The organism is Neptunomonas marina, assembly GCF_004005935.1.
Taxonomy (GTDB): Bacteria; Pseudomonadota; Gammaproteobacteria; order Pseudomonadales; family Balneatricaceae; genus Neptunomonas; species Neptunomonas marina.
The window spans coordinates 634,170-691,840 of sequence record NZ_SACQ01000001.1 but is presented as its reverse complement, the minus strand read 5'-3'; the positions used below and the strand labels follow the sequence as shown (position 1 = coordinate 691,840).

General features: G+C 50.2%; 53 protein-coding genes and 2 tRNA genes (2 of these 55 cut by a window edge). 22 read left to right on the top strand and 33 right to left on the bottom strand.

The genetic code is table 11. From position 1 onward, the window contains the following. From EOE65_RS03235 to EOE65_RS03180, 12 genes are all read left to right on the top strand, one after another. On the top strand, nt 1-666 hold the 3' portion of the coding sequence (locus EOE65_RS03235) for a PD-(D/E)XK nuclease-like domain-containing protein (protein ID WP_206052593.1). Its footprint begins 222 nt before the window's first position; the window shows 666 of its 888 coding nt (coding positions 223-888); its start codon lies beyond the left edge, outside the window; its stop codon occupies nt 664-666. Further along, nucleotides 663-1,541 (top strand): recombinase RecT, encoded by an 879-nt coding sequence (locus EOE65_RS03230; protein WP_206052592.1) that lies wholly within the window; start codon nt 663-665, stop codon nt 1,539-1,541. The genes EOE65_RS03235 and EOE65_RS03230 overlap by 4 nt, the downstream gene beginning before the upstream one ends. 2 nt (nt 1,542-1,543) lie before the next feature. Further along, entirely contained in the window at nt 1,544-2,620 is a 1,077-nt protein-coding gene (locus EOE65_RS03225) for a DUF1351 domain-containing protein (protein WP_127692849.1), read from the top strand. Nucleotides 2,621-2,791: 171 nt separating this feature from the next. Continuing rightward, the gene (locus tag EOE65_RS03220) at nt 2,792-3,367 is read left to right on the top strand and encodes a 3'-5' exonuclease (protein WP_127692848.1); all 576 of its coding nucleotides are present in this window, start codon (nt 2,792-2,794) and stop codon (nt 3,365-3,367) included. Between the two features lie 72 nt (nt 3,368-3,439). Beyond that, entirely contained in the window at nt 3,440-3,646 is a 207-nt protein-coding gene (locus EOE65_RS03215; RefSeq protein WP_127692847.1) for a hypothetical protein, read from the top strand. Nucleotides 3,647-3,656: 10 nt separating this feature from the next. Then, nucleotides 3,657-4,334, top strand: coding sequence for a hypothetical protein (locus EOE65_RS03210; protein ID WP_127692846.1), 678 nt, complete (start codon nt 3,657-3,659; stop codon nt 4,332-4,334). A gap of 1 nt (nt 4,335) precedes the next feature. After that, nucleotides 4,336-5,250 (top strand): recombination-associated protein RdgC, encoded by a 915-nt coding sequence (locus EOE65_RS03205; protein WP_127692845.1) that lies wholly within the window; start codon nt 4,336-4,338, stop codon nt 5,248-5,250. Continuing rightward, nucleotides 5,247-5,867, top strand: coding sequence for a hypothetical protein (locus EOE65_RS03200; protein WP_127692844.1), 621 nt, complete (start codon nt 5,247-5,249; stop codon nt 5,865-5,867). Before EOE65_RS03205 ends, EOE65_RS03200 begins: the two co-directional genes overlap by 4 nt. Next, entirely contained in the window at nt 5,864-6,136 is a 273-nt protein-coding gene (locus EOE65_RS03195; protein WP_127692843.1) for a hypothetical protein, read from the top strand. The genes EOE65_RS03200 and EOE65_RS03195 overlap by 4 nt, the downstream gene beginning before the upstream one ends. A gap of 16 nt (nt 6,137-6,152) precedes the next feature. Beyond that, complete coding sequence (locus EOE65_RS03190) at nt 6,153-6,548, top strand: hypothetical protein (protein WP_127692842.1); 396 nt, start codon at nt 6,153-6,155, stop codon at nt 6,546-6,548. A gap of 53 nt (nt 6,549-6,601) precedes the next feature. After that, complete coding sequence (locus EOE65_RS03185; RefSeq protein WP_127692841.1) at nt 6,602-7,066, top strand: hypothetical protein; 465 nt, start codon at nt 6,602-6,604, stop codon at nt 7,064-7,066. 75 nt (nt 7,067-7,141) lie between these two features. Next, the gene (locus EOE65_RS03180; protein WP_127692840.1) at nt 7,142-7,354 is read left to right on the top strand and encodes a helix-turn-helix transcriptional regulator; all 213 of its coding nucleotides are present in this window, start codon (nt 7,142-7,144) and stop codon (nt 7,352-7,354) included. Here the strand turns inward: EOE65_RS03180 and EOE65_RS03175 are convergent. The 14 genes from EOE65_RS03175 to EOE65_RS03110 form a co-directional block, all read right to left on the bottom strand. After that, nucleotides 7,305-8,543: a tyrosine-type recombinase/integrase gene (locus EOE65_RS03175; protein WP_127692839.1), complete on the bottom strand. Its 1,239-nt coding sequence runs from the start codon at nt 8,541-8,543 to the stop codon at nt 7,305-7,307. The genes EOE65_RS03180 and EOE65_RS03175 overlap by 50 nt on opposite strands. 206 nt (nt 8,544-8,749) lie before the next feature. After that, nucleotides 8,750-8,825 (bottom strand) — tRNA-Ala (locus tag EOE65_RS03170). 97 nt (nt 8,826-8,922) lie between these two features. Continuing rightward, nucleotides 8,923-10,191 carry a GGDEF domain-containing protein gene (locus EOE65_RS03165; protein ID WP_164846998.1) on the bottom strand — a complete coding sequence of 423 codons (1,269 nt, stop codon included), beginning with the start codon at nt 10,189-10,191 and terminating at the stop codon, nt 8,923-8,925. A 255-nt stretch (nt 10,192-10,446) separates the two neighbouring features. Then, nucleotides 10,447-11,928 carry a glutamate--tRNA ligase gene (gltX, locus tag EOE65_RS03160; protein WP_127692837.1) on the bottom strand — a complete coding sequence of 494 codons (1,482 nt, stop codon included), beginning with the start codon at nt 11,926-11,928 and terminating at the stop codon, nt 10,447-10,449. Nucleotides 11,929-12,018: 90 nt separating this feature from the next. Beyond that, nucleotides 12,019-12,381 (bottom strand): hypothetical protein, encoded by a 363-nt coding sequence (locus EOE65_RS03155; RefSeq protein WP_127692836.1) that lies wholly within the window; start codon nt 12,379-12,381, stop codon nt 12,019-12,021. 157 nt (nt 12,382-12,538) lie between these two features. Continuing rightward, entirely contained in the window at nt 12,539-13,945 is a 1,407-nt protein-coding gene (locus EOE65_RS03150) for a sensor histidine kinase (protein WP_127692835.1), read from the bottom strand. Then, nucleotides 13,942-14,838 (bottom strand): ABC transporter substrate binding protein, encoded by an 897-nt coding sequence (locus EOE65_RS03145; RefSeq protein ID WP_127692834.1) that lies wholly within the window; start codon nt 14,836-14,838, stop codon nt 13,942-13,944. The genes EOE65_RS03150 and EOE65_RS03145 overlap by 4 nt, the downstream gene beginning before the upstream one ends. Continuing rightward, entirely contained in the window at nt 14,839-16,869 is a 2,031-nt protein-coding gene (locus EOE65_RS03140) for a TonB-dependent receptor plug domain-containing protein (RefSeq protein WP_127692833.1), read from the bottom strand. Between the two features lie 13 nt (nt 16,870-16,882). Continuing rightward, nucleotides 16,883-17,524 (bottom strand): LuxR C-terminal-related transcriptional regulator, encoded by a 642-nt coding sequence (locus EOE65_RS03135; protein WP_127692832.1) that lies wholly within the window; start codon nt 17,522-17,524, stop codon nt 16,883-16,885. Nucleotides 17,525-17,718: 194 nt separating this feature from the next. Further along, complete coding sequence (locus EOE65_RS03130; protein WP_127692831.1) at nt 17,719-19,935, bottom strand: YgiQ family radical SAM protein; 2,217 nt, start codon at nt 19,933-19,935, stop codon at nt 17,719-17,721. Between the two features lie 98 nt (nt 19,936-20,033). After that, nucleotides 20,034-21,677 carry a fatty acid--CoA ligase gene (locus EOE65_RS03125; RefSeq protein ID WP_127692830.1) on the bottom strand — a complete coding sequence of 548 codons (1,644 nt, stop codon included), beginning with the start codon at nt 21,675-21,677 and terminating at the stop codon, nt 20,034-20,036. 132 nt (nt 21,678-21,809) lie between these two features. Beyond that, nucleotides 21,810-23,588, bottom strand: a complete 1,779-nt coding sequence (locus EOE65_RS03120) for an LTA synthase family protein (protein WP_127692829.1) — start codon at nt 23,586-23,588, stop codon at nt 21,810-21,812. A 68-nt stretch (nt 23,589-23,656) separates the two neighbouring features. Beyond that, a complete protein-coding gene (locus EOE65_RS03115; protein WP_127692828.1) occupies nt 23,657-24,541 on the bottom strand; it encodes a DMT family transporter in 885 nt (294 codons plus the stop codon). A gap of 61 nt (nt 24,542-24,602) precedes the next feature. Beyond that, nucleotides 24,603-27,515, bottom strand: a complete 2,913-nt coding sequence (locus EOE65_RS03110; protein WP_127692827.1) for an insulinase family protein — start codon at nt 27,513-27,515, stop codon at nt 24,603-24,605. A gap of 344 nt (nt 27,516-27,859) precedes the next feature. On the opposite strand from EOE65_RS03110, the gene EOE65_RS03105 reads away from it, so the two are divergent. Continuing rightward, the gene (locus EOE65_RS03105) at nt 27,860-28,321 is read left to right on the top strand and encodes a phasin family protein (RefSeq protein WP_127692826.1); all 462 of its coding nucleotides are present in this window, start codon (nt 27,860-27,862) and stop codon (nt 28,319-28,321) included. Between the two features lie 73 nt (nt 28,322-28,394). Here EOE65_RS03105 and EOE65_RS03100 read toward each other — a convergent pair whose 3' ends face one another. Further along, nucleotides 28,395-29,618 carry an FAD-dependent oxidoreductase gene (locus EOE65_RS03100; protein WP_127692825.1) on the bottom strand — a complete coding sequence of 408 codons (1,224 nt, stop codon included), beginning with the start codon at nt 29,616-29,618 and terminating at the stop codon, nt 28,395-28,397. A gap of 177 nt (nt 29,619-29,795) precedes the next feature. Between EOE65_RS03100 and EOE65_RS03095 the strand changes: the two genes are divergently transcribed. After that, nucleotides 29,796-31,397: a methyl-accepting chemotaxis protein gene (locus EOE65_RS03095; RefSeq protein ID WP_127692824.1), complete on the top strand. Its 1,602-nt coding sequence runs from the start codon at nt 29,796-29,798 to the stop codon at nt 31,395-31,397. Between the two features lie 33 nt (nt 31,398-31,430). After that, on the top strand, nt 31,431-32,549 hold the full coding sequence (locus EOE65_RS03090) for a beta-ketoacyl-ACP synthase III (protein WP_127692823.1): 1,119 nt from the start codon (nt 31,431-31,433) through the stop codon (nt 32,547-32,549). A 92-nt stretch (nt 32,550-32,641) separates the two neighbouring features. On the opposite strand, the gene EOE65_RS03085 is transcribed toward EOE65_RS03090, so the two are convergent. The 5 genes from EOE65_RS03085 to nfuA form a co-directional block, all read right to left on the bottom strand. Next, on the bottom strand, nt 32,642-34,525 hold the full coding sequence (locus EOE65_RS03085) for a SurA N-terminal domain-containing protein (RefSeq protein WP_127692822.1): 1,884 nt from the start codon (nt 34,523-34,525) through the stop codon (nt 32,642-32,644). Nucleotides 34,526-34,590: 65 nt separating this feature from the next. Next, nucleotides 34,591-34,667 (bottom strand) — tRNA-Asp (locus tag EOE65_RS03080). Nucleotides 34,668-34,709: 42 nt separating this feature from the next. Beyond that, nucleotides 34,710-34,985: an HU family DNA-binding protein gene (locus EOE65_RS03075; protein WP_127692821.1), complete on the bottom strand. Its 276-nt coding sequence runs from the start codon at nt 34,983-34,985 to the stop codon at nt 34,710-34,712. Nucleotides 34,986-35,118: 133 nt separating this feature from the next. Then, nucleotides 35,119-37,545 carry an endopeptidase La gene (gene lon, locus EOE65_RS03070; protein WP_127693145.1) on the bottom strand — a complete coding sequence of 809 codons (2,427 nt, stop codon included), beginning with the start codon at nt 37,543-37,545 and terminating at the stop codon, nt 35,119-35,121. A gap of 230 nt (nt 37,546-37,775) precedes the next feature. Then, on the bottom strand, nt 37,776-38,375 hold the full coding sequence (gene nfuA, locus EOE65_RS03065; protein ID WP_127692820.1) for a Fe-S biogenesis protein NfuA: 600 nt from the start codon (nt 38,373-38,375) through the stop codon (nt 37,776-37,778). A gap of 186 nt (nt 38,376-38,561) precedes the next feature. Between nfuA and EOE65_RS03060 the strand changes: the two genes are divergently transcribed. Continuing rightward, entirely contained in the window at nt 38,562-39,731 is a 1,170-nt protein-coding gene (locus EOE65_RS03060) for a cation:proton antiporter domain-containing protein (protein WP_127692819.1), read from the top strand. 9 nt (nt 39,732-39,740) lie between these two features. Here the strand turns inward: EOE65_RS03060 and EOE65_RS03055 are convergent, their stop codons facing one another. Next, complete coding sequence (locus tag EOE65_RS03055) at nt 39,741-40,727, bottom strand: glycosyl transferase family protein (RefSeq protein ID WP_127692818.1); 987 nt, start codon at nt 40,725-40,727, stop codon at nt 39,741-39,743. 92 nt (nt 40,728-40,819) lie between these two features. Here EOE65_RS03055 and rlmD point away from each other — a divergent pair, with 92 nt between their 5' ends. After that, a complete protein-coding gene (rlmD, locus tag EOE65_RS03050) occupies nt 40,820-42,169 on the top strand; it encodes a 23S rRNA (uracil(1939)-C(5))-methyltransferase RlmD (RefSeq protein ID WP_127692817.1) in 1,350 nt (449 codons plus the stop codon). After that, nucleotides 42,166-42,789, top strand: a complete 624-nt coding sequence (locus EOE65_RS03045; protein ID WP_127692816.1) for an RluA family pseudouridine synthase — start codon at nt 42,166-42,168, stop codon at nt 42,787-42,789. Before rlmD ends, EOE65_RS03045 begins: the two co-directional genes overlap by 4 nt. A 15-nt stretch (nt 42,790-42,804) precedes the next feature. Here EOE65_RS03045 and EOE65_RS03040 read toward each other — a convergent pair whose 3' ends face one another. From EOE65_RS03040 to dctP, 11 genes are all read right to left on the bottom strand, one after another. Next, nucleotides 42,805-43,752: a 2-hydroxyacid dehydrogenase gene (locus tag EOE65_RS03040; protein ID WP_127692815.1), complete on the bottom strand. Its 948-nt coding sequence runs from the start codon at nt 43,750-43,752 to the stop codon at nt 42,805-42,807. A gap of 80 nt (nt 43,753-43,832) precedes the next feature. After that, the gene (locus EOE65_RS03035) at nt 43,833-44,318 is read right to left on the bottom strand and encodes a Crp/Fnr family transcriptional regulator (RefSeq protein WP_127692814.1); all 486 of its coding nucleotides are present in this window, start codon (nt 44,316-44,318) and stop codon (nt 43,833-43,835) included. Nucleotides 44,319-44,409: 91 nt separating this feature from the next. Then, complete coding sequence (gene maiA / locus EOE65_RS03030; RefSeq protein WP_127692813.1) at nt 44,410-45,048, bottom strand: maleylacetoacetate isomerase; 639 nt, start codon at nt 45,046-45,048, stop codon at nt 44,410-44,412. A gap of 76 nt (nt 45,049-45,124) precedes the next feature. After that, nucleotides 45,125-45,322 carry a DUF2783 domain-containing protein gene (locus tag EOE65_RS03025; RefSeq protein ID WP_127692812.1) on the bottom strand — a complete coding sequence of 66 codons (198 nt, stop codon included), beginning with the start codon at nt 45,320-45,322 and terminating at the stop codon, nt 45,125-45,127. A 10-nt stretch (nt 45,323-45,332) separates the two neighbouring features. After that, on the bottom strand, nt 45,333-47,009 hold the full coding sequence (locus tag EOE65_RS03020) for an FAD-dependent oxidoreductase (RefSeq protein WP_127692811.1): 1,677 nt from the start codon (nt 47,007-47,009) through the stop codon (nt 45,333-45,335). 160 nt (nt 47,010-47,169) lie between these two features. After that, nucleotides 47,170-48,090: a LysR family transcriptional regulator gene (locus tag EOE65_RS03015; protein ID WP_127692810.1), complete on the bottom strand. Its 921-nt coding sequence runs from the start codon at nt 48,088-48,090 to the stop codon at nt 47,170-47,172. A 111-nt stretch (nt 48,091-48,201) separates the two neighbouring features. Next, nucleotides 48,202-49,164, bottom strand: a complete 963-nt coding sequence (locus EOE65_RS03010) for an MBL fold metallo-hydrolase (RefSeq protein WP_127692809.1) — start codon at nt 49,162-49,164, stop codon at nt 48,202-48,204. 157 nt (nt 49,165-49,321) lie between these two features. Next, nucleotides 49,322-49,807: a universal stress protein gene (locus EOE65_RS03005; RefSeq protein ID WP_127692808.1), complete on the bottom strand. Its 486-nt coding sequence runs from the start codon at nt 49,805-49,807 to the stop codon at nt 49,322-49,324. Nucleotides 49,808-49,890: 83 nt separating this feature from the next. Beyond that, complete coding sequence (locus tag EOE65_RS03000; RefSeq protein ID WP_127692807.1) at nt 49,891-51,219, bottom strand: TRAP transporter large permease; 1,329 nt, start codon at nt 51,217-51,219, stop codon at nt 49,891-49,893. 39 nt (nt 51,220-51,258) lie between these two features. Next, entirely contained in the window at nt 51,259-51,774 is a 516-nt protein-coding gene (locus tag EOE65_RS02995) for a TRAP transporter small permease (RefSeq protein WP_127692806.1), read from the bottom strand. A gap of 11 nt (nt 51,775-51,785) precedes the next feature. After that, nucleotides 51,786-52,811 (bottom strand): TRAP transporter substrate-binding protein DctP, encoded by a 1,026-nt coding sequence (dctP, locus tag EOE65_RS02990; RefSeq protein ID WP_127692805.1) that lies wholly within the window; start codon nt 52,809-52,811, stop codon nt 51,786-51,788. Nucleotides 52,812-53,401: 590 nt separating this feature from the next. Between dctP and paaX the strand changes: the two genes are divergently transcribed. The 3 genes from paaX to EOE65_RS02975 all read left to right on the top strand — a co-directional run bounded on the left by paaX (nt 53,402) and on the right by EOE65_RS02975 (nt 55,978). After that, nucleotides 53,402-54,322: a phenylacetic acid degradation operon negative regulatory protein PaaX gene (gene paaX / locus EOE65_RS02985; RefSeq protein WP_127692804.1), complete on the top strand. Its 921-nt coding sequence runs from the start codon at nt 53,402-53,404 to the stop codon at nt 54,320-54,322. Nucleotides 54,323-54,483: 161 nt separating this feature from the next. Beyond that, nucleotides 54,484-55,227, top strand: coding sequence for a sulfite exporter TauE/SafE family protein (locus tag EOE65_RS02980; protein WP_127692803.1), 744 nt, complete (start codon nt 54,484-54,486; stop codon nt 55,225-55,227). 190 nt (nt 55,228-55,417) lie between these two features. Further along, nucleotides 55,418-55,978: a DUF2889 domain-containing protein gene (locus EOE65_RS02975; RefSeq protein ID WP_127692802.1), complete on the top strand. Its 561-nt coding sequence runs from the start codon at nt 55,418-55,420 to the stop codon at nt 55,976-55,978. A gap of 32 nt (nt 55,979-56,010) precedes the next feature. Here the strand turns inward: EOE65_RS02975 and paaY are convergent, their stop codons facing one another. Further along, complete coding sequence (gene paaY, locus EOE65_RS02970; protein ID WP_206052591.1) at nt 56,011-56,619, bottom strand: phenylacetic acid degradation protein PaaY; 609 nt, start codon at nt 56,617-56,619, stop codon at nt 56,011-56,013. A 426-nt stretch (nt 56,620-57,045) separates the two neighbouring features. Here paaY and paaF point away from each other — a divergent pair, with 426 nt between their 5' ends. Then, nucleotides 57,046-57,671, top strand: partial view of a 2,3-dehydroadipyl-CoA hydratase PaaF gene (gene paaF / locus EOE65_RS02965; protein WP_127692800.1) — the 5' portion only. 154 nt of this gene lie beyond the right edge of the window; the window shows 626 of its 780 coding nt (coding positions 1-626); its start codon is at nt 57,046-57,048; the stop codon falls past the right edge of the window.

Genomic DNA, 57,671 nt, shown 5'->3' with positions numbered 1-57,671 from the left:
TTTGGTTCCGCCCTGCACTGTCTTCTGTTGGAACCGCACAACTTCAACAGCGAGTTTATCATCGCGCCAGATTTTAACCGGCGAACAAACGAAGGCCGAACCCAATGGGAGGCTTTCCAGCAAGAGCATGACGACAAAATCATCATGACCGCCGACGAATGGCGACAGCTGCAAATCATGCAAGGCAGCGTTATGGCACACCCAACTGCTCGCTGGATCTTCGAGCAAGCAGGTATCAATGAAGCATCGATTTACTGGACCGATGATGAAACCGGTGAGCTTTGCCGTATCCGACCAGACCGCATTCTGACCAATCACCACATCATTGTGGACGTTAAGAAGGTAGAGGGCATGGATCGGCTAGAAAAACATGTCGAAGAGTTTCGCTACCACGTGCAGGACGCTATGTATTCCGAGGGATACGAGAAGCATTTTGGAGTGCGCCCGCAGTTCCTATTCCTAGCAGTGAGTTCTAGCGTTAGTGCCGGTCGCTACATGGTTGATGTCGTGGAACTGCCTGACGACTGGAAGCAACGTGGACACGAGCTTTATCGCGAAAACCTAGAAACCTACCACCGTTGCCGCGTCGAAGACGACTGGCTTCATATTAGATCACTTGAGCGCCCCGCTTGGGCCATTCGTCAGGATGAACGGAGATTGTCATGAGTAATGTTGCAACCATTTCACAACAAACCACCCCTCAGAAAAGTCCATTCGCAGTCATGGCGAGCCGCCTGAACATCGATGAGCAGGAAACTCGCTCTTTGATGACGAATACGCTCATGAAAGCCAAGAACAATGGTCAAGTAAGCGATGGCGAACTGATTACATTTCTAGCCATTGCTAATGAGTACCGTCTGAATCCTTTAACGAAGGAGATCTATGCCTTCAATAACCGCGGCGCGATTCAACCAATTGTGTCCATCGATGGATGGTTAAAAATCATCAATGAGCACACGCAGTTTGATGGTATGGAGTTTTCGGACTCACTAGATGCCAATGGTGCTTTATCTGCTATTACATGCCGTATCTATCGTAAGGATCGCCAGCGACCGACAGAGGTGACCGAATACCTAGATGAGTGCAAAGGCACGTCGGAGCCATGGAAAAAATGGCCCGCACGGATGCTAAGGCATAAAGCCACTATTCAAGCAGCTCGTTACGCTTTCGGTTTGTCAGGCATCATTGATGAAGATGAAGCAGAACGGTATCGACAAACCACACTCGTCAGCGAGCGCGAGGTAAACCCAGCAGCAAACCAATCATCCCTGAAAAGTCGAGTGGGCAATTCAAGCAAGGCAGAGGCCCAATCAGCCTCTTTGGGCAGTCAAAAACAATCTATGCCGAGCTTTGACCAGCCTCCCCCAGTCGACCAGCTGCTAAAAGAGCTCCAGGTATGCACTACTAAAGAAGACCTAGATCAGTGGAAGGCCGCAGCTACGCAATGGCCAGAAGGCAGTGCTGAGCGCACCTCACTCATCCAGTCTTATAAAGACCACTGTTCAAACTTATCTCACGCCGCACAAAATCAGGAGCAATAACCATGTCTGCAGCTGAAAAAATGGAACCTCGCCAAGCCACTGATCTGGTGGTAATCAATACAACTCCTGCTGCTATTGCCTTCAACTTTGAAGAAACCAAAGCGTGGCTAGAGAGCGAATTAAAGCAGTACGACGTTGTGGTCACCGCTGACACGCTGGCAGGCTCAAAGAAGCTTGCAACCGAGCTCAATAAGATGGCCGGTGATATCGGCAAGCGTCGCCGCGAAGCTGTCGAGAAAGTCAGCGGCCCCATTCGAACATTCGAGGAGCAGGCAAAAGCTCTTGAGAAAATGTGTAAGGACGGACGGCAGCGCCTGCTTGATCAAGTAAAGGTGTTCGAGGACGAAACGCGTGCTCTGGCCAAAGCAAAGTTAGAAGAGCGCCGTCTAAGCGAATGGGAGCTTCATGGCGTTGAGGATGAATTCCGTCATACGCAGATCGAAGACCTAATCAAAATTACCGCACTAACAAAAACAGGCAAGTTAACGGCAGGCTCGCTTAACGAAGTGCAAAAACGGGTTCAAGCCGACAAGCAACTTCAGCAGCAAACAGAGATGCGCCTGCTACAGCTCGAAAACCAATCTTACAAAGCCGGTTTAGCTGCGCCTCTCACCCGCGCTCACATCGAAACATTCCTCTTTGCTTCTGATGAGGACTACAGCCAGAGCCTTGAGGCAATGCTTCAATCGGAGCTGCAGCGCCAAAAAGTCGCCGAGGAAATGAGCCGCCGCAAGTTTGAGGAGGAACAGCGCCGAAAAGAGCAGGAAGCACAGCGCGAGCCTGAGCTTAAACAGCAAACTGAAGCTCATTCACCGACTGAGCCCCAAACTGTGCATGAGCCCGTCACTATGGAGACTGAGCCAGTTCAAGCCGTTCCGGTGGCTACTGTTAGTAAGCATGCATACGGCGATCTGAGTAAAGCGCACGCCGCAAACATAGTGGAATGCTCGCGAGATGAAGCAGAAGGCTTTGCCGTCCAGTTATCTAACGAAAGCTGGAATATGCCTATCGGTGTATGGGTGCCCGGTGAATTGGTCGCAATCGCATACTGCGGCGGAGTATTCCGCAAGACTGAGTAGCCAGTTATGGACACTTATTGCATTTACCTCAACGGAAGGCTGATCACTACGATTGGCCTTTCTTGTTTTCCACGCAGCAAAGGAACAGCCATCGCCACTCGGCACGCACAGCAGCTGTTTCGCAGTACAAAAGTTCGCGCCGTTCTGGCGCGCTAATTCTCGGAGAAAGTCATGAATACGATTCTATTTTACGATGCCGAAACAACTGGTTTTCCTGATTGGAAGTCCCCTTCTGGCAGCGAGCATCAGCCACACTTAGTCCAGCTGGCCGCGATTTTGGCAAATGCAGATACCCGCGAAATCATCTCGACTGTAGATCTCATCATCCAGCCAAACGGCTGGGAGATCCCCGTCGAGGTATCAGAGATTCACGGCATTACCACAGAGATTGCCAACAAGGTGGGCGTCAATGAAGCGGATGCGCTGGCAGTCTTCATGCAGATGACCGGCGGCAAGCGCGTGGCGCACAACAAGACGTTCGATCAGCGCATTATCCGCATTGGTCTGAAGCGCTATGGCTATACCGATGAAGCGATTGACCAGTGGGGCGATAAAGAAAACCACGACTGCACCATGCGGATGGCTCACCCCATTATGCAGCTGGGCAAAAATCCGAAGCTGTCTGAGGCCTACCTGCACTTCACTGGCAAAGAGCTTCAGAACGCTCATACCGCGATGGCTGATGCTCAGGCCTGTATGGAAATTTACTGGGCCATTGAAGATCAAGCTAAGGCTTCAGCTGCTTAGACCGCTTTTTGAAGCCCCTATTGCTGGGGCTTTTTATTTGCCAAAAGTTGCCTAACACAAGGTGTGTCAATCATGAGTGACAACCACATTATTTGCGCGATGCGACCGGGGCAAGAATACACCTCGGGCCTACTTGCCAAGCTATGTAATGCCAAGCGCTCCGCTGTGACTAGAGAGCTGTACGAAGCGTATCGGGGGGGGGTAGTCAACCGATACAAGAAAAAAGGCGTGCGCGGTTTTGTGTACGTCTCAAAGCAACTGAATCTTGAGTTTGAATAAGGATAGCAGGATGGATATTAAAGCAATCGTCGACGCACAAGTCTCCGAAATGATCAAAAGCGGAGCACTACAAAAAAGCATTTCAGATCAAGTCGAGAATACAATCAACCTCGCCGTATCTGAAGTCTTTTCTCGCCACGGGGAGTTTCATAAGTCCCTTGAAACCGTCCTGAAAGAGATCGTTCGGATTGACCCGAATGATTTTTCCATTCCCGAATACAACCAGCAGATGCTAGTAGGAGTTCGGGAAAAACTAGGGAATCTATTTGCGGGCCAAGCAGCAGAAAAATTCAATGCTGAGATAGATGCGTTACTAGCCCCAGCACCTAAAGAAATCAGCCTTCACGAGCTAGTAAGCAATGTGTGTGAGCTTTGGCGCGATTTTGAATCATATGAAAAAGATGACTGGCTAGATGAAGTTGATATCGATTTTGAAGAAAATGATGGTTGTTTGAGGGGCTCTTACAACCTCAAAATGCGCGCTGGTAGCGAAGACAAGGTGGAGCTTTATATCAGCGGCCATACGATCCGCATTTCTCATCGATTTGAATACAACCCAACCGCAGCTTTTAATGCAGTAGATAGCTACATCTTCAAGCTTTATGCAGCGGGCACCGTCATTACAGACATAGATGCTTTTTATATAGATAGAGTGGATGCCTCACTGGGTACTCAGGAGGAATGGTGAGATGTTCTTCAAAAACCTAATCCCGTACCAGCTTAAAGAAGGCTTCACCCTAACGCCTGAAGCACTATCTGCTGCGCTGAGTGAACACGTTTTCACGGGCTGTAAAAGCCAAGAACTCGGGCGCTTTGGCTGGACAAAACCGCATAGTGCCCTCAACGACGACGCGCTAGTGTTTGCAGCCCATGGTGCACTACTAATCTGTGCCCAGAAAGAAGAGAAGATCCTGCCACCAAAGGTGATAAAGAAAGCGCTCGATGAACGAATCGCCGTGATCGAGCAGAACCAAGGGCGCAAGGTATATCGAAAAGAAAAGCTGCTGCTCAAGGATGAGATCATCCTCGACCTACTGCCGCGCGCCTTTAGTAACTACACACAAACCCGCTGCCTGATCATTCCTGCCGCAGGCTTGATCATGGTCGATAGCGCCACACATAAACCCGCAGCGCAACTGCTAAACCTACTGCGTAACAGCTTAGGATCATTGCCAGTGGCTCTGCCAGATGTGCATCACTCCCCTGCAGTTGTCATGTCCGAGTGGTTAAAGCAGGAGCGAGAAAGCCGCCCGTTCACGTGCGAAGACGCCTGCACGCTAAAAGCCGTAGGCTCTGAGCTGGGATACGTGCGCATCAAAGACCAAAGCGTATTTGATGACGAAGTAAAAGCCCATCTGGAAAGCGGGTTACTCGTAGATCGCCTATCCCTCACTTGGGATAACACCATCAAATTTGCACTGGACGCCGACCTATCTCTCAAAGGCATCCACTTAACAGAAGAGTTATTGAAAAAGCTCAATGACGAAAAAAGCGACGAAGACCCGCTAGCGCGACTAGATAGCGACGTTGCCCGCATGGCGCTGGAATACCAGAAGCTATGGAAGGATCTCAGCGCGGCATTTGGTGGAGTGGTGAAGTCATGAATTCCGTCGATCTAAAACATTGGTGCGCTGGGGAAGATGATCGGCGCACCTACCTCAGAGAGCCGATGCTCCACAAAGGCTTTGCCGTTGCAACAAATGGGCATGTGATAATTCTAGTTCCCGTGCTTGAAGGTAGCAGCGCGGGCCTAGCAACCCCTAATGCAGGCGTCGCGAGGTTTATTGATGCGCATGGGTTTACTGAAATGCAGGAGCTCAACCCACTAAGCGACAGCATCCAAAGCCCCGAGATGTCAACTTGTACAGAATGTGAGGGCACAGGGCATGTAACTGACCTCACATGTCGAGAATGCAATGGTAAAGGAACTGTCGAGTTCGAAAATGCCTACAACGACTATAAAGTCGAATGCGCATCATGCAATGGGTCTGGGAAAACTAGATTAGCGGGCGAATGCACAGCATGCAACGCGACCGGTAAACGATACAGAGATCATGATTTCGTTGATATCGAGGGAATAAAGATCCAGCCCAAGTACTTCAATCTGCTCAAGTCACTGCCTGGAAACCTCAGTGTACAGGGAGCGCCTCCTTCAAGAATGCTCTACTTCCATTCAACGGAAGGCATGCGTGGCGCAATTATGGGGATGGATACGGTATGAGCACACCAGACTCATTCAACGCCGAAGCCTACTGGGCAGGCAAGCCACATAAAAAGTGGGTGGTGTTCGTTTCCAAGGTCCGTGGCCATGGCAAGCCGGTTAAGACCGAAAAGCTTTACGTGGGAGCTAAAAACTACGAAAGCGCGTGCAAAACAGCCAAAGCAAACAGCATGTTAACGGGCCGAATCACTACCGTAGCGCGCTTGGCGCATCCAGCAGATCTGGGGTGCGTCAGCGTCCGCCGTAGAACTGATTGTTATACCGATTGAGTAAGAGGCAAGAATTATGAGCTACCTAGTAAAGGTAATAGATCAAGACCATGAGCTAAATGGACTAGCTGTGCAGGGAAGCTGTATTTATTACGACATTCATCACACCGGCGAATCACCTGATTTATTTCTTTTGGAGCATGAGGGTCAGACATATCGAGTGTTAAGTACTCAGATTGATGCCGAGCATTATTCAGAGCAATTGCTTAAAGAAGAGGAAAAGCGCCTCGGATTCTCATTAGGGGATACGGTCATTATTACAGAGGGTGGCAGCGGCTCATATGGGCGAGACTGGGACTACAAAGCGCCCCACAAGATTACAAAAATAGATAGCTCAGGTCATGTTGAATTTGATGGGGGCAGCTCTGTTGGCGGCGCTTCGATCTTCAGACCAAAAGTGAGAGCGGTATAACATCACCTGTTCGCGCGCCACAGATCACGCGCACCAGACAAAAGGAATCAACCATGGCATATGCCGAATCAACATCGGTAAGCACCGATAAGAGCCGCGCCGAAATTGAAAGGACGCTACAAAAATACGGCGCCGATCAATTCATGTACGGCTGGGACCAAGAGAAAGCGGTAGTAGGGTTTCGCATGGCTGGGCGGCAGATCAAGTTTCTGCTGCCAATGCCCAGAAAGACGGCCTCTCTATTCACCGAAACACCCACTGGCAAAGCACGAACGGAGTCGGCAGCACATAAAGCATGGGAGCAAGCATGCCGTCAAAAATGGCGGGCATTAGCGCTCGTTATCAAAGCGAAGCTTGAAGCAGTTGAAGCCGGCATAGCCATTTTTGAAGATGAGTTCATGGCCAACATCGTACTGCCGAACGGCGCAACCGTAAGCCAATTCATGCTCCCTCAAATTACAGAGGCATATCAAAAAGGAAGCATGCCCAAGATGCTGCCAGACCTGAGTGATGACTAACATGAAGCCAAAGTTAGGCAAGAAAGCCAAGAAACAATTTCTAAAGTGATGCATCAGTAAAGAGGAACGCTATCAATGACGACAACTGCAGCAGAAAAGGTAGATCGAGTCCTGCCCATAAAAGAGGTTATGTACCGGACTTCGCTGGGGCGCAGCACCATCTACCGTCATATCGACAACAACACATTCCCGAAGCAGATATCCCTTGGAGGAAAGCGTGTGGGCTGGTTAGAGTCATCTATTCAGAACTGGATTGATGCTCAGCACCAAAACTCCGTTGAATCGTAACTCCCTGCTTTTTCATCTCCCTCAGGCTATCAATGTAGTCAGCCCAAGACTGCATCATCTCGCGTCTCTGGTTTAAGAATGAAGTGCGGTTATAAGCTCGACCATTTGCGTCCCGCACTTCATGAGCCAACTGATGCTCAATCCACTCAACACGATAGCCAAGCTCCTCATCTAACAACGTACGCGCCATGGCCCTAAAACCATGCGACGTCATCATCTCTTTTGTATATCCCATCGTCCGTAACGCCACCCGAACAGCATTCTCAGACATACAGCGACTATTACCCCTAGCAGACGGAAAGACATATTTAGACCGCCCAGTGATCGGCTTTAAGGCCTCCAGCAGCGCGAGGCTTTGAGTAGCTAAAGGGATAATGTGGTCTCGGCGCAGCTTCATGCGAGAGGCCGGAATAGTAATCAGTGCCCCTTCAAAATCAACATCAGACCATTCCAGTGAGCGCACCTCAATCGGTCGGCAAAACCAATATGCAGAACATGCTAGCGCAGTCTTAACAATGACTGTTCCCTCGAACAGCTCAATATCGGCCATCAATCGCCCAGCGGCATCGGGATCAGTAACTGCCGAGTAATGCTGCGGCCTATTCTTCTCGAGCGCGCCGATCAAGTCGCGAGCCGGATCATGCTTGCAAACCTGTGTAATGATTCCGTATCTAAATATCTGAGAGCAAGTTTCGCGCATACGATGAGCTGTATCATTTTTGCCCTGAGCCTCAGCAATTTTTATTGCCTCTAGGACATCCAACGGCCCCATCTTTGCGGCTTCAAATCGACCCAAGTACGGCACTATCCAATTGTCGATCATACTCAGCATGCGCTTTTCCGTGGTCGGGGCAACGTCCTTTCTCTTTACCTCAAACCACTCACGGGCCAGCTGTTCAAATGTATGAACTTCCGCAGCACGCGCTCTTTGCTTCTTTACTATGCTAGGATCGTTACCCTCGGCCAACGCTGCTTTCGCTTCTGCTGTTTTGGCTCTCGCTTCTTTAAGAGAGATCTCTGGATAAACGCCTATTGAAAGCAGCTTCTCTTTACCGTTAAATCGATACTTGAGTCGCCAATACTTGTGTCCTTTCTTCGTCACAAGAAGATAGAGGCCTTGCCCATCAGCCTGTTTGAAGTCCTTTTCTCGTGGCTTAAGTGCTTTAATCTGCTTGTCAGTTAAGCGCATTGCAGTGCCTCTATCTCATTGAATACACGGAGTTTTTCAGCTTGGGAGCACATACCCCCTTCTGAAAATCAGATACCCCATTATATACCCCCGAAATCTCTGGGCTAGGGGTAGATATATTGGGACAATGAGAGACTTAAAACAGATGTTAAGCTACTGATATTTAAAGAAATTAGGACTTTAAGAGATTATGCGAGAAAAGGGATTGGTGGAGCCTAGCGGGATCGAACCGCTGACCTGTTCGCTGCCAGCGAACCGCTCTCCCAGCTGAGCTAAGGCCCCATTTGACGTGCTCGAAGAGTGTTGCTGAGCACGCCGCTATAATCCCATATCTATTTTTGTAGTCAAGCTTTTTTCTTGGTTTTCAAGGTGTTGCTTGCTACTTTCTATCTTGTTCCACTCTATTTTCGCCTGCTCTACTCAATGCACGCTCGGCGCGGGCAAACAGCTCGTCAGCATAGCTTTCATCACAGAACTCAGCAACGCCGATACTAAATGTTATCGGTATCATACTCTCTGGTGCCAACGCGCTTGCTGCGTATTTGCGGATCGTTTCGGCCCTCTCCAATGCTTGCTCTGCAGGCATCTCAGGTAGCAGGATAGCTAAGGAACCCGCATGGTATCGGGCAACAATATCGACTTTACGGCCCCCCTCAACAACAGCCTTTGAAACATCGCTCATCAAGCGATCACCAAAGCTATTTCCGTGTCCATCAGTCAGCTCTTTATAGCGATCCACGGCAATGACCATCAGCGTCATTTTATGGCCAAAGTAACGACAGCGCGCAAGCTCGCGCTCGGTTTGGTCCTCGAAGAAACGGCGATTATATAAACCTGTTGCACTATCAACGGAGGCTGCTTCTCGTAGCTCTTCCATCAAACGTGAGCGCTCTGAGATATCTCGCAGCACAGCGGTCATTTCGGTTTGTGTACCCACCTGTATCTTGGAGATCGTCACTTCCAGTGGAAACTCAGTGCCATCGCTACGTAGCCCTGTTACTGCTGCCCGCGTGTGCATCGGGCGGGACATCACCGGCGAGTGCTTAAATCCTTCCATATAACCGTGGTGACCATGGCGATAACGCGCTGGCATGAGGTCCGTTAGCGGGCGGCCGATGGCAGAATCAGGTTTGATACCAAACATATCTCCCGCAGCCTGATTAAACATTTTGACTTGCTGCGATTCATCAATGGAGATAATACCGTCATAGGCTGTGTTGATGACCGCTTCAAAGCGACGCAAGCTGGTATCGAGCGAACGTTCTAGCTCTTTCTTTTCGGTTATCTCAATGCAGGTATTCATCAGGCGGCGAACCTCCCCTTCCCGCGTGAGCAGTGGAGAGTATTGAAAACGCCACCAGCGGGTTCTGCCATGGCGCTCGATAACCACCTCTGTCTCAACAGAGCGCTGGCTATCTAAGCACTCTTCAATGGCAGGTTCTATTTGTGACGCAACATAGCGTGGCAATACCGAAGCGAGATCATGCTCAACAAGCCCAGAAAGGCGTTGATCGACAATCTCTTGAAAACGCGAATTGCCGCTGACGAATAGCAGCTTCCCTGAATAGCTGCGCTCCCAGATAGAAATAGGAGCACCCACCGCTTCCAATGATGCGGCCAAATCGACATGTTTACCTGTTAAAAACACCGTACTGCTTAACCTCATGTATGTAATTGGTAACAGATGCTACCGATAGCGTGAAACAAAGTACACGCCGCCGCGTAAAATAGTTTCCGCTAATGAACTGCTGTAAACACTCAAGTCCGCTCAGTAATCGCTGGACAGAGGTATCTCGGGCGTAAGACGAAGGGGCTGCTAGAAAAACAGCGCAGCTGTCGCTTAAATTCCAGATACAAAAAAGGCCTGCGTTTGCAGGCCTTGAAGATGAGCTCTTCGCTTACATTACAGCGCTTTGAACTCTTTCTCCCAGCGCTTGGCTTCTTTCTTAGAAGGGCCGCCTAGCAGATTAACGGCGTGACGCAGGCGAGCACGGCTCATATCTGGGCCAAGAATAGACATGGAGTCCATTACCGAGACAGTCTGGTTCGTACCCGCGATGGCGATAAACAGCGGGAAGAGGAAGTCGCGCAACTTATAACCCATCTTTTCAGACAGGCTCTTCAGCTCAGCAAACAGGTGATCTTTTTCCCAGTTGTTTTCAGTATCCAACAACCAAACGCTAAACTGCAGGATTTTCTTCGCATCATCCAAAGTCACGGACTTATGTTCAAAGTCAGACTCCCTTAAATCCAACATGCCAGACAAGAAGAAGCTAGCCAGTGGCGCCACATCAGAGAACTTCTCTACACGCTGCTGGATCAACGGCACGATCTGCATCAAATATTCTGGGTTGAGCGCCCAAGCTTGATACTTCTCGGCAAAAGCCGCCGCATCAAGGTCTTCACGCATCCATAGTCCGTTTAGCCAGCTGAGCTTTTCTTGGTCAAACACTGGACCACCGAGTGACACACGCTGAATATCAAAGTTGGCGAACATCTCGTCACGGCTAAACTTTTCGCGTTCATCCGGCATCGACCAACCCATACGGCCTAGGTAGTTCAGCAACGCCTCGGGTAAGTAACCCATGCGCTCGTAGTAGAGGATGCTGGTTGGATTTTTACGCTTAGAGAGCTTTGATTTGTCTGGGTTGCGTAGCAGTGGCATATGGCAAAGCTGCGGCATATCCCAGCCAAAGTATTGATAGAGCAGCTTATGTTTCGGTGCGGAGTTGATCCACTCCTCGCCACGGATCACGTGGGTGATCTTCATCAGATGATCATCCACCACATTGGCAAGGTGGTATGTTGGCATACCATCGGACTTCAGTAGGATTTGGGCATCAACCATTCCCCAGTCCAGCTCGATATCGCCACGCAGCATATCGTTAACAACACACACGCCCTCCTCTTCAGGAACGACCATACGGATAACAAATGGCGCGCCCTCGGCTTCGCGCTTCGCGACTTCCGCCTCTGGCAATGCTAGATCGCTTTGCTTGAGCGCCGTGTGCTGGCCCTGCTCACGACGTACTTCTCGCAGTTCATTTAGCTCCTCTGCTGTTCGGTAGCAGCGAAATGCTAAGCCTTTCTCCACCAGCTCAAAGGCATAATCCGCATAGATATCTTTACGTTCACTTTGGCGATAAGGGCCGTGCGGGCCGCTAACATCAGGGCCTTCATCCCACTCAAGCCCTAACCAACGCAGCGAATCTAAAATCTTTTGTTCAGACGCTTCGGTACTGCGGGTTTGGTCAGTATCTTCGATACGTAAGATAAATTCACCGCCATGCTGGCGTGCGAAGGCGAGGTTGAAAAGTGCGATATAGGCCGTGCCCACATGAGGATCGCCCGTAGGAGACGGAGCGACGCGTGTACGTACTGTCATTAATAAACCTGCTGAGTTAGCGAACTATCGAGAAAAAACAACATTATAGCGATGCAGCTCAGCGGTTGCTATGGACAACCTAACGATGTGCTATTTATCCAGATCAATCACAATATCGATTTGCGCGGCATCCGTTAGCTCAAGCTTTTCAAGATGAGGCTCTCCCGCAAAGCCGGTTACACGCAGCCAAACAACAGAGCAGGCATGGTCATCATAAGGGATGTGAAAGCGCTCTAGCTGACCATGCTGATGTGTCCGTTTACGCGCAATAACGGTTTGATCTCGTAACATTTCAACCCACAAGCCTGCGCCGCGCGTGCCGCCCGTTTGTTTAACGCGCACCTTCACGACGTGCTGCTGACCTATATTATCCCGCGCCGCGCTAAACGGTGCGCTGAAGGTAGCAAATGTCATCAGGAGGGTGGCTATGAGCGCGATGTTTATCCCATTCATTCGCTGATATCCCTATTGGTAAGATGTTCAGCATGCAAACTGCAGATGCGTTAACGATAATGAATAGGCTAACAGGTACGTATTTAACTCGGGTATAGCCAAACAGGGTTATAGTGGCCAGCTGAAAACCACCAATAATAGTGACAGAGATCGCAACCTAGCGCGCCAGTGGCGCCTTCAGAAGCGCTTGGCACCCACCCACCTCTGAGCGACTAAAGACCATCTCTCCGCCTAGTTCGTTGGCTCGCCATTGCATGTTCTTAATACCGTGCCCTACGCCGTCGCCACAACCTGAGAAACGGCCGTTATCGGCCACTTTAATCACGATATCATCGCCGTCTTGATAGACGGAAAAGTCTATTTCTGATGCGCCAGCATGTTTATAGATATTGGTGAAAAGCTCTTGCAAGATTCGCAACACATGCAAACTCTGCTGGGGTTGTAGGTTGATGTCATCAGCACAACTATCCACGCGCCAGTTTAAGGCGATCCCCGCCAGAGCCAGCTTGCGCTGGTTACGATACTTAAAGTCTGCCAACAGCGCCGAAAGGTCATTCGCACTAACATTTAACGAGTTGATAATTAGGCGGAAATCATCAAGACACTCTTTCAAGATCGTCGCTATGTTGCGCCCGACTTCCGTCTCCTTTTCCCGCTCGATCATGGCGATTGAGGCAACCAACTGTCCACCAATACCATCGTGCATATCTTTCATAATACGGGTGCGCTCATCCGATATCGCTTTGGATCGTTCCAGCTCAATCGTCTCCTGACGTTGAGCAGCCAGCTCTTGGTTACGCTTGGATAACTCAGATACCGTAATATTCAGCGATTGCGTCGCGCGACTAATGCGTTGCTGCAGGTCTTTCTCGTTCTGCTCAAGTGCCGAGGCCATCTCGTTAAAGCTGCGCTGGAACTCTAGCAATTCACCATGCCCATTTTCCGCACTTCGGGCGGCAAACTGCTTCGCTTTAATACCCCGCGCGGCCTGCATCATGGTTGAAAGGGAGCGCGTGATATGACGACTGGAGATAAAAGCCAAAATCGTTCCAAAGATCGTCCCCAAAATAGCGATGATCAGCACCCGCAGATATATTTTGACGCGCTGTTCGTCTGCCGCACTATTGGACAGGCCTATCTTCACATAACCGAGGAGTTCAGCCTTTGTGCTGTCATCAGTAATCGTTGCGAAATCATCCAGTTCCGCTGGCTTGGAAAAGATGGGTACTTCGTATCGGTTAACGCTACCTTGCGCGGCATTCGTGCGCTCCAGCAGTAAGCGGCGCTCGCTATCATAGAAGGTGATCGACACCATCCCATCGGTCTTGATCATCAGCTCAGCGACATCTTCGAGCTTATCCGTATCACCTGCGAAGAAGAAAAACTCCGACATGGCGGACACTTGCTGAACCAGGTCATTCCCGCGTGTCGCTGTGCGCTCTTCGAGGCCATCTAACGAATCCATCAACATGAAAGAGGTCACCAAAACGATAACGAACACTACCGGGGCAATGGCATTGATGACCAATTGGTTCTGAATCGAGGCGAATAAGCGCTTTATCATGGCTCACCCTCCAACCGATCAACATCAACGCGCAGGGCACGAGCAATGCTTTTATTCACCTCAACTTGATAATCCGCATAGTGGATACCTGGGTCGGTAAAGCCACCCGCACTCTCCCACTGCGTGATCATTTTGGCAGAGCGATCAACAAGCTGATCGAGCGTGGAGTACGCCGAGATCAGCGCGCCAGCTTTGAGAAATGCTTTAGAGTAGCCAATCACCGGTACTTGAAATGCATAGGCTTGGCGCAGCATCCAGCGCGCATTATTACCCGACCAAACTTGTTTGTCTTTTACGGCTATCACAGCAGCGGCATTGAACAGCGCAGGTTCAATGACTTTCGCAGCCACCTCTCCCGCTTCGATCAAGATAACCTCTAAATTCTGGCGCTGGCTTTGGGTTAAACGCTCAACCTGCTCAAGCATGACATCGTTATCATCACTGACAACCAAGAGCATCTTCTTACGATAACTTTCACTTTCACGCAGTAACTGGGCGACTGAAACTAACCGATCTAATGGTTGATCAACCACCACCGCTGCCCAAGAGGGTGCGTTTTCATGCGGTAAAATATCAGCCAGCAACGGCGATTCCACGAACACAAACAGAATCGGGTTGGGAAGTTTTTGATGTATTAGCGCTTTTGCCGCCTTTGCACCCACGGCCACCAACAGATCGCTAGGCGCAATACCTTGCTGCCAAGGCTGATCTAATAGATGCGCGTCGATATGGAGCTGCGCATTAAGCTGTGCAACGCGTTGGCTAATCTTTTCGTGAACGGTACTAAAGATGCCATTTTGCGAGGATAAAATAAGATGCACTTGGCCCTGCGCGAGGCTTAATCGCGGCACGCAAAACAATATCAAGAGCAACAGCAGATAGAGAGCGCGCATCTAGAACTCGGTTAGCGTGAAGCCAATGTAATAGCGCGGCTCTATTTCTTGATCTGTGCGAAATTCGTTGTATGCACCATTCAGTGCTTGTCCTGCGACGAACAGCTTGAGTTCGTGTTTAGCCGAGATCGGAATACGCCTAAAAATAGCGGCATCAACACGCGTATGGCTGGCAACTTTATCGCCACGGCTTAACCAACGCGTTGCCGCCAAATGATATACGCCTAAACTCACTTGCCAATCACCAAACTCCTTTGAGCCCAGCACACCAAAGCTGTTGCGCGGTGCTAACTGATCATAGGAGTCTATGCGTTCGGGATTGAAGCGCGCCGTATAGTTGGCTTTATCATCAATAAGATTGAAGTGCCCGCGGATAAACGTGCGCTGGCTGGGACGATACATCACCTCACCTTCAAGGCCTGAGGCAGTATATTTAGCTGCGTTGCTAATGACCTTTACGCCGTCCCCGATAAAATCCTCCACCGAGTCGTCGCGCACATACCAAATCGAATCAGAGCGCTTCTCGTGGTAGGCCTTCAGCTCCCAACTGAGCGGATATTTTATCGAGCGGCCAAGGTAGCCAACTTCAATATTATCGATCTTCTCAGCGCGCAGATCCGGGTTATTTCGATACAGCTTATCAATCACCACGCCATTGTCTAACGCAACATCCCAGTCGCCGTTGCGCTCTAGCAGCGATGGCAAACGATAAGCGCGCGCCGCGGACAAGCGGATCGACTGCTGCTTGGTCAACTCCCAATTAAGGCTGGCGCGTGGCGAGAAATAATCGTGCCGACCTTCATCTTTCTCCCAAAGCGCACCGAGATTGAGCGTAAGGCGATCACCAAGGGGGGACTGCATATTACCGAACGCACGGTAGCTGATACCCGAATGCTCCTCCTCAATGCCTGCATAGTAGGAGCCTTTTAACCGATCATAGCGAACCGCTCCCCCTGCGATAAACTGTAAGCCCTGCTCGTTAATCCAGCTGTACTGCAGTTCAGCATCCGACTTCACGCTTTTGTTCGCTTCGATACCGTAGTGAATAATCTGATTATCCGTACCAAACAGACTTTGGAACACGTCGCTTGATAAACCTGCTGCTGCACCAATCGGGTTGCTATCAGCAGCATCGTCTTCAAGGTGCACGTTGTGATACAGGTTAAACGTTAGCGCTCCTTGTTTAGACAATGGCCGCTGCCATTGCAATTGCCCAAACCAGCTCGTCAAACGATTCTTGCGCGTTTCTAGCAGGTTATCGGGCATAGGATCCGAGCGGCCACGATTGACTGCAAAGCTCAGATCCAAGGTATCTTGTTCAAATAGATAACTACGGGAATGAAAGCTCAGAGTTCGATAGTCGATATCATCATCAAGCCCATCATACCCGCTGCTTTTATTGACCGATGCAGAGATCCGGTAATTCGAAACACCCACATTATCCGATGCACGCACCAGCATATAGCCGTTATCGTCAGAGCCATAACGCCCAGTAACCGCATAACGAGCATCCAGCTCCGGCGCAATAGTGATGATATTAATTGCCGCTAAAAATGAGTTCGAGCCGTAGGCTGATGGCGAAGGGCCGCGCACCACCTCAATCCGCTCGATATCCTGAAGCTGGACACCTAAGCTGTTCCAATCGACGACTGACAAGCTCGGCAGATACGTTGAGCGGCCATTGACCAAAACTTGCAACCCGTTAGGGTATTCCCACCCGCCACCGTGGTAGTTAACCGCCTTTACTCGGCCATTAATATTCGCCACATTAAATCCAGGTACAAGCCGCATCAGATCAGAGATATCGGTAAACCCAGATGCCTCGATCATGTGCTTATCGATAACGGTGACCGCCGACGGCGTGTTTAAGATCGATTGGTTTAAGCGGCTCGCACTGACCACAACCGGTAATTGGCCAAATAACTCGTCGCCAATCAGCTCCTCATCCGCCCAAACCGATGATGAATAGGTAAACGTACCAACAACAGCTTGAGCCAATACAGCGCAAGAGCAGAAGCGAGAGACCGACATATTAACAACCCGACTAAATAATACCTTTGCGTGTAGCTTCGTAGATCGCTTCGGCACGATTACTAACCGAAAGCTTTTTGTAGATGCTCTTCACGTGCGCATTGACCGTGTGAAACGACACATGGAGCATTCCGCCAATCTCTTTCGAGGTATACCCCTTGCTCACTAACATCAGTATCTCGTGTTCACGCTTACTAAGGCGCTCTTCAAGATCGTCCGCCGTCGATGTCGCGAGTGATAGCTCTTTTAGCAAATAACGTGCAATGCTCGGACTGATGGGTGAACCGCCTTCGAGCATTTGCGTAATCGCAGAGTTAATTTCGATAAAATCATCATCTTTAAGCAGATAACCTGATGCGCCAGCCCTTAGCGCTTTAATGACATGCCCCTCATCACCGAAGATGGTGATAACAATTGCAAGCTTGGTACGGACATTAGGAAGCTTAAGCATCTCGATAAGTTCGACGCCGTTCCCATCTGGAAGGTCGAGATCGGTAAGGAGTACTTCAGGAGAGCGATCTTGGAGGATCGTCGCCGCTGACTTGCAGGAGCCGACCGAGCCGATCAAACGAAACTGATTTCCCTGAACAATCGCGGTTTCCAGACGTTCGCGCGTTGCTTCGCAGTCTTCAACAATAAGCAGTGTTGGTTTCATGCAATCCATTCTTATCATAGTTAGCGGGGCGCAACGGCCACCTTGGGCCTGAACTAACGATCAGGTGATGGGCAAAACTTAATGCCAGCTGATTGCTTAGTCAATTAACAAATGTGGCTATATTAATCTATGATAAGGGCGTATTCGCCGCCCAATACGCCCTTACAAAGCACGCACCGGGCAGCGTGATCAAGCTATCGCGCCATTTTCTTTGGACTGCGCTGCTGGCCTTTCTTAGTCGACTTCTTAGCCGCTTTCTTACGCGCCAACGCGGTTGGACGTTTAGATAGATCAATACGCGCTGCCGTGGCAGCGACTTTACCTTTCTGAGTCGCCGGCTTAGCGCGTTGTTGTGCTTTCTTTGGCTTCTCTTGTGCTGGCACTAGCTGCCAATCGGCACTGCCAATCAGATCTGCCCGCCCCATCTCTTGCAGCTGCTCGCGTAAGGCTGGCCAGTTCTTCTCGTCGTGGTAGCGCAAAAACGCTTTCTGAACACGGCGTTGCTCACTGTCGCGCGGGATATAGAGCTTTTCGCTCTTGTAATTCACTTGTTTCAGCGGATTACGCTGGGAGTGATACATCGCGGTTGCTAGCGCCATTGGCGATGGATAGAACGTTTGCACCTGATCCACACGGAACTTATGCTCTTTCAGCCAGCGCGCTAGATTCAGCATATCCTCATCTTCGCAGCCTGGATGCGCAGCGATAAAGTAAGGGATCAGATACTGCTTCTTACCCGCTTCTTTCGAGTACTTGTCGAACATCTTTTTAAAGCGGTCATAAGTACCCATGCCCGGTTTCATCATTTTCGAGAGCGTACCCTCTTCACTATGCTCCGGCGCTATTTTCAGGTAACCACCCACATGATGAGTCACAAGCTCCTTCACATACTCTGGGTCTTCTACTGCTAAGTCGTAACGCAGGCCTGATGCAATTGCCACGGTATGGACGCCGTCAATCTTACGAGCTTTGCGGTAAAGTTCCGTTGTCTGGCTGTGATCAGTTACCAAGTTCTTACAAATCGTCGGGTAGACGCAAGACAGTTTCCGGCAAGACGCCTGAATATCGGGATCATTGCAGTTGAGGTGGTACATGTTAGATGTTGGACCACCAAGATCAGAGATCATGCCCGTAAAGCCCGGCACTTTGTCACGAATCTCTTCGATCTCATTCAGCACCGACTCTTGTGAGCGGCTTTGAATAATACGCCCCTCATGCTCAGTGATAGAGCAGAAGGTACAACCACCAAAACAGCCACGCATGATGTTTACCGAGAACTTGATCATGTCATAGGCGGGAATCTTACGTGTACCATAGCTTGGGTGCGGAATACGCTGATAGGGCAAACCAAATACACTGTCCATCTCTGCTGTTGTCAGCGGTAGCGGAGGTGGATTAGCCCAAATCTCTTTGCCACCATCACGTTGTACTAGCGCTTTAGCGTTGTGCGGATTTGACTCAAGGTGCAGTACTCGGGAAGCGTGCGCGTACAGGACCGGATCTTTCGATACTTTCTCAAAGGAGGGTAAACGGATATACGTCGCGTCTTTATCAAGGTGCTGCCGCCCCTTCAACGGTGCTGGAATGATCCGCAACGGCTGCACATCAGCGCCCTCTTCAGAGCGGTTCGTGCTGCACTTCTTCTCTTCCCCTTCATAGTCATAGGGGCTTTTTAACGCATCAATTTGGCCGGGCCAGTCAACACGCGAAGAATCCACCTCAACAAAGCCTTCGGGCACATGCTCACGCAGCACCACTGTGCCTCGTAGGTCATCAATCGCGTGCACAGGTTCACCCTGCGCCAAACGATGCGATAGCTCAACGATGGCACGCTCTGCATTACCATAAAGTAAGATGTCAGCACCGGAGTCGATCAACACGGAGCGCCGAACCTTATTACTCCAGTAATCGTACTGAGCAATACGACGCAGACTCGCCTCAATACCACCGATAACCAACGGTACATCTTTATAGCACTCGCGAATGCGCTGTGAGTAAACGATAACCGCTCGGTCAGGACGCTTTCCCTCTTGGCCGTCCGGTGTATAAGCATCGTCGTGGCGAACTTTAAGATCAGCAGTGTAGCGGTTGATCATCGAGTCCATGTTGCCCGCTGTCACACCAAAGTAAAGATTCGGGCAACCCAGCTCGGTAAACGCATCGGTAGAGCGCCAATCAGGTTGAGAGATAATACCAACGCGAAAGCCTTGCGCTTCGAGCACGCGGCCCATTACCGCCATACCAAAACTCGGATGATCGACATAGGCGTCACCCGTGACGAGAATAATATCGCAGCTATCCCAACCGAGCTGGTCCATCTCTTGGCGGGTTGTAGGCAGAAACGGGGCTGGGCCAAAGCATTCTGCCCAGTATCGAGGATAAGAAAAAAGATCTTGTGCGGTACGATTCATGAGTCTCGGGTACGTTGTGTGCTAAGCCCGCCATTGTCCCAGAATCAGATACCCCCCACCAGCGCAAAACCACCGGTGGGGATGAAAAATATGCAAGCTTACGCGATTACCTGCTCCCGAATGAGCTTTTTATTGATTTTACCCACACTAGTCTTAGGGATTTCGGCGACAATCGACACCTTTTCAGGTATTGCCCACTTCGCGATCTGCCCAGATTCAACATACTGCATGAGGTGTTGCTTCAACATATCGTGGGTAAGTTCTGTACCTTCAATGGGCACTACCATCGCATAAGGGCGCTCGCCCCACTGATCATCAGGCACACCCACAACAGCCACTTGGCTAACATTCTCATGTTGGCTGATCAAGCTCTCTAGCTCTAACGAAGAGATCCATTCACCACCCGTTTTAATAACGTCTTTAATACGATCCTTGATCTCTAGCGAGCCGTTCGGATGAATTGACGCCACATCGCCGGTGTGCAACCAACCGCCTTCCCAAAGCTCAGCGCTCTTTTCTGCTTCGCGGTAATACCCTTGTGTCAGCCAAGGTGTGCGCACAACCACTTCACCCATCGCCTCGCCATCATGTGGTTGCGGGTTGCCCGCCGGATCGATGATCTGTAGGTCCACCATTCCAATCGGTACACCGGTCAGAATACGGCGCGCCATTTGGTCATGCATGGGTTGGGAAAACTCATCTTTGCGCTGATATGTCATGGTAAGAATTGGGCACGTCTCTGACATTCCGTATGCAGTGATGAAGTGCACCCCTAAATCAGCCATGGTATTGGCTAAACCGAGCGTTGGCGCACTACCACCGGTCAGCATTTTCCAGCCATTAAAGTCAGCTGTTTTTGCGGCTTCACAATCGATAACCATCTGCAGAACAGTCGGCACGCCATGCGAGAACGTCACCTGCTCGTCCTGATACAGCTGAACCAACTTATTCGGTTCGTAACGGCCAGGGTAGACCTGCTTAACACCTAACATGGTTGCCACATAGGGAACGCCCCACGCATGCACATGAAACATCGGTGTCATGGGCATATATACATCTTCAGAGCGCAGCAGCGGCTGCCCTTCATAGTTACCCAGCGTTGATGCCATGGTTAGCGTGTGCAAAACCAATTGGCGATGCGTAAAGCAAACGCCCTTCGGGTTTCCAGTCGTACCGGTAGTATAGAATGTTGTTGCCACTGAATTTTCGTCAAAATCAGGGAAATCATATTGATCAGAGGCCGCGCCAAGCAGTGCTTCGTACTCTCCCAGCGTTGGCAGTGACGTGCTAGCGGCGCTATCTTGATCCGTCAGCTGTATCCAGCCTTTGACGGATGGCATTTGGTCAGCTAAAGGCTCTGCCAGTGCTAGAAAATCATCGTGAACCAAAACATAGTCATCTTCTGCGTGGTTCATCGTGTAAAGAATTTGATCAGGGCTAAGGCGAATATTAACGTGGTGAAGCACTGCTCCAATCATGGGAACAGCAAAGTAGGCTTCCAGGTAGCGATGGCTATCCCAATCCATTACCGCAACGGTATCACCCGCTTGCACGCCAGCTTCCGATAGTACATTGGCCAGCTTAGCGATACGCTTGTTGAGTGTGCGATAGTTGTAGCGCATCACATCGCTATAAACGATTTCACGATCAGGTTCGTAGCGCGCCCCAGATAGCAATAGACTTTTTATAAGCAGTTGATACTGATAAGCATTATCCGTTGGCGGAAGTATTTTAGTCTGCATTGTCTCTACCCTAGTTGTTTTTATAGTGGCGTGCGGGCTGCCATCCCGACAACCCACATCTTATGAGACTATTGTTTTTCGCCTATGTTTTGCAATCAATAACCGATTCGGCCATTGACTTAACATTTTAAATCAACGGCTTTCGAGATATTTAGCATGCTGATAATCACCTACGATGCGCTTGTAAGCAACCTCGTCCAGCAGCGCTTGTTTCATGTCTTCTGATAACCCTTCACTATCGCGAAAACGACTGTTCTCCCCCGCTAACACAATCGACCCATGCCCTGCCGGACAGAAGACATCGATGACATCGCGGCTATCTCCTCTTGCATGAAAAAGACAGGCATCCTGATCACCCTTTTCATGAAACCAACTCCTCGGCGAGTCGCTATTACAAGCTGCGAACGAGGTAACCAAATCAGACTGATGCACCGGTCTATCGATACGTGTTGGCGCTCGCCCTTTCTCCACTATAATTGCCGGAATCCGTGATGCAGCGGCGCGCCCGAAGATATCAATCTCGTGCTTGGTCATAGGGATCATCGCCCGGTGATCACTCACGATCATTAACACGCCGTTCTCAAAGAAGTTAATTCCCTCTAGCGCTTCATAGAAGTTTGCAACCGTATTATCCATATAACGGAATACCAGCTCTTGGCTGCGTTCTAGGGTCTCTGGTTGGATATACGGATGATGAGTCGAAACGTTTTCAAGCACCATAAAGTATGGCTGATCGGCACTACGGGCATGTTGCAACGCCGCTTCATACAGCAATGCATCAGGCACAGCATCAAAGTGCAGGCGGCGTTGACCCGAGTTTGTAAATAGGGGCAGATCATGCCCATCTACCTGATCAAAACCGATATGGTTAAGCCACTTACCTTTGTGACTAAATTTAAGATTCCCGTTCGTGATAAAACGAGTGTGATACCCCGCTTCGCTTAAATACAGCGGCAGTGTCCGCTCCTGCTTCCATGCCGTTTCGAAAGGCCTCACTGCATGAAAGCTCTTGATCGGCGATAGAAAAGCATTGCCTGCCAACAGTGACATCAGCCCCTCGTTGGTGGAGAACCCGCTCGCGTACATCTGCGTAAAGTAGGTGTTATCTTTCGCCAACTTGTCAAGGTGTGGCGTCCAATCTCGGATCCCGCTCAGCAGCTCACTTTGATAAGGCGACCAAGACTCCAAAATTAGCAAGATAATATTCTTGCCAGCCATGGGGCTCTCTCCTCGACACGCTAGTTGCGTCCTTGCTTTGTTGTGCTCAGCAAGACTGATCACCTCCCGTTCCGTTGAATACGGCTCGGAAACGCCTGCGGCCATGTTGGATTGCACATAGTTCACCAACCCCCAGTCGTGCACATACGAGGTTGGTTTAACAAAGAAGCTCGCACCGATCATCACCAAGGCGAACACGCACGCCAGTTTATAGAGACTCGAAAATCCTCGCGCCGGCATCAATAACGCAAACGTCGCCCCTGCAATCATCAGGGCGGTGTAAGGCCCGTAAATTTCTAAGAGCCCCGTATTTTCGATGTGTCTCAACACAAGACTCGGCTCGGTCCCATAGCGCTTCACATCCGCTAGGTTCAGGCGGGTGAAAAACTCGCGCATAATAAAGACATCAGCCCAATAACCAATCAATAAAACGCTAGACAGTAATCGCAACGCGATTGAAACAAACCAAACCCGAATCACGAAAGACAAAGCGGTCAATAGCAAAACAACGCCAAAGAACAGCAGGTCATGCAGTGCGATACTTCGCTTAAAACATCCATCGCAGCCAATTGTGGCGCTAAAAGTTTCGTTGAGCTCTAGAATGCGATAATCGATGGAAAAATAAAGTAATGCCAGAAAGATAGCGAAGGCGATTAAAGAGAAAATAGAGGAGATTTTAAGCCGCTTAAACATGAAGGTGTTCCGTCACAAATTCGTAACGGAACAGTAACACAAAAGCGGCAGCGCCGCGCTGAATCGCACTAGCTTTTCGCCGGTGTAGCCCCGGGCTCAGACGTTGTTGATCCTCGCAAGGTGATAATGCCAGCAGCGATAATTAGCACCACCCCCAAAAAGGTGTTCCAATCTAACAACTCATCCCAAAAGAGCCAGCCAAATAGCGCAGCCAATGCCACCGACCCGTAGGTAAAGGGGCCGAGCTGGCCTGCCGGTGCATAGCTATAGCCTTTGCTCAACAGCAGCTGAGCTGAGGTGGAGGTAACAGCCAACGCAACCAGCCAGCCGAACTGTGCTAACGAGGGCGTCACCCAGACTAAAGCTGCAGGGACTGCCGCAAAAATAGCGCTAAAGAAGCCAAAGTAGAAAACGATGCGTTGCGGGCTCTCCGTAGCCGACATGCGGCGGATCGTGACCTTTGCGAGCCCACCCAACATGGCTCCAAAAACGGCGATGAGCACAGCGATATTTAGCGTCCCGTCTTGGGGGTTGAGTACCGCATAGACGCCAGCAAAGCCCACAACAATGGCCAGCTTCGCGGCGCGAGTCACGCGCTCACCCAGCCACAGCATCGCAATAAACGGGATAAAGAAGGGCGCGGTTTGCTTTAACAGCGCCGCTTGCGCTAACGGCAGATGCCCCCACGAGTAAAACAGGCACGTCATCGCTGTCACACCCACTGCAGCACGCATAAGGTGAAAGCGCAGCAACGATGTTTTTAGCGCATCAGCTCCGTTTTTTGCTAACCAGGGCAGCAATAAAATCACACCGAACAGGTTGCGGATAAACACCGTCATTTCCGTGGGTAGCTCAGCACTCACCTGTTTGATAGACATGCCAGAGAGCACCAAAAATAGCTCAGACACCAAGATCAGCGCCGCGCCTTTATAAAACGGGTTATCCTTAAACATTGCGTCCTATCCGAAACGAAAAAGAGCACCTTAAGGTGCTCTTTCCAAAGCTGGCGCTAGCTTACAGGTTGATAACCTCAAAGTCATCGCCAACCGTGGCTGCTTTTTCAGTATTAGTTACCGCAGCAAAGCTTGCCTCACTACTCGTTAGGTAGGTCTGAGCCACGCGTTTTAGGTCCGCCAGTGTCACTGCCAAAATACGTGCTCTAAACTCGCGGCGCTGCTCCGCGGTGCGCCCAAATAGCGCGCTGTGATAGGCGCTCTTTGCCTCACCGGCTGGCGAGGCGGGTTTATCCATCGAGCTTACAACGCCAAGAATAGCCTCTTCGAGCTTAGCAGCATCATGATCGCTATCGAGCAACCATGGCACCGAGCTATCAAAGTCGTCCCATGTTTCTGTGAGTCGTGGATCACGATAGGAGAAGAAACGGAACACCGCATCACCGCTATCTTGTCCCGCACCCGAACCATAAGCTCCACCTTGTTCACGTATCGCACGGTGCAGGAAACCATTGCGCAAGAAATCCCCTAACACCGTTAATGGCGCCGCATCCGCGTGATCAACGGGAACTGTTGGATACGCTTTTGCACAGAAGCTCACCTGAGTACTGGTAACCCAAAGTTGCTTCACTGGCGTACGCGTTGCAGGCAGCGTCAGAGGTGATGCGCCCTCGGCGGGTGCTTGCCACTGTTCTGAGAGCTCATTCACGAGCAACGCTTGCTGCTCCGGCTCTCCCACCAACAGGAAGCGCTTATTCGCTTGGCGTACTTTGCTATGAATCGTTTTCAACTGCTCAGCAAGCGCCGCTAGGGCTTTCTCATCTTGTAAGGACTGATCCAGCGCTTTGATAAACTGCAGACTCGCCAGGCCGCGAGACTTTTGTGCCAACGCCGCAGCAGGGCTGAAGCCGGCAGCCGCCGCCATAATCGCAAGCGAATGGCCTTGCCCTGTGATGCTCTGCTCTTTACGACTGCGCTGCTGCGAGATGATCTCGCGGATACGGCTTAGTTCGTCAAAGCGAGCACTATGCAATGTTTCGTGTATCAACCCGGTCAGCGCTGCCGCATTTTTGACCAACGCTTTACCCGAGATAACAAAGAAGCCCTTCACATTTTGCTCATCATCGGTCGCACCGCGCAGCGTAGAGAACGCACTCAGACCACCCGTCACTTGTGCTTGATATTGTTGGTTCTCTTGGTAGGTGCGGTCGGCACAGCCAAGCTCCGTCAGGCAAAAACTAAAGAGTGGCAATAGTTGCAGCTCATCATCAGTCAGCGCCGGCATATCGATAATGACTTGCTGATAAACCAAGCCGTTGGTGCCTTGGCCATACCAATCGAGATCACCCTCTTTTGTGGCTAAGGTCTGGCTTTCAGGCACATGCATATCTGCCGGTACATCAGCTAACGTCACTTTAGGTAAGATTGATTCGTCATCGTCTTGGTTTTGACGCTCCTCTAGTCGCTGTGCTTGTTCGACCACGAAAGCCGCCTCATCATCTGAAAGGCCTTCTTTAATCTTCGCAAGGCGCGCTTGTTCGGCTGCGTCCTTACGCGCACTCATCTGATTGTCTGGGCGCAGCGTTAAACGCACAAAGTGTGGATTTTCCAGCAACTGCTCACGAATCATATTCGGGATAAAGTCACCAGAACGTACCTCTTCGCGCAGCTCTTCAATGACAGGATCCAGATTGAGCAAAGCGATAGGATCACCCCGATGAATCGCCGACGAAACCGACGCCATAATGAGATTCAAACCGTAAGGGTAGCCATCACCACTGATTTCACGTTGCCCCAACTCCAACTGATGCAACTGCGCCTCAACCATCTCTTGCGGCACGCCCTCTTCAGCAACACACTGTAGGGTATCAAAAACCAGCTGTTCGAATGCTGCCGCATGTTCAGGCTCGCTACCTTCTAGGCCACACATAAAAGACATCTCGCGGTTGGAGTCTTCAAGGCCACACAACGGTGATGGCGCGCTAGCTAACTCAGAAGATTCCAGCGCAGCGCGCAGCGGGCTCGCGCTATTGTCGAGCAAGACACGCGATAACAGGTGCGCCTTTAACTGCGCTTTCAGGTCGATCGACTGGCCTAACAGCCACGCCAGTACATGGTGAGTTTTAGCGCTGGTATCCTCTTCATCCAGTGCGTAACCTTCCTCAACACGTACGGGCGAGAAGAAACGTTTCTCATCAGGCACTTCGATACACTGCTCTAACGCCTCAAAACGACTTAACGCTTGCGCTTCGAAACGCTGCTGCAGCTCCTCAACCGCGATATTACCAAAGGTCATAAAGACGGCATTGCTCGGGTGGTAGTGCGAGCCATAAAAGTCGAGCAACTCTTGATAGCTAAGATCTGTTATCGAATCAGGATCACCACCGCTGTTGTGGTGGTAAGTGGTGGTCGGGAATAGGTGTTTAGTCACCGTTTGCCATAGCGTCGAGACGGGCGAGCTCATGGCACCTTTCATCTCATTAAGAACCACACCTTTATAGACGAGGTCACTATCACGGTTGCTCGGCTCCGCAAACTCAACGCGGTGCCCCTCTTGTGCAAAATCCAGCGGATCCAAGCGCGAGAAAAAAGCAGCATCCAGATAGACGTCTAGCAGGTTGAAGTAGTCTTTGCGGTTTTGGCTAGCAAAGGGGTATGCCGTCCAGTCTGAACTTGTGAAGGCGTTCATGAAGGTATTCAGTGAACGCCGTGTCATCATGAAGAAGGGGTCGCGTACCGGATACTTTTCACTCCCGCATAACGCAGTATGCTCAAGAATGTGCGCTACACCTGTTGAGTCTTGAGGTACTGTGCGAAATGCAACCAAGAAAACGTTCTCGTCTTGGTCTGCTGCGATGTGATAGTGCATAGCCCCAGTCACTCGATGGCGATACTCGGCAACGTCCACATTCAATGAGTCGATATGCTCAGAACGAATAAACTCAAAGCTGGCGTGGCTGTTTGGTTGGGTCATAAGTTAACTATCCTTTTCATACAGATGTCATAAGCTGCAGGCACTATGTGAATTCGCGCAGCGCGTACAGGCAGTGTAGCGGTTATTCTAACCATTCGAGACCACGAATTCATCGCCTCGAAAGCTTCTCATGAACTGTTTAATACGCATACGCAGCATTAGCCAAACGCGGAGTTATGCTGCGCCCTTTCAGCCCCAGTATTATAAGAAGTTGGGGTTCGACTAAAGATAGCCAGATCCATTGTGCAGCGCACAAAATAGCTATTGACAGTTTTTTACCAACCTCCTATATTTAATCCAAGTGTTGCACTGCAACATAAACGCTGCTGACCGAGGAAAACACCATGTACCAAGATATGATGAAAGACGTTCAAGAGAAGATGAAACCATTCAACGACGCTGTTGAGATCAATAAAGCGACAGCAGAAAAGCTCGTTGCTCTGCACACTGAATACGTTTCTGACCTGTTCAACTCAGGCGTCAATCAGATGAAAGCACTAACAGAAGTCAAAGCACCTAAAGACGCGCTAGAACTTCAAATGAGCTACTTCAAAGAGCTAGACGCTAAGCTGACCAACGTTGCCGAGCAAGAGATTGCGGCAATGGTTGAAGCAAAAGAGAAACTTACTGTACTCGCGGAGCAGAGCATGAGCGATCTATCTGAAGCGCCAGCACTGCAAGAAGTGACACAGATGTTTCAAGCAGCACAAGCTAAAGTTCAAGAGACAACTGAAGCGATGACTGCCGCAGCAAAACCTGCTGAAAAGCCTGCTGCGAAAACAGCACGCAAAGCGTCTGCTGCCTAATTTTTTACTTTGCGTTCGGTTTTTTTGTTGTCCGAACGCAAAACTGCCTTAAGCCGCACAACGTGCGGCTTTTTTATTGCTGCTTTTTATTAGCTCCACCAACACCCCAGCCATCTAGGCCAAGGGCGAAACGCATGACTTGACGTTTCGCAGGCCCAAGCCGCCCAGCAACACCCAACCCGATATTTCGGATCAGTTTGATGGGTGCCAGATCATTACTAAATGTCCGATAGAACATATCCATAACCGTCATCATCATGAGGTTATGACGGCGGCGGCGTTTTTCGTAACGAGCAACCAGCGCTTCAGACTCCAACAGTACACCTTGCCGGTGACAGGTCAGAATAACATCCGCAAGCTCGGCAGCATCAAGCAGCCCGATATTGACCCCCTGCCCTGCTAGCGGATGTATCATATGTGCGGCATCGCCAACAAGCACAACGCCAGGCTTACCGTAGTCTTGTGCATGCTGGCGGCGCAGTGGGAAAAACCCTTTGCCATACACTTTAGTAACCTTAGGCAGCACTTCAGGAAACTCTTGCTCCACAGCGGCAATGAATGCCTGTTCATCAAGCGCAGCCAGTGCTTTAACGTTTTCAGGCGAGTCATACCAAACCAGCGAAGCGCTAGAGCCGGATAGCGGTAGGAAAGCTAATGGGCCTGCCGCCCTGAACTGCTGCCACGTAATATCCTGTTGCTCACCGGCAACCTCAACCGAAGCGACCAAAGCCTGCTGCTCGTAATCCCACTTATGTGTGCCAATTCCAACCAACTGACGAACCTTGGACTCGCCACCGTCTGCGGCAACAACGAGACTGCCCACCAGTGTTTTTCCATTTGTGAGGCGAATAACACTGCTGCCGGGCGCAAAATCTAACTCGTAGTCAGAACTGATATACAGATCAACGCTCGAGAGCTCTCTTAGCTGATCCAGCAAAGCAAGCTGCAGCACCCGGTTCTCGACGATGTGCCCTAAATGATCGTGCCCATCGATATCCGCTGCATCAAATTCAGTTGCTGCCAGCTGCTCGTTTTGCTCCCAAGTTTTTAAGCGTCGATAAGGGCAAGCACGGCGAGCAAGAACACCATTCCAAACACCTAGGTCACGCAAAATTAGCTCCGACGCAACGCTCAATGCAGATACGCGCAGATCGTGAGATTGGCTATGATCGAACGGTTCTGGCAACTGGCGTTCAATCACCGCCACGCGCAAACCAGCTTTGCCGAGAGACACCGCTAATGTCCCGCCAACCATCCCGCCGCCAACGATCACAACGTCATATAGTGCTTCTTGCATAAACTCCTCGGTGGCCGTTAGTTTGAACTGCGGCTCAGTATATATCAGAACAGGAAAACCCCGCAGTATGTTATTCACCCTCGTCCGTTAAACGAAAATCGTTATATTTTAGAGAGATAGCAAAGAAGTGTGTTTTTTGAGCTATCCTGATACTAACTTTTTCCAAGAGAATTCGACATGAAACTCAAGCTAGCCTCTAAAGCCATCGCCGGGTATATCGTCATACTGTTACTGGCTGTATTAGCATCACTGCTGCTTTATCGCTCGAGTAGTGCCATTAAAGTCGATGTAGACGCGCTAACAGATCAAAACCTCCCAGCGCTCAATACAACCAACGACATCAACTTGGCGATCCGTGATAGCCAGATTAGCGCCTATCAACTTTACGGAACGACGTTAACAATCGATCAGTACCGCAGCGAGATCTCCGCCAACTCTCAACAACTCGAAGCACTCCTATCCGACCTCGTTGTGAGCGATGTGTCACAAGTGCGCCCCTTACGCAGCGCCATCGACCAAAACCAACGCTCACTGGCTCAATTAGGTGATGTTATGTCTGCGTCGTCGATTGATTGGGATCGCGCGCGCCAAGTTCTGCAAGAGATGTCACAGAACGAGCGCCAGATCACTCAGCAGGTCAGCAAACTTTCTGAGATGATTAAAACCGAAGCGTCATCGCGCGGGCACGCCATATCCGAGCGCCTCGACCAGCAACTCAACATGGCTGTTTTATTGGTTCTGCTTGTATTAGCTACGCTGTTCGTTGCTGCGCTGTTGACGAAAAAGTTTGTATCTCGCCCTATTCTGGCTTTATCTGGTGACCTGGCGAATGTAGCCACACATTATGATCTAACGCATCAAGCCAAAGTGCTGACAAACGATGAGATTGGCGATACCAGCAAACAGCTAAATGCGTTACTCAGCTCGCTCAGTTCAGCCCTGCGCGACGTACAGCAAGCGGCTGGTAATACACAGCAATCGGTATCAACACTGAGCACAACGGCCGAAACATCAGACCAGCAGATCGATATGATGACCACAAAGATCGAAGAGCTCGTCAACACCATGACGCATCTAGAGCAACACATCGCTGCCCAAGTGGGGCGCTCCGAAGATGCAGCACGCGCAGCGCAAGAGAGTGCAGAGAGCGTTGAGGTCAGCTCGCAAGCGATGCATCGCACATCCGAAAGTATTGGCCGCCTAGCTCAAGATGTCGAAAGCTCCGCTGAAGAGCTGATGCGCTTGCATGAAACGAGCTCCAACGTGGGCAACGTGGTCAGCACAATTGCAGAGATCGCGGAGCAAACGAATCTACTAGCACTCAATGCAGCCATTGAAGCGGCACGCGCAGGTGAGTCGGGCCGGGGCTTTGCTGTTGTGGCAGATGAGGTCCGCACCTTGGCAACGCGCACACGCCAATCAACTATTGAGATCAATCAGATGCTGGAAGCACTGGTTGCTTCCGTGAATGGTGCAGTTGGTTCCATGCAAACTGGCCGAGACCAAGCATCCCAATCGGTAGAACTCGGGCAACAGATGGTGGCGAGTTTGAACGATATTCGCCAAAACATTCTGGCACTGAGTGAAGAGAGCCACCTGGTCGCAGTCGAAACGGAGCAAGCGGGTACGCAGGTATCACAGCTCTCCGAAGAAGTGCAGCGCTTTAGCGCCATTGGCCGTGCTGTTTCCGAAGATTCGCAACGTATTAAAGCTGAGGCGAGCAGCCTGCACCAGCAAGGTAGTAAGCTACAAGCGACCGTTTCCAAGTTCAAAATTTAAATGTTAGGCAACGCGCCTGACTAGGATGTAGATATGTCAGTTGTCATTAGTGGTGTAGGGGTATGGACGCCGCCATTTAGCATCAGCAACACGGAGCTCGTCGATGCATATAACGCATGGGCCACTCAGTTTAATGAGCACAACGCCAAGCAAATTGCACAAGGCCTTTGCGAGCCCAAAGCCCTATCGAGTGCTGAGTTTATCGAGAAAGCATCAGGTATTAAAAGCCGCTATACCTATTGCAAAGAGGGCACGCTAGACGTAAATCGTATGCGCCCAAAGATTGCGGCTAGAAGCGATGACCAGCTATCCCATCAGGCCGAGATTGCGCTTGATGCCGCCAAAAAAGCGCTTAGCGCGGCTAACAAGTCAGCACAAGAGATCGATGCAGTCATCGTCTCCTGCTCCTATACTCAGCGCGCCTATCCCGCTATCGCTATCGAGGTGCAGCACGCATTGGGCATTAAAGGCTTTGCATTCGATATGCTTGTGGCGTGTTCAGCTGCGACATTTGGTTTACATCGTGCCTACGAAATGATTAAAGCTGAAACCGCACGCGCAGTGTTGGTGATCAACCCTGAGCTGACCTCACCCCAAGTGAATTATACTGACCGAGAGAGCCATTTTATTTTCGGTGATGTAGCCACTGCAACCGTTGTGGAAAGCAAAGCCACAGCGCACGCAGAACACTGCTATGAGATCTTAAGCACACGGGCAGAAACGCAGTTTTCAAACAACATCCGCTCCAACTTCGGATATACCGCTCGTGTTAGCGATACAGACCCATTTGAGGAAGCTGCGCTCTTTCACCAAAACGGCAAAAAAGTTTTCAAAGAAGTGTGTCCCATGGCTGCTCAGCATTTGGAAGCGCATATCGAGCAACACAACTTGTCAGCACATAAGGTAGACCGCTGGTGGCTGCATCAAGCCAATATCAACATGAATAATCTGATTGTGAAGCGGCTTTTAGGCCGCGACGCTGATGCATCTAAAGCGCCCATCGTGTTAGATCGCTATGCGAATACCGCATCTGCAGGCTCACTCGTAGCGTTTGCACTAAACCATGAGGACCTTTCAAGCGGAGCAACGGGCGTTATCTGTTCATTTGGTGCCGGCTACTCTATCGGAAGCCTTGTTCTGAGGAAGTACTAGCTTAGCGCGACTTTGGACTTCCGCCCCGATAATCGCCAAAACATCCACAAAAAAAGCCCCGCTTAGCGGGGCTTTTTTATACGAAATATCAGCTACAGTTTTTCAACTACAGCTGCATCTTTCAAAACTTCAACGGCACCTTGGTATTCCTGCTGCCCAACTCGGGACTGCAAGAAGCCTTCAATAAAGCGTTGCTCATCCGCAGATATCTCTGCCGTCGGCACTGTAACGCCGGTAAGCGACACAACCGCCAGACTGCCATCTGATAGCTCAGCGGTACCCGTTGTTGCCTTACCAGCAACAGGTTTTGCCATTGCAAACACCTGCTGTAATAACGCTGGATCGATTTCGCTCGCGGTACGGGAGACGTTTTCTTCATTGGAAACAGCACGGCCAGCAGCAACGGTATTGATATCGCTACCCTCCTGCAATGCCGCTACTGCAGCGTCAGCCTGCTCCTTCAAAACCGCTGCAGCTTTCTCTGTCTGTAGCGTTTCTTTCAGCAGCTGAGCAACTTCTTCCAGCGCCTGTGGGCGCGGTGGCTGGTGCTCTTTGACACGGATAACAACCGTGCGGTCACTATCTAGTTCGATCGGCGCACTGTTAACGCCGTCTTGGATCAGTTCGGCACTAAACGCTGCATCGATAACACGCTTATTCTCAGTCACCGCATTATCGCCACCGTTACGCGAAAATGGCGCAGCTGTTTCGATGGCAATATCCAATACTTCTGAAGGCTCAATAAGATCACCTGAAGAGAAGGACACATCTGCTAACTGCTCCAGCTTCTCCACATACAGAGCTTCAACTTTGTTGTCTGTCGCTTCGTCAGTTAGATCAAACTTAGCTTCTGCGAAGGTTGGAGGTGTCTTTTCAGACAATTCACCTACTTTGATAACGTGATAGCCAAATTCAGTTTTAACAGGCTCAGAGATCGCTCCAGCGTCCAAGGCGAACATTGCATCTTCGAACTCAGAAACAAATACGCCTTTACCATTCACACCAAGATCACCACCAGATGCAGCAGAGCCAATATCGTCTGACTCAGCCTTAGCAAGCTCAGCGAAGTCAACACCAGCGTCTAACTGAGCCTTAAGGTCGTTGGCTTTAGCTAGAGCTGCTGCCTCATCAACATCCCCGTTAATTTCAACCAAAATGTGGGCAACAGGGCGCTGCTCTTCAGCTTTAAATGATGCGAGTAGTTGATCATATTGCGCACGCAAGTCATCTTCGGACACCGAAATGGTGTCACGCAATGCGAGCTTGTCCAATAAGATGTATTCGATAACAACCTGCTCATCGGTCAACAGGCTGTCTTTTTGCTCTTCGTATCGTGCCGCTACTTCAGCGTCCGTGACATTAACGCTTTGCTTTGCTTGCTCGAGAGAGAGTGGGAAGTAACTAAAGCTACGTGTTTGACGATCAAGCGCCACTAGCTGCTCTACTGCACCTGATGTGCTAAAAGCAGAGAATTCAATCGCATTTTTAGTCTGCTGAATTAAGCGCTCTTTGCGCATTAAATCACGGTACATCAGCGGTGTGAGGCCAACGTTGCGCAGCACAGCCTCGAACTGTTCAGCTGAAAACTTACCGTCAAGTTGGAAATCTGGCGTGCTGACGATCATCTGATCAATCATACGATCAGAGATCAGTAAGCCCTGATCTTGAGCCGCTAAAAGAAGCGTTTTTTGCTCAATAAGCGAATCCAACACCATGTTTTGAATGAGATTCTCATCCAGCAAGGTTGGATCTGCATTTTCTCCCATCTGGGATAGCAGTTGACGACGCTGCAGCTCAGTTGCCTGATAAAACTCCTGTTGAGTAATCTCTTCGCCGTTAACTGTTGCCGGCGCATCAGAACCCGCCGTCAAACTTACTAGAGACTCAACACCAAATAGTGCAAAGGTAACGATTATTAAACCAACAATGATCTTGGCAACAATACTTTGAGAGTTATCTCGGATTGATTGCAGCATGGCTCACCTTAAAAATCCAAAACTTCAAAAAAAAGGCGCATTCTCCTGAATGCGCCTTTTCTGTCTGGCGGAACGGACGGGACTCGAACCCGCGACCCCCTGCGTGACAGGCAGGTATTCTAACCAACTGAACTACCGCTCCCTGACCTTAGGCTTGGCCGTCAAGCGGCCAGGCAAAAAGAGTTTACTTGTTTACTGCGTCTTTCAGTGCTTTGCCTGGTTTGAATGTAGGCAGAGTAGCTGCTGAAATTTCGATTGGCTTACCAGTCTGTGGGTTACGGCCTGTACGTGCAGCACGCTCTTTAACAGAAAAAGTACCAAAACCAACTAAAGCTACAGATTCACCTTTCTGTAGTGTAGAAGTCACAGCGTCCAGGGCGCCGTCCAATGCGCGACCGGCAGCTGCTTTTGAAATGTCTGCAGAAGCTGCGATAGCGTCGATCAGTTCAGACTTGTTCACGATGTTCCCCTTTATCGAGTCGATTATTTTTTATGTTCTGTAGTCCATGCTCAGCACAAATATCTCGCACTTTATACCAACTGGCAGAAATGGGTGTCAAGCTCTACACCCCTGATTCTGCCTATGTTTGCGATTAATGCGTCTTTATTTGCGCCGCACTGGATTTCTTAGATTTTTTTTTGGATGAAGTGTGATCAACCGGTTCTTCCGTCAGTGGCTCTGGCTGATATTTCAGTGCGATATCCAGCACCTCATCAATCCACTTCACCGGACAAATAGTCAGATCAGCTTTAATGTTATCAGGTATTTCCTTCAGGTCACGTTGATTTTCATCAGGAATGATAACTGTCTTGATGCCACCGCGGTGTGCTGCGAGTAATTTCTCCTTCAAACCGCCAATCGGAAGCACCTGTCCACGCAAGGTAATCTCCCCGGTCATGGCAACATCTGACTTCACTGGGATATCAGTTAAGGCCGAAACTAACGCCGTACACATACCGATACCGGCGCTTGGGCCATCTTTAGGTGTTGCACCCTCTGGTACGTGAATATGCACGTCTTGCTTTTCATGGAAGTCGCTTTTGATACCTAAACCGATCGCTCGGCTGCGTACAACCGTCAATGCAGCTTGGATCGACTCTTTCATAACATCACCCAGGCTACCCGTTGTCACCTGACGGCCTTTACCCGGTACTACCGTTGCTTCGATACTCAGAATATCGCCGCCTACCTGCGTCCAAGCCAAGCCTGTCACATGACCAACCTGATCTTTCTCTTCCGCTAGACCAAACTTGTGCTTCTGAACACCGCTGTACTCTTCCAACGCGTCCGGCTGAATCGTAATAGGTGCTTTCGCTTTGCCCAGTGAGATCTCTTTAACGACCTTACGACAAATCTTAGCGATCTCGCGTTCCAATCCACGTACGCCTGCTTCACGCGTGTAGTAGCGTACTAAGGCCAAGATCGCATCATCGGTTAGTTCGAGCTCGGTTGGCTTCAACCCGTTTTGCTTAATCTGCTTTGGAACCAAATACTTACGCGCAATATTTAACTTCTCATCTTCCGTATAACCCGGAATACGAATCAGCTCCATACGGTCAAGCAATGGACCCGGAATGTTCATGGAGTTCGATGTACATACGAACATTACATCGGAAAGGTCGTAATCGACTTCCAAGTAGTGGTCGTTAAAGGTGCCATTTTGTTCTGGGTCGAGTACCTCAAGCAGGGCAGACGCTGGATCACCACGCTGATCCATGCCCATTTTGTCGATCTCATCAAGTAAGAACAGAGGATTGCGAACGCCAACCTTAGCCATTTTTTGGATTAGCTTACCCGGCATTGAACCGATGTAGGTACGGCGATGTCCCCGGATCTCCGCCTCATCGCGCACCCCACCTAACGCCATGCGAACATACTTACGGTTAGTCGCGCGCGCAATCGAGCGGCCAAGAGACGTTTTACCCACACCCGGAGGCCCTACCAAACAAAGAATCGGACCTTTGAGCTTTTTAACGCGCTTCTGCACCGCCAAGTACTCGAGGATACGCTCTTTCACTTCCTCAAGACCGAAATGATCCTCATCAAGAATCTGTTCAGCGCGTTTCATATCGTGGCGCACTTTGGAGCGCTTATTCCACGGTAGCTGCAACATCCAATCGATGTAGCCGCGCACAACGGTCGCTTCAGCAGACATTGGCGACATCATTTTCAGCTTGTTGTATTCGGCAATCGTTTTATCGTAAGCCTCTTTTGGCATACCGGCTGAATCAATACGATTTTTCAGCTCTTCGATGTCACTGGTGCCGTTTTCGTCAAGATCGCCAAGCTCTTTCTGAATGGCTTTCATCTGCTCATTCAGATAGTACTCGCGTTGGCTCTTCTCCATCTGCTTCTTAACACGGCCACGGATGCGTTTCTCGACTTCAACCAGATCAATTTCAGCTTCCATCAGAGACATCAGGTGCTCAAGACGCTGACGGCTGTCTAGCATCTCTAGGATGACTTGTTTCTCATCAAGCTTGAGTGTCATGTGCGCGGCAATCGTGTCGGACAAACGGCCAATATCATCGATACCTTGCAAAGAGGTTAGTACCTCAGATGGGATCTTCTTGTTGATCTGGATAAAGCGCTCAAACTGCTCAAGTGCCGTGCGCTTGTAAACTTCGCCTTCGGCCTCTTTGAGTGATTCAACAGGCAAGCTTTGCACTTCGGCCATGAAGTAGCCTTCGTAGCTTTCTAAGCTCTGAATCTTAGCTCGATAGTCACCCTCTACCAATACTTTTACGGTGCCATCCGGCAGCTTGAGCATCTGCAGGACGCTCGCTACAGTGCCGACTTCGAAAAGGTCGTCGGCAGTTGGCTCATCCTCAGATGCGTTCTTCTGAGCGATAAGCAGAATCTCTTTATTTGATTCCATCGCAGCTTCTAGCGCTTCGATGGACTTCTCTCGGCCAACAAAAAGTGGGATGACCATATGAGGATAAACAACAACATCACGTAGCGGCAGCACGGGAAGCTCTACATTGATTACCTCGTCGGCAACTTCGAACTGATCCATAATTGGCATGGCCTCTCTGCAGGGCGCCCTCTAAAAAGTGTTAAGGCGCGAAAAAACGAAAACTACAACTTTTATACGTCTGAATATTAAATATGGGACTACTAACACAGAAAACAAGCGTATTTATGAATTAAATTGTCAGGTTTTCTGTACTAAAAGTGATAATAGGCAGTGAGATAGGGGGTCAAGCGGTATAAAGCGCCCCATCAAACCGAGGCGCTGTGAGATACTTATTTGTAATACGCGTTATCAGTTACAGTGTGATCCGTAACATCGCGCACACCAAGCAAGCCAGGTAAGCGTTCCATTAACGTTTTTTCAACACCATCTTTAAGTGTCAAATCGACCGCGCTACAGCCTTGGCAACCACCGCCAAACTGCAACACAGCGATGTACCCGTCAGTCTCTTCAACCAGCTCAACCAACTTTACCTCGCCACCGTGCGATGCCAGACCAGGGTTGATATCAGAATAGAGAATATAGTTAATCTGCTCGCTCATTGGGCTGTCAGCAGATACTCGCGGCATCTTCGCATTGGGGGCTTTAATAGTTAGCTGCCCGCCCATACGGTCTTGCGCGTAATCAACAATTGCCTCTTCAAGATATGGCAAGCTGTTGTTTTCAAAATAAAAGCGGATTTTCGTTAACTCAAGAACTTCGTCATCTTCAATAACTTCGTCCGGGCGACAATACGCTAAGCACGTTTCCGCGTATGGTGTGCCAGGTTGAGTCACAAACATACGCACCGCGATGCCTTCAACATCTTGTTTTTCGAGTAGCTCAGCGAGATAGTCTTCCGCGCCTTCCGTTACGGTAATTGAGAGTGCCATGCAGTAGTACCTAAAATTCTGTTAGCGATTTTCGATATAGGATACACCTTTCACATACCTGAGTAAATTTATCAGTTATTAAACACACGACGCCATTATTGAAACAATCACCTTGCAGTAAAACCACTTCGAAACAGTAAATAGCATCTGATAAACTATACGCATCACAACTCAGGGACGCCCTAAATGGCTGAGCACTCGATAGTTTTCTCTTTTTTTCTGATCTTCACCGGCGCTGCCGTGCTGGCATCTGCCGCACTCTATACGCGCCAGCCTCTGCTCGTTGCATACATTGTGATTGGTGCAATTTTAGGACCTTACGGTGTCGGCAGCATCTCTGATACGGCACTCATGACCGACATCTCACATATCGGGATTATTTTTCTGCTCTTCCTACTCGGTCTAGACATGCAGCCTTCTCACCTTGTGCAGATGCTAAAAAAAGCCACATGGGTCGCGTTAGGTAGCTCACTGATATTCATGGCGATCGGCTATGGTGCTGGCGTGCTGTTTGGCTTCACCCAACTTGAAGCGGTGATTATTGGTGCTGCATTGATGTTTTCTAGCACCATTATTGGGATTAAGTTGCTACCCACAACCGTGCTACACCACCGACATACCGGCGAGTTAGTTGTTGGCTTGCTGCTATTGCAAGACGTTATAGCAATCATCGTGCTACTGGTGCTTTACAGCGGGCAATCAGAAGATACCAGTTGGTTTGGCATGGTGAAGCCACTCCTCGCGCTGCCCGTTCTGATCATTATGGGCCTTCTGCTGGTTAAGCACGTTGTACTGAAACTTATCCAACGCTTCGACCGCTTCCATGAGTATATCTTTTTACTCGCCATCGGCTGGTGTTTGGGGATGGCAGAAGCCGCACAAGCGATGGGCTTATCCGCCGAGATGGGCGCATTCTTTGCAGGTGTTGCATTAGCCACCAGTCCGATCTCTCAATATATCGCAACCAGCTTAAAACCGTTGCGTGACTTCTTCTTGATCTTGTTTTTCTTCTCGGTCGGCGCAAGCTTCAATCTTGGTTTAGTTGGCGAGATTATCGTCCCATCAATACTGCTCGCGATTGCGGTGATTGCTTTAAAACCACTGGTGTTCCGTTTTCTGCTCCGCACGATCAAAGAGAACGACAAAATGGCATGGGAAGTTGGCTTTCGCCTAGGGCAGATTAGCGAATTTTCACTACTGATCGCCTATATTGCGGCAGGTTCAGCGATGATTGGTCAGGTTGCATCACACGTTATACAGGCAACCGCAATCCTGACCTTTTTGATATCGACCTATGTGGTCATCTTTAACTATCCATCACCTATCGCTATCTCAGATAAACTGCGCCGCGACTAAATCGTTGGGTTACTGAAACCGCTCGCGGGAGCGGTTTTCCCACATGGAGGTCGCCTGAACGACCGCCTCAGCGTGGTCGGCAGCACGCCCACGCAACAAAAGCACGGCTGCAAGTGTCGTGATCACCGCTCCCTCTCCATACTGATGGCTTTTCTCACCACGCCAAACGGCAGGTAACAAGGTTACATCGAGGCTTGGGTCCTTAACTAATCGGCGCTCGTAGATACGTGACCATGTGGTATCCGACAGTTCCCCTTGGCGAATCCAGCGTACCTCGCAATCACTATCAGGTTTTAACTCTGCTTCGCCACCGTCACCACGGATGGTTAAGCTGTTCTGCATCGCCAACAGGTAGCTCGCCTGCTGGTGCATGGGGGCGTAGGCCGGATGGAATACACCATCGACGGTATATTCAGCCTGCAGCGGGTTAATCAGGCGGCATAGCGTGTGCACGGGCGAGCGTAAACCAAAGATGTTCCGTAGTTCGATAATATCGCCGAGCTTAGGCACTAGCGTATCGATGCTCATAAACGCAAAAGCATGTGAGTCCAGCGACTGACTAACCGCTTGCCAATCATGACAAGGCTGCAAACCGAACAGTTGCAACATATCCTCGGTATAGATACGCCCCGCCGTGTGGCCTTTTACGCCGTGCATAAAAATACGCTCGCCATTTTCAGCAAGCACAAACGCTGCTAACAAGAACCACGGAAGCTGGCGTTTTTTGCCGGCATAACTCGACCAATCTAGATCAACATGCAGCGACTCAGGTGCACAAGCCACCGCACGTGCCGCATCAACGAAGCCTGCGAGTTCCTCCGGTGCCTCCTCTTTTACTCGCAACAGCATCAGAAACGCACCTAACTGCTCAGGACGCACTTCATCTTGAAGGATCATGGTCATCGCGTCTCGGGCCTCCTCTCGCGTTAGCGAGCGGGAGCCCGTTTTTCCTTTTCCCAAAATGCGTACAAACGGTGCGAACGGATGCTCACTCACGGCTAAAACCTCATACTTCAAGACTCAACAGAGGCCACACTATAACAGATAAGCTTGTGCTAGAATGCGCGCATCAAACATAGAGAGTCTCCATGAAATCCCGACCGATTCGATTTGGCCGCCCTGCGGAAAAAAAACCTACCCTCGATACCACACCAATCACCTTGCAGATTGAGTCACTCAGCCATGACGGCCGGGGTGTCGCTCGGCACGAGGGAAAAACCATTTTTGTCAGCGGTGCCCTTCCCAATGAAACAGTGACCGCAACCCTGACGCAGCGGCATAAGCGCTTTGATGAAGCGGAAGTCACTGCCATAGATGTTGCTTCTGAGCACCGCACCGTGCCGGTCTGTCACCATTACGCTGAGTGCGGCGGCTGCCAGATCCAGCATCAAGCCGCGCCACAACAGATTGTTGATAAAGAAGCGAGTGTGCTAGCGCAGCTACAGCGCATTGGGGGCACAACACCGCAAACAATTGTACAACCGATAACGTCAACGCCTACAGGCTATCGCCGGGCGGCACGTTTAGGGGTCAATCAGTTGCAGCGCAACGGTGAGATCATCGTCGGTTTTCGTCGCCGTAAAAGTAGCAAGCTACTCAACATAGATACCTGCCCGGTCCTGGTCGACCCACTCAACGCTTTAATCGCCCCATTGCGCGATCTACTGGAAACACTTGATCATCCAAAGCGGATAACACATGCCGAGCTTCAAGCGAGTGATGCCACGGTGGCCGTAACACTGCGCTGCAAGCCTGCCCTCTCGAACGATGATCGCGAGCGTGTCGCCGCCTTTGCCGATGTACAGGACTGCCATATTTTCCTGCAAACGGATCAAGGCATGGAGCCGTTACGTGCACCACAGCCGCTAAGCTACGCTGTCATGGATCGTAAATTGTCACTCACCTTTACCCCAGGCGACTTTTTGCAGGTTAATCGCACCGTGAATGAGGCGATGATCGAGCAGGCGCTGGAATGGCTCGACCTTAGTAAAGACGATACCGTTTTAGACCTGTTCTGTGGCTTGGGTAACTTCACGCTACCCATGGCACTTCGTGCCGGTGAAGTGCTCGGTGTTGAAGGTGTTAAAGAGATGGTTGAGCGCGCCACGCAAAATGCGGCAAAGAACCAGTTAACAAACTGCTCCTTCTACTGTGCCGACCTCGCAGAACCGAGCAAGCACACGCCTTGGTTTAAAGCGAAATACAACAAAATCCTGCTCGACCCACCACGCTCCGGCGCATACGAACTGATTCAGCAGCTCCCTGCCCGTGCGCAGAGCATCCTGTACATCTCCTGCGAGCCATCAGCGTTAGCACGAGATACCAAGTTGTTAGCCGAAAAGGGCTACGTGCTTAAAAAAGTTGGTCTGATGGATATGTTCCCGCAAACCTCTCATGTCGAGACAATGGCGCTGTTTGAGAAGCAAAAGAAAAGATGATTCCGGTACTTTATGAAGATGAGCATCTGATCGTAGTCGTCAAGCCCGATCAAGTCCTCTCAGTGCCCGGCAAAGGGCCTGATAAGCAGAACTGTTTAGGCCGCAGAGTGCGCAACCAAAGTCACCCCACCGCTCGTATTGTGCACCGCTTAGACTATGCAACATCCGGCGTGATGGTCATGGCACTCACAGCGCAAGCACATGCTGCCATGAGCCAACTGTTCCAGCAGCGACAGGTCAGTAAGCGCTACCAAGCTATTATCAGCGGCCATCCAACCGAGGACGCAGGCATCATAGAGCAGCCTCTGCGCTGTGATTGGGAGCGGCGGCCACTACAGATTGTCGATCCGGTGGATGGCAAATCCGCTTGCACCCATTGGCAAGTGATGGAGCGACTAGCACAAGCCACGCGCGTTGCTCTCACCCCAGTAACAGGCCGCTCTCACCAACTGCGTGTCCATATGCAATGGCTAGGGCATCCTATCGCTGGTGATGCGTTCTACGCCGATGAAGCAGCGCTGGCGTTGGCCGACCGCCTGCTACTGCATGCCGAACATATCGCCTTTACGCATCCGATTACAGGTGAGCCTATCGCGATTAGCTCACCCGCACCGTTCTAGGTCAAGGTTTAGCCTCTACGCAACGCGATAGCCGCCCTTATCGGCTTTAAATGCCAGTATATTGTCCGCCGTTTGGCCGATGATGCGCTGGCGTGCTTCCTTACTGCCCCACGCGCTATGCGGTGTTACGATAAGGTTCGGAATATCTCCTGCAAGGAGTGGATTGTCGTCGGTGGGTGGCTCTTGCGTTAGAACATCTGTCGCAGCACCCGCTAAACGCCCCTCACGTAGCGCGGCCGCCAAAGCCAACTCATTCACAACACCACCACGCGCCACATTGATCAGCACGGCATCAGACTTCATCTGTGCCAAAGCAGCCTCGTCTATCAAATCTTGGGTTGAAGCCGTTAAGGGGCAGTGGATCGTTAATACATCCACCTGCGGCAGCAGGTCAGCTAATTGCAAGCGACCTGGGCGCTTATCATGTTCATCACGTGCTGCTACGAGCACCTGCATACCAAACGCACGCGCAATTTCCGCAACACCGCGCCCAAGTGCACCGTAACCGATCACGCCTAACGTACGTCCAGCCAGCTCTCGAATGGGGTAGTCTAATAAACAGAACTGGGGCGATTTTTGCCATTCGCCCTCGCGCACCGCGCGGTCATAGTTCAACAAATTGGTATGCAGTGCCAACATGAGGCTGACCGTATGTTGAACCACCGAGGGCACGCCATAAGCTTGGCAGTTGTAAACAGCGATATTGCGGCGTTTGGCAGCATCGAGATCGATATTGTTCACGCCAGTCGCAACCACCGCGATCATTTTCAGTTGGCTAGCTGCAGCTATCTGCTCAGCATTCAGGACAACTTTGTTGGTGATCACAACATCCGCATCCTGGATTCGCTCCGCCACTTCAGCAGCGGTTGTCCCCATGTAGGTGACCAACTCATCGACGGATGCTTCCAACGCACTCAAGTCCAAATCATCTAAGCTTTGCAAATCAAGGAAGACCGCCTTCATAAAACTCTCCATTATTCAGTGGGTTGGCACGCCACTGTAGCAGGTCATTATGCGAAGCGGTAGGTTAGAAATCGCGCCCGTTACTCGGGTAGCTCAAGTTTGACGATACGATTCTCAAGCTCCCGTACAACACGAGCCATCTCTCGCGATAGGTTTAAAAGCAGCACGCCAAAATCAGCTGGCATCGTATCGTGAAGATCGTGAAAAAGGCCGCAGCTGACCTCAAGAACGATAGTATCCTCGGCGGCCTCTGCGCTTCCAACACGATGATGCAACGCAACCATCGCCATAAAGCCCAACTCTTCACCAAAACAAAAGTCGCGGATATAAAGCATTTTTCCTTCATGGTGCTTATAGAAAGCAAGTGCGCCATCTAAGACAACATAAAAGCAGCCGCCGGGGTCGCCATATTGATAGAGGGCCTCGCCCTTTGATAGCTTCAGGAGCGAACCTTTATGCAATAAGTATTCGATTGCCGAACCCGACAGTGCACCAAAGGTTGAAGCTTCTTTCAGCCGATCAAGGGGGATCAGTTCAAGTAGCGCTTGTGCCGTTAAAGGCGTCATGACTTGTTCACTCCAAGGAACCCTATATTGGCATTATAGGCAAACATCGTCATCAAGGAAGAGAGGGCTGAAGAACTTCAGCCCCATTTAACTAAGCGCCGGGTTGCTTGGCAGGGTGAGCATCAGAAAAAGCCGGCAAGCTCTGGCAATGCGCATCAACAGCAGCAAGCGTTGGATATGCTGACATATCCACCTCAAAGCGGTTAGCGTTGAAGACCTGTGGAACCAAGCAGACATCCGCCAGTGATGGTACATCACCATAGCAGAACGCGGTTTGCTCAGGCCGAGCGACCAGTTTCGCTTCAAGCGCAGCAAAGGTTTTCTCGACCCAGTGACGATACCAAGCCAACTTCTGCTCCTCGGTTGCACCTACCTCGCCAACCAAATACTGCAAAACGCGAAGGTTATTGATCGGGTGGATATCACATGCAATCGCTTGCGCAAATGCTCGCTGCTGTGCACGCGCAACGGCAGAACCAGAGACCAAAGCAGCGGTTTCAGGATAAGCATCATCGAGGTACTCACAGATCGCCAAAGACTGCGTCAGTTCAACACCTTGGTCTACTAACACCGGCACCAAACCTTGATCGTTACGCGCCAAATGCGCTTCTGCTCGCTGCTCTCCGGTAACCAGATTGACGGGAATTTGCTTGTACGCAAGTCCCTTTAGGTTAAGGGCAATACGTACACGGTAAGCCGCAGAGGAGCGGCAATAATCATATAGAATCATCTGTAACAACTCCGAATTCTCGAGTGCATAACGTATAAAGCCCAGCAAATGCTGGGCTGTTGCACAAACGGCAGGTTTAAACTAGGTGCTCTTTTGCAATTTTCATCGCCTCTTCCAGCACATCGTGATCGCCGATATGATTGGAGAGTAGCAAAATGAGGCGCGCATTAACATCTGCGCTCTGTTCATCAGTAAGGTCGCGATGCAGATCCGTCAACACCTGATAGAAGTCATCTGGACGTGCAAGATTTGGCTCAGTGATTAATTTACTCATAGTGTATTCCTTACTTACCCAATGCTTTGTGTTGCGCAGCCACAACAGACTCACGATTGAACTGGCGCATACGTGCGGTGACCAGTTGATCAGGACGCGTCAAATAGAAAGTCCCAGCCGCAGCATCCAAACGCTCTTTCACAACACCATACTGATCGACCACAAGCTCCACGCCACTTGGCAACTCAACGGCAAGTTCATGCGGCGCTACCACGACCGTTTTGATCGGCACAGGCTGCTCAGCAAGACTTGAAAGCTCCGCTAGCAACTCAGGTGTTAGATCACTGGCGCTCTCTGCATATAGCAAACCATTAAAGACATTACCCAAACAGCTCAGCAAGAAGTCCTCTTTACCCGCTCGCAGAATTGAGCCATCGGTGCATGGCGCACCAGGAACGACTTTACAGTTAAACTTATCTTGATCCGGCGTATTGAGCGGAGACTCTGTCAAAAATGGCGGAACCGACAAACGGCCACTATTCACCAATGGACGAGCGAAACTATAGTTTTTAGCCAGTTTCAGAACGGCATCTCGGAACACGCGGCTGATCTGATTTTTCGGCGTGATGAAATCGGTGCTTCGCGTAGAGTTAAGGATGTTCTCATCAGCAGCAAAAACACGCTCATCCGAGTAGCTATCCAGCAACGCTGGCGCCGCATCGCCTTGCATAACCATCTTGAGTTTCCACGCTAAGTTCTCAGCGTCTTCGATACCGGAGTTAGCACCACGTGCACCGAATGGCGAAACTTGGTGCGCCGCATCACCGGCAAAGAAGATGTTACCGTGGCGGAACTTATCCATGCGTCGGCATGTGAAGGTGTAAACGGAAGCCCACTCCAGTTCGAACTCAACATCATCACCCAAGAAGGCTTTAACGCGAGGAATGATCTTCTCTGGCTTCTTCTCCTCTTCAGGATCAGCATCCCAGCCTAAGTCAAAATCGATACGCCATACGTTATCAGCTTGACGGTGTAGTAGCGTCGATTGGCCTTCATGGAAAGGCGGGTTGAACCAGAACCAACGCTCTGGCGGGAACTTCTTAGGATCCATTACCACATCGGCGATTAAGAAGCGGTCTTGGAAAATTTGGCCTTTCGACTCAAGACCACACATCGCGCGAACACGAGAGTTAGCTCCGTCACACGCGATAACATATTCGGCCTCAATCTGGTAAGCACCTTCAGGCGTTTCAACAGATAACGTAACGTAGCCGTCATTTTGTGCCACGTTAACCACCTTGTTCTTCCAGCGCAGGTCCGCTTTTTCGAGCTGGTTGATACGATCAACATAGTACTCTTCTAGATAGTACTGCTGCAGGTTGATAAACCCAGGACGACGATGGTGGTCTTCAGGCAGCATGTTGAAGCTGTAGATTTGCTCCTCATCGAGAAAAACGCGCCCTACGTTCCATGTCACCCCTTTATCTACCAGACGCTGGCCGACACCTAGGCGGTCGGAGATATCAAGAAAGCGCTTTGCGTAACAAACCGCGCGGGAGCCGACACTCACCGTGTTGTTGTCATCTAGTACGACAACCGGCACATCGTGCTGAGCCAAGTCAACCGCAGCCGCCATGCCCACAGGACCTGCTCCGATAATGACAACAGGATGTTTTACCGGGCGGTCAGCATCCTGATCAGCCGACCGGATATAATCGAATTCCGGGAAATTGTACGTGTTAAGCATCGAATTACTCTCGCTTTAGTTCCTTTACATATGGCAAGCACGCTATTCGCATACGTGCCACTGTCATTTGATAAACCAAAGATACCGTAATCGATGCGCTGGATAATCCAGTTCACCCGAAGAAGATTGTTTCTAATTAGGAAAGAAAAGCCTCAGAAACTTAGCCGTCAGCCCACAAATTTTGTAGCTGATGGTCAGCTAACCACTGCTGGAAAAAAGAGATGAACGAGCTGACCTTCGGTGAGATATACTTGCGGTCAGGGTAAACTGCGAAGATAGACAACCGTTCAGGCTGGTAGCTTGGAAATACTCGAACTAAATCACCACTCGTTGCAAAGCGCTCGATCACGAAATCAGCCAAGTTTGCGATACCACGATGTTGTAACGCAGATTCACGCACGACAAGGCTATTATTGGCCCGCATATCACCGCTCACCTGCACCGTAGACTGCTCCCCCGCCTTAAACAGGGACCACTGATTGGCGTTAGCTGCATGCACGAAAATAAGACAGTTGTGATCCACCAGCGCCGCTGGGGACTCCGGTGTGCCATGTTCTTCAAGATATTGCGGCGTCGCGCAGATATACATCGGTATTTTGGATATTTCACGCGCCACCAAGCTAGAGTCAGGGAGATGCGGGTCAGCGATACGGATCGCCATATCAAAGCCATCGCGGATAAGATCCGGCGCGCGGTCATCTAGCGTCACATCGACTTTCACATCAGGATGCAGCCGCATGTACTCGGGTATGGCCTTGGAGAGCTGCATCTGACCGAACGTCATGTTGCAAGTGATTTTGAGGATGCCGCGCGGTTCACCCTGCAACTGGGAGACAAGGCTCTCCGCCTCCTCGACTTCAGCGAGGATGTTTTGGCACTTCTCGTAATAGGCCTCACCCACCTCGGTAACGAACAAACGACGTGTCGTACGCTGCAACAAACGGGCACCGACGTGCTGCTCCAACTGGGATATTTGCTTACTAACCGATGAGCTAGACACGCCAAGTTCCGCTGCCGCAAGCGAGAAGCTTTTTAGGTCAACAACCTTGACGAAAACACCCATTGCCGCCAATACATCCATCAGCCTTACCCCTTGTTTGAACCAAGTTAGACTATAAGAAAGTCTTGGCGATTTTCCTAGATTCGGAAATAAAAAAGCCCTCAAACGAGGGCTTTTGAAAAGCAAATAAGATTAGTCTTGTAACTGATCCCAAACTTCTTGGTCACGCTCATCAGTCCAAATACGCGGCCAGTCAGTGCCTTCGAACTCGTCCCACAGGCGCTGCACGTCAAACGGCAGGCAGTGCTCAAAGATCGGCCACATGCCGAATTTTGGCTCTAGGTGTTCATGTGTCGCTTCAAACGCTTCCTTCAGCGTGCCGCCACGTTTGTGGACTTCGCCCACTTTCTCGATCATGCCGTTCAAGAAACCACGCGTCTGCTCGATAGCCGCATCAACCGCCTCGCGACCATGCGCAACAGCGCCACGACCACCCACCAGTACTTCCGCTTCGAACGCTTTAACGTTGTCGAGTGTTTCAGATGCCCAGTCGAAGTGGAATGCATCACCGGTGTAAAGTGCCGCAGCAGCTTCAACCAAGTCACCTGCGAACAAGATCTTTTGCTTTGGTAACCAAGCAACGATATCGCCAGCCGTGTGGCCACGGCCGCAGTATTGCAACACCAAGCTACCACGATCGCCACCCAGAGGAATCTCAAGACGGTCATTGAACACGATATCTGGATGCGTCAGGCCAGGAATGCCATCTGGCTCACGGAACAAGCGGGGCATACGGCCAAATTCACTTGCCCAATCCTGCATGCCACGCTCTTCGATCAAGAACTTAGTTTTTTCGTGAGCGATAATAGATTCGGCGTTGTAAGCAGATGCACCCAGCACACGTACCGCATGGTAGTGAGAAAGAACAAGGTACTTAACCGGCTTGTCTGTGTGCTCACGTAGCTGCTCTAACCAATCGTTTGCAGCCTTTGGTGTAGCGCGCGCTTCAAACGCAACGATAAAGTCTTCACCTTCAACCGCGCAGACGTTCGGATCGCCTTCCGCTGTCAGAGCGTAAACACCCTCTGCTAGTACTTCCAACGTTTCAACTTTCTCACCCAAATCCGCTGAGGATGCAAACGGCTTCTTCGCCATGGTTATCACCTACCTGAAATTCTGATTGTCTCTGTTATACAGCATAGAAAAGGCCTACATGAGCAGGCCTTTCTGATTGGTATTCAAGATACCGAATCCTATCTTGGAGAATAAGCACTTCTGTTGAAGAAGATTATTTCCAAATCGTAGATAAACGTTACTTAAGAGGAATAATCAAAACGGGACGTTTAGTGTGAGTCATCACGCGATTCGCTGTTGAGCCTAGGAAGAACTGCCCTACTGATGAGTGGGTGCGAGTACCCATGACAATCAGATCGGCGTTGATCTCATCCGCTACCTCAAGAATCACCTTGTCGGCACTTCCCTCTTCCACACGCGGAACGACCTGCCCTTCTTTCATCTTTTCAGATTCATCAAGCTCTTGGTCGCAGAACTGCTCGATACGCTCCACCAGCTTTTGCTTTAGGTGATTAACACTCTCATCGTGCATCTCGCTGAGCATTTCATCGCTCATCATCGTTTTAACAAGATTTCGTGCAGTAGAGTTCAATGGCTCAATCACGTTTAAGAAAGTCACTTGCGCATCGTAATGCCCTGCCATGCTGATCGCCGCACGGAATGCAGGGCGCGACCCTGACTCAATATCAGAAGCATAAAGAATACGTTTTACATCAGGTAGCATAATGTCACCTCAGGTAGATATGGCAGCACATTGGCTACCAATAAGGGATAAAAAAGGGTGCCGCAGCACCCTATGAGTAAAAGCTATCGATACAGTAATTCTGGTAAAAATAGCGATATCTGTGCAATGAGCGTGATCAATATCAGACGCAAAATATCGGCACACCAGAACGGCGTAACACCTTTAAAGATAGTGCTTGCTTTGATATCCCGAAGGACAGCACTAAGCACAAAGACGTTCATACCAACAGGCGGAGTAATCAGGCTGATTTCGGTAACAACAACGACAACAATACCGAACCAAACAAGATCGAAGCCCAAACTCTGCACCAGTGGGAAGAAGATTGGCACCGTTAGCAGCAGCATTGATAAGCTTTCAAATACCATGCCCAGCACGATGTAAACCAATAAGATGACAAAAATAACCATCATCGGAGAGACATCGAGGCCGGTAACGAAGGTCAGCAACTCATCCGGTAGGCCTGCACGGTTGATAAAGTTCGAGAAGATCAACGCACCAATCAGTACCGAAAACAGCATCGCTGAGGTACGTGCGGTGTCTGTTAAGATGTCGAACAAGCTACCAAAGGACAGTGACTTGCGCGCCAGCGCAATCACAAACGCACCACCGGCACCAATACCGGCAGCCTCAGTTGGGGTAAAGATACCTAAGTAAATACCGCCCATAACGATAGTGAAGAGTATTAATACACCCCACACGCCATTCAACGCTTGCAGACGTTCGCTCCACGTGAACTTCTCGCCACAAGGACCCGCTTCTGGGTTACGCCAAACAACGTACTTCACTGCCATCAGATAGAGGAAGATTCCCAAGAATCCTGGAATGAAACCTGCAGCAAACAGCTCACGGATACTCGTTTCAGTCAACAAGCCATAGATAACAAGAATAACTGAAGGCGGAATCAAAATACCCAGCGTACCACCGGCTGCGATAGATGCCGTTGCCAGCGAATCCGCGTAGCCGTACTTACGCATTGGCGGCATCGCTACCTTCGCCATCGTTGCCGAAGTTGCCAAGCTAGAGCCACAAATCGCCGAAAAACCACCGCAGGCCACGACCGTTGCCATCGACAAACCACCTTTCTTATGCCCTAAAAAGGCATAGGAAGCGCGATAAAGCTCCTGCGATAACCCTGACTTGGTCACTAGGTTACCCATGAGAATAAAGAGTGGAATAACTGACAGGCTGTATTCCTGTGCTGTATCCACGATACGTTTGGACGCCATACTCAAGGCTGGCTTCCAGTTAAAATCCGCGAAGTTTTCGAACGTTAATCCCTGGACGGCCGCAAAACCGAAAAAACCAACAATACCCATAGAGAAGGCAATAGGGATACGGATAACCACGATCAAGAACAACAGTATCGCGAAACCGATAAGAGCGGTTGTCATACTAAGTTACCTATAAAACACAAACTTTGGAGGTCAGGCTCAGCTGCGCTCTTCCGTGAACAGGCGATAGACGCCGTAGCTGATCATTAGTGCAGCCGTTAGCCAGCTCATCACAGCGATATACTGAACGATGTAGCCGACTGGCAACTCGAGCAGCTCTGTTACCTCTTCACGACGAAGAGAGCGCTCGGCTAGCTGATAGATGCGCACACCTAGATAGTACAAAGACCCAGACATCAACAGCGCAGATAGCAAACCCAATGCTTTAAGAGCAACATTGCCCCACATCCGGTCCAGAATATCGACCACGACGTGACCACCGCGCCAAGTAACAACCGGCATCTCAGCGAATACTAGAACCGCAATACCGATCTCGGTTAGCTCGGTTGCACCATCAACTGAATTACCAAAGAAATAGCGACCTACGACATCCGCGCAAGTCAGAATCATCAAAAAGAACAGCGTTAAAGCGGCGACTAATTCCAGAGCAAAGGCCAACCATTTGATTGGCCCTTTCTCTTCATAGTGCGCTGATAACCAGGCACTAAATGCCATACAATGACTCCTTACTTGCCGTAATTACGTGCAATTTCACGCATCTCTGCAAGTGCGGCCTTCGCGTCAACCTTACGGCTCTTAACGCTCTCGATCCACTCTTCGTCCATACCCTCAACAAGCTCGCGGAACTCCTTCGCGAAGCTATCATCAGCGCCCACTTCGATGATGTTTACGCCATCAGCCTTAGCAGCCTCAACACCCTCGCGGTCACCTTGATCCCACGCCTTACCGGCCATTGCCGACAACTTCTCGCCGGATACAGCCATCACCGCATCACGATCTTTCTGGCTAAGGCCATCTAGGAAATCAGGGTTGATGAACATCGCAAAACTACCGAGGTACATACCGCCTGGTAGATGAACAACGTTCTTCGCAACTTCTTTCAAGCGCAGTGACTTTTGCTCACTCATTGGGATGAATACGCCATCGATAACGCCCTGCTGCATCATCTCGTAGACTTTAGGAGCCGGTGCGCCCACAGCGGTCACGCCCATGCGCTTGCCAAGTTCACCTTGAACACCGCCACCTAGACGAATTTTCTTAGACTTAAGATCAGCCAGGCTCTTGATCGGTTCAGCCATGTGGATTTGGCCCGGGCCGTGCGTAAACAACGCCAGCAGCTCAACGCCATCGTGCTCTTCAGCTTTCGCGAAGTATTTGTTGTGCACACGCCAGTGAGCTACAGATGCGGCCTCTGCATTGACACCCAGCAATGGCTGCTCGATACCTTGAGTCAACTTAAAGCGACCTGGCACGTAACCGTGATAACTGAAGCTGGCATCAATTGCGCCATCTTCCACAAGGTCAAACATCGTCTTCGGGTGGCCTAGGCCATACTCAACCTTAACCTTTACGCGACCTTCAGTAGCTTCTTCAACCCACTTAGACCACGTTGGCCATACAACGGCGTTTTGTGGGTGAGTTGGTGGCAACCAGCTGCCTACACGCAGAACGGTTTCTGCTGAAGCTTGACCGGACAGTGCCATACCTAGTGTCAGTGCACCTGCTACTTTCAGGAAGTTTCTTCTTATCATTGATCTGCTCTCCTGGCTAAATTACCACCACTTTGATGGCTAGTTTGTTATTAGAATCATCCTTCGGGCTACGGCTGTGCTAGGTAACGCTATGCGTTCTGTCTGGGCACAGTAAACACGTAAACCCTCGGTTTTTTTGTATCACATAATCAGGGCCCCAACATTAAAAATGTTGATGCTTATCAAAAGATACCCGAATTACTTAAACGGATAACCTTTAGCTCATGCAGAAGATATTTTCCAAACTGGAAAGACTTCAATTACGTATTAGCGAAGCAACTTTAGCAAACACTAAGATAATATGAGTCGGCCATATAGCCATACGCTGACGACTATATGGTTCTGCGTAAAACCGTGTCTTGATGTTTTTCATCATATGATACAAAACAGAATACATCAGCATCTATTGAGTATCACTTTATACTTTAGGCTTATGCTCAATTTTTACGCGATCAGACCGAAGAGAACAGATTAAATGGTGCCTCATATGGTGCTTGTTACGTTTTTTCGCTATAACAACGTTTTGAGTGCAATAGTTTTGTTATTAAAACGCCCACTGAGTCGCTCTAGTGAAGTGATACAGGAATCAGATGAAGAAACTAAAATACGCAGAAGAGCTGATTGAAGAGTTTAAAAATCAACGACCTATTCGGGGTGGCTCTATCATTATCACGATCTACGGTGATGCAATCGCGCCCCGTGGTGGGTCAGTTTGGCTCGGCAGCTTAATTCAGCTACTTGAGCCACTTGGGCTCAATCAGCGTTTAGTTCGTACATCAATTTTCCGGCTAACCAAGGATGGCTGGTTAACCTCCAATCAGGTGGGTAGACGCAGTTATTACAGCTTAACCGAGACAGGCCGACGCCGCTTTGAGAGTGCATTTAAGCGTGTTTACGCCGAACTCTACCCCGAATGGCAAGGTAAGTGGGATCTACTCATCAACACCCAGCTCGATAACGAACTGCGCAAAGTGCTGAAAAAAGAGCTGGAGTGGCAAGGTTTTGGCAACATTGCGCCCGGAGTGATGGCTCACCCGATGGCCGATATGGCTGAGATCAACGAAACGTTGCAGGAGCTGTGTGTTAGCAACGATATCATTCATATGAAAGCTTCACTCATCGAGAATCTTACCTCAGCTCCGCTGAAACAGCTTGTGCACGAGTGCTGGAACCTTGAAGAGCTTTCTCAGGGCTATCAAGCCTTTCTTGATCGTTTTAGACCGCTGCTGCGGGCACTAGAGGGCGAGACCGAGCTAGACCCTGAGCAGTGCTTCCAACTGCGTATTTTGATGATCCATCACTACCGCCGCTTGCTGCTTAAAGATCCTCGTCTTCCTGAAAAGCTATTGCCTGCTGACTGGGTTGGTACATCGGCTCGTGTACTGTGCCGTAATATCTACCGAAAGATCCATGAGCCTGCTGAAGCGTTTCTATCAGCGACTCAAGAGACGGCGGATGGCCCGCTCCCAGAACCCGCGCCCCACTTCTACAAGCGCTTTGGCGGTATCTAAAGCGCTTAGTTCTAATGATGCGGGGAACCTCTGCTCTTCGCGCTGTCCCCAGCTGATGACTTATCGAATGGCCCCAAAGCCCGCCTAGATTCTGGATCTACGCCTCTAACGCCCGCAACCACTAACCTTTGGCTAGCGCGCCATCAAGAGGAGAACCAAGCATGGAGACAACACAATGGGTTGCTTTAATCGTCATCGTTGCGTTTGCTGGTGTCATTAGAGGGTGCATTGGCTTCGGCTTTTCTGGCCTTGTGGTTGCTGCCGGGACACTGTTTCTGGCGCCAAGCCAAATCGTACCGATGGTTGCCTTGCTTGAAATCGCAGCAAGCTTACAGATGGCTAAGGGGATATGGGCCCATATCGCTTGGCGACCTCTCTCTTTTTTACTACTTGGCACTGCCGTTGCGACGCCTATCGGAATCACCGCACTCGTACTGCTGCCCGCAGAGCTTTTACGCGTAGCCATTTCTGGACTCATTCTATGCTTGAGCTTATTGCTCCTATCCGGGTGGCGTTACAAGGGCGCTACAGGAGCGTTTGCCTACGGTACGCTGGGGCTATTTTCAGGGTTATGCAACGGCGCTGCCGCCGTGGGTGGATTACCTGTCGCCGCGTTTTTAGCGGCAGCGAACCTACCCATTGCCATGATGCGCGCTACGCTGGTCGCCTTCTTCTTTGCAACCGATATTATTTTCATCGGCGTAGCGACACATCGCGGCCTGTATAGCTCAGCGATGCTATTTCAAAGCATGATTATGCTGCTGCCTATGCTCGCTGGGGTTATTATCGGCGCTCGGCTATTTAAAGCGTGTGATGAAACTCAGCTTAAATGGGGCGTTATTATCTTACTTCTAACCCTTTCAAGCGTTGGCTTGGTCAAGGCTCTCAGCCACTATTTAGTGTGATATGTGATTATCTATCGCACTCACGGCAACAGCTAGCCTAGCTAGTCCACCATACCCCGACGCTTGAAGCACACCGCCACCCTGCAGGCTCCGTGACTTGTTTTATCAACATCTTGACCTTGCACATATCGGCTAAGCTGTTTAGCCTTCAGCTCCTATTTTGAACTATGCAAAATCAACGAGAATAACTATGCCACTCTCACCACCTGTCGAACGTGTCCAACAACACACCCGTACCGTCACCTGCAAAGGCTATCTGCGCCAAGACGGCCTCTGGGATATCGAAGGCCACCTCGTCGATGTAAAAGACCACGACATAAAATCACACGGTCGAGCGTCAGGTGAGATACCCGCCGGTGAAGCGATTCATGACATGATGATCCGTATCACTATTGATCTAGAGCTCAACATTCTGGCGGCAGAGGCAAGCATGGATAGCACACCTTATCAACACTGTAAGGAGATTAGCGAAGCCTACAAAAAACTTGTTGGGCTGCAAATAAAACCGGGCTTTACCAAAATCACAAAAGATCTCTTTGGGGCCACCAATGGTTGTACGCATCTACTAGAGATGCTCGGCCCACTCGCCACAGCGGCCTATCAAGCCACGTATCATGTGCGTATCGATGAAAAGGAGTGGGAACCGGGCAACCCAAAACCTGCGATCATAAATACCTGCCACGGCTGGCGTGAGGATAGCCCGGTTATTCGTAAGAATTGGCCCCATTTCTCGGATATTGGGGCAGACTAGTTCCAAGGTGGGAACTCGCCCATGTATTGAACCTATGCTTCCTCTTTGAGTTGATACAGTGGCTTAACGTCTTCGGGAATTTCCATGCGCTTGCGGTCAGGTTCAATCTCAGTCAAAGCATCAACTTCGCGCATCGTGCTTAGGCTCCGCACGGCCAGATCTTGATATTGAGCCGTGCCTTTCGATTTCCACTCAATCTCTTGCTCGGATAGCTCACGGATAATCCGCGCCGGCGACCCAGCAACCAAAGACTTCGCCGGCACCTCGAATTTAGCCTTTACAAACGCACTCGCAGCAACAATAGAGGACTCTCCAACGACCGCGCCGTCCATCACTACAGCGTTCATGCCAACCAATGCATTGCGCTTGACCGTGCAGCCATGCAACACAGCACCGTGCCCAATGTGGCCATCTTCCTCAACCACTGTATCGCTGTTCGGGAAACCATGCATCACGCAGGTATCTTGAATATTGGCCCCCTCTTTCAGCTCTAGGCGTCCAAAATCACCACGCAAACAAGCAGCTGGACCGACATAACAACGCGGCCCAATAATAACGTCTCCGATGAGCACTGCGGTTGGATGCACATACGCCGTTGGATGGATAACTGGCGTGACGCCATCAATCTGGTAAACCTTCATTATTATTCTCCTTGCTCGCTAACTAGATAGTGGCCACATAGCCGTGGCATAGAGCTTTATAACGCATAACGCTAAGGGTATTCCACTATCCTTTGCATTAAGCGTCTCAGTGATAGGATAAACATCTCTTCTCGGCATATTTACTAGCAAAGACTCAGTGCACCTCCCAAGCCTCTTGTGCGTATCATTTTAATAAACTGAGCCGACTTAAAGTTGCCACCAACGATGAGAAGAGCCGAGAAAAATCGCCCAGAACCCCAGCATTAATAGACTTTGATGGAGAACCAAGCGGCTTACTTGTAACAAAATGCAACCGCCAATTAATGATACACAATAAATGACTTAAATCATAAATATTGTATCCCTTTGCATTTTTAGGGTAATCTACAACGAATAACGATAAGTAACACAACAAGGCGCACATTCATGCAAACCTACGAAGATATTTTGGTCGACAGTGTTCAAGACGGTGTACTAACAATTCGTCTGAATCGCCCAGAGGCATATAACGCCTTGCGCACCCAACTGCTAAGCGAAATCGCAGATGTTCTCGCGCAGGCGAAAGACGACGAAACCGTAAAGGCTGTGCTTATCACCGGCAATGACAAAGTATTCGCTGCAGGAGCCGATATCAAAGAGATGGCATCGCTGGATGCTGTAGGCGTCATGAACGATCCACGCCCAGCCCACTGGCGCGCTATCGCTCAATTTCCTAAGCCCATCGTTGCGGCTGTGAATGGCTTTGCCCTTGGTGGCGGCTGCGAGCTGGTGATGCACTGTGACATCGTTATCGCAGGCGACAACGCCCAGTTTGGCCAACCAGAGATCAACCTAGGCATCATTCCAGGTGCTGGCGGCACTCAGCGCTTAATTCGCACGATTGGTAAGTCGATGGCGATGCAATTAGTACTATCCGGTGAGTTTATCAGTGCCGAACAAGCACGTGACTTTGGCTTGATTAGTGAAGTGACCATCCCAGAACGCAGTTTTGAGCGCGCGATGGAGCTTGCTAAGAAGATTGCAACCAAGCCACCGATTGCCGTCCGCCTTGC

Coding starts and splice junctions, on each gene's coding strand:
- EOE65_RS03035 (WP_127692814.1), bottom strand. CDS start 44,318: ATGACGCCTTTAACGGCACAAGCGCTACTTGAACTGATCCCCCTTGAT.
- EOE65_RS03085 (WP_127692822.1), bottom strand. CDS start 34,525: ATGCTGCAATCAATCCGAGATAACTCTCAAAGTATTGTTGCCAAGATC.
- EOE65_RS03000 (WP_127692807.1), bottom strand. CDS start 51,219: ATGACAACCGCTCTTATCGGTTTCGCGATACTGTTGTTCTTGATCGTG.
- EOE65_RS03220 (WP_127692848.1), top strand. CDS start 2,792: ATGAATACGATTCTATTTTACGATGCCGAAACAACTGGTTTTCCTGAT.
- EOE65_RS03185 (WP_127692841.1), top strand. CDS start 6,602: ATGGCATATGCCGAATCAACATCGGTAAGCACCGATAAGAGCCGCGCC.
- EOE65_RS03130 (WP_127692831.1), bottom strand. CDS start 19,935: ATGAATCGTACCGCACAAGATCTTTTTTCTTATCCTCGATACTGGGCA.
- EOE65_RS03210 (WP_127692846.1), top strand. CDS start 3,657: ATGGATATTAAAGCAATCGTCGACGCACAAGTCTCCGAAATGATCAAA.
- EOE65_RS02995 (WP_127692806.1), bottom strand. CDS start 51,774: ATGGCATTTAGTGCCTGGTTATCAGCGCACTATGAAGAGAAAGGGCCA.
- EOE65_RS03045 (WP_127692816.1), top strand. CDS start 42,166: ATGATTCCGGTACTTTATGAAGATGAGCATCTGATCGTAGTCGTCAAG.
- EOE65_RS03155 (WP_127692836.1), bottom strand. CDS start 12,381: ATGAATGGGATAAACATCGCGCTCATAGCCACCCTCCTGATGACATTT.
- EOE65_RS03180 (WP_127692840.1), top strand. CDS start 7,142: ATGACGACAACTGCAGCAGAAAAGGTAGATCGAGTCCTGCCCATAAAA.
- EOE65_RS03120 (WP_127692829.1), bottom strand. CDS start 23,588: ATGTTTAAGCGGCTTAAAATCTCCTCTATTTTCTCTTTAATCGCCTTC.
- EOE65_RS03095 (WP_127692824.1), top strand. CDS start 29,796: ATGAAACTCAAGCTAGCCTCTAAAGCCATCGCCGGGTATATCGTCATA.
- EOE65_RS03215 (WP_127692847.1), top strand. CDS start 3,440: ATGAGTGACAACCACATTATTTGCGCGATGCGACCGGGGCAAGAATAC.
- EOE65_RS03225 (WP_127692849.1), top strand. CDS start 1,544: ATGTCTGCAGCTGAAAAAATGGAACCTCGCCAAGCCACTGATCTGGTG.
- EOE65_RS03145 (WP_127692834.1), bottom strand. CDS start 14,838: ATGCGCGCTCTCTATCTGCTGTTGCTCTTGATATTGTTTTGCGTGCCG.
- maiA (WP_127692813.1), bottom strand. CDS start 45,048: ATGATTCTATATGATTATTGCCGCTCCTCTGCGGCTTACCGTGTACGT.
- EOE65_RS03090 (WP_127692823.1), top strand. CDS start 31,431: ATGTCAGTTGTCATTAGTGGTGTAGGGGTATGGACGCCGCCATTTAGC.
- lon (WP_127693145.1), bottom strand. CDS start 37,545: ATGGATCAGTTCGAAGTTGCCGACGAGGTAATCAATGTAGAGCTTCCC.
- EOE65_RS03100 (WP_127692825.1), bottom strand. CDS start 29,618: ATGCAAGAAGCACTATATGACGTTGTGATCGTTGGCGGCGGGATGGTT.
- EOE65_RS03015 (WP_127692810.1), bottom strand. CDS start 48,090: ATGGATGTATTGGCGGCAATGGGTGTTTTCGTCAAGGTTGTTGACCTA.
- EOE65_RS03115 (WP_127692828.1), bottom strand. CDS start 24,541: ATGTTTAAGGATAACCCGTTTTATAAAGGCGCGGCGCTGATCTTGGTG.
- EOE65_RS03025 (WP_127692812.1), bottom strand. CDS start 45,322: ATGAGTAAATTAATCACTGAGCCAAATCTTGCACGTCCAGATGACTTC.
- EOE65_RS03135 (WP_127692832.1), bottom strand. CDS start 17,524: ATGAAACCAACACTGCTTATTGTTGAAGACTGCGAAGCAACGCGCGAA.
- EOE65_RS03010 (WP_127692809.1), bottom strand. CDS start 49,164: ATGGCGAAGAAGCCGTTTGCATCCTCAGCGGATTTGGGTGAGAAAGTT.
- EOE65_RS03040 (WP_127692815.1), bottom strand. CDS start 43,752: ATGAAGGCGGTCTTCCTTGATTTGCAAAGCTTAGATGATTTGGACTTG.
- EOE65_RS03200 (WP_127692844.1), top strand. CDS start 5,247: ATGAATTCCGTCGATCTAAAACATTGGTGCGCTGGGGAAGATGATCGG.
- EOE65_RS03175 (WP_127692839.1), bottom strand. CDS start 8,543: ATGCGCTTAACTGACAAGCAGATTAAAGCACTTAAGCCACGAGAAAAG.
- EOE65_RS02980 (WP_127692803.1), top strand. CDS start 54,484: ATGGAGACAACACAATGGGTTGCTTTAATCGTCATCGTTGCGTTTGCT.
- EOE65_RS03195 (WP_127692843.1), top strand. CDS start 5,864: ATGAGCACACCAGACTCATTCAACGCCGAAGCCTACTGGGCAGGCAAG.
- EOE65_RS03230 (WP_206052592.1), top strand. CDS start 663: ATGAGTAATGTTGCAACCATTTCACAACAAACCACCCCTCAGAAAAGT.
- EOE65_RS03110 (WP_127692827.1), bottom strand. CDS start 27,515: ATGACCCAACCAAACAGCCACGCCAGCTTTGAGTTTATTCGTTCTGAG.
- EOE65_RS03125 (WP_127692830.1), bottom strand. CDS start 21,677: ATGCAGACTAAAATACTTCCGCCAACGGATAATGCTTATCAGTATCAA.
- dctP (WP_127692805.1), bottom strand. CDS start 52,811: ATGATAAGAAGAAACTTCCTGAAAGTAGCAGGTGCACTGACACTAGGT.
- paaX (WP_127692804.1), top strand. CDS start 53,402: ATGAAGAAACTAAAATACGCAGAAGAGCTGATTGAAGAGTTTAAAAAT.
- nfuA (WP_127692820.1), bottom strand. CDS start 38,375: ATGGCACTCTCAATTACCGTAACGGAAGGCGCGGAAGACTATCTCGCT.
- EOE65_RS03005 (WP_127692808.1), bottom strand. CDS start 49,807: ATGCTACCTGATGTAAAACGTATTCTTTATGCTTCTGATATTGAGTCA.
- EOE65_RS03205 (WP_127692845.1), top strand. CDS start 4,336: ATGTTCTTCAAAAACCTAATCCCGTACCAGCTTAAAGAAGGCTTCACC.
- EOE65_RS03105 (WP_127692826.1), top strand. CDS start 27,860: ATGTACCAAGATATGATGAAAGACGTTCAAGAGAAGATGAAACCATTC.
- EOE65_RS03060 (WP_127692819.1), top strand. CDS start 38,562: ATGGCTGAGCACTCGATAGTTTTCTCTTTTTTTCTGATCTTCACCGGC.
- EOE65_RS03140 (WP_127692833.1), bottom strand. CDS start 16,869: ATGTCGGTCTCTCGCTTCTGCTCTTGCGCTGTATTGGCTCAAGCTGTT.
- rlmD (WP_127692817.1), top strand. CDS start 40,820: ATGAAATCCCGACCGATTCGATTTGGCCGCCCTGCGGAAAAAAAACCT.
- EOE65_RS03150 (WP_127692835.1), bottom strand. CDS start 13,945: ATGATAAAGCGCTTATTCGCCTCGATTCAGAACCAATTGGTCATCAAT.
- gltX (WP_127692837.1), bottom strand. CDS start 11,928: ATGACAGTACGTACACGCGTCGCTCCGTCTCCTACGGGCGATCCTCAT.
- EOE65_RS03020 (WP_127692811.1), bottom strand. CDS start 47,009: ATGCTTAACACGTACAATTTCCCGGAATTCGATTATATCCGGTCGGCT.
- EOE65_RS02975 (WP_127692802.1), top strand. CDS start 55,418: ATGCCACTCTCACCACCTGTCGAACGTGTCCAACAACACACCCGTACC.
- EOE65_RS03190 (WP_127692842.1), top strand. CDS start 6,153: ATGAGCTACCTAGTAAAGGTAATAGATCAAGACCATGAGCTAAATGGA.
- paaY (WP_206052591.1), bottom strand. CDS start 56,619: ATGAAGGTTTACCAGATTGATGGCGTCACGCCAGTTATCCATCCAACG.